This is a genomic window from Mesorhizobium sp. UC74_2 (genome assembly GCF_042701485.1).
Lineage (GTDB): Bacteria > Pseudomonadota > Alphaproteobacteria > Rhizobiales > Rhizobiaceae > Mesorhizobium.
In genome coordinates, this window is record NZ_CP170562.1 from 1,358,169 (window position 1) to 1,414,965 (window position 56,797).

Below are 56,797 nucleotides of genomic sequence, written 5' to 3' on the forward strand. Positions count from 1 at the left end.
TTGGCAGGATCTGGCTGTTCTGGCTCAATGGAGGGAAAATAAGAATGAAGATTTCGAAATGGCTCCTCTCGGCTGCGGCTGCGACACTGTTGATGGTCGCGCCGGCTGCTGCCGAGAAGCTGAAGATCGCCACGGAAGGTGCTGCGCCGCCTTTCAGCACGGTGACGGCGGATGGCAAGCTGGCCGGCTTCGACGTCGATATCGCCAATGCGCTGTGCACCCAGATGAAGATCGAATGCGAGATCGTCGCGCAGGACTGGGACGGCATGATCCCGGCGCTGAAGGCCGGGAAGTTCGACGCCATCATCGCCTCGATGACCATCACCGAGGAACGCAAGAAGCAGGTCGCCTTCACCAACAAATATTATGCGACGCCGCTGGCGCTGGCCGGCCTGAAGGACACCACCGTGACCGGCACCGAGCCGGCGGCGCTCGACGGCAAGACGCTGGGCGCGCAGGGCTCGACCATGCAGGCCACCTATGCGCAGGATGTCTACGCCAAGGCCGGCGCCGACGTGAAGCTCTACCCGACGCATGAGGATGCTGTCGCCGACCTCGTCAACGGCCGGCTCGACGCCATCATCACCGACAAGTTCGTGCTGGTCGACTGGGTCAAAAACGGCAGCGGCAAGGATTGCTGCAAGCTGATAGGCGACATCAAGGGCACGGAGGCCGAGATCGGCATCGCCATCCGCCAGGGCGAGGACGCGCTGCGTGGGCGTTTCAACGCCGCGATCGATGCCATCGTGGCCGACGGCACCTACAAGAAGGTGCAGGCAAAATATTTCGACTTCGACATCTATTGAGCGGCTGAAGCCGATCAAGAACCGATGGATCTACGGGCGCCGCAGGCGCCCGTTTTGTTGTCTGCACCAAACTCCGGTTCCATAACCCCGAATGTCCTAAAAGGTGGTATCTTCGACATTCATGACGAAAACCGGTCGTCCTATCTATAGCTGGCGCCCCGATCGACGGGAGCGCCAAAGGAGATTGAGATGACAAGCGAACACAAAGGTACGGCTCTCGTCACCGGCGCATCGTCAGGCATTGGCGCGATCTATGCCGATCGTCTGGCGAAACAGGGCTACGATCTGATCCTGGTGGCGCGCAACGCCGGGAGGCTGCGCAACCTTGCAAACGCGATCAGCGACGAGACAGGCCGTTCGGTCGAAGTGCTTCCGGCCGATCTCGGCAAGAGCGCCGATCTGAAGCAGGTCGAAAACCTGCTGCGCACCGATGCCAGCATCACCATGCTGGTCAACAATGCGGGTATTGGCGCCGTCGCGCCGCTGCTTACCAGCGACATCGATGCCATGCAGTCGATGATCGACGTCAACGTGACCGCACCGATGCGGCTGGCCTATGCGGTAGCGCCGGGGTTTGTTGCACGCGGCAAAGGCACCATCATCAACATCGCCTCGATCGTCGCCATATCGCCGGAAACGCTGAATGGCGTCTATGGCGGTAGCAAAGCCTTTGTCCTGGCCTTCTCGCAATCGCTCCATCATGAGCTCGCCGACAAGGGCGTCCGCGTTCAGGCCGTGCTTCCGGGCGCGACAGCAACCGACTTCTGGGAACTCTCCGGCAGGCCGGTCGAGCATCTGCCCGCCGAAATCGTCATGTCGGCCGACGCCATGGTCGATGCCGCGCTGGCGGGACTGCGGCAGGGTGAACTGGTCACCATCCCTTCGCTGCCCGACATCGCCGATTGGCAGACCTTCGAGGCGGCACGCAATGCGCTCCGGCCCAATCTCTCATTGGGTACGCCTGCCAAACGCTACGCTGCCTGACATCGATCCCTGACATGCTGCCCGCAATGCCGACAACCGACTTTGAAAGAAGCGACAATGTCCCAATCTCTTCAGGAAAGTTCCGAAAACTCGTCTTCCGCCTTGAAACTGGAAGTGGTCGTGCTGCCAGTCGCCGATGTCGATCGGGCCAAGGCCTTCTATGCCGGTCTCGGCTGGCGGCTTGATGCCGACTTCGTCAACGGCGATGCATTCCGCGTCGTGCAGTTCACGCCGCCCGGTTCGAACACCTCCGTTCATTTCGGCAAGGGGCTTACACCGGCAGTGCCTGGCTCCGCGCAGGGGCTCTATCTGATCGTGGCCGACATCGAGGCGGCGCGTGTGAGCCTCAAGACGCATGGCGCCGAGGTGAGCGACGCGTTCCATCGCGCCGCAGTCGGTGGGCCGGCGCTTCCCGGACGCGATCCGGAGGGACGCAGCTACAATTCCTTCGCCACGTTCAGCGATCCAGACGGCAATGGCTGGATTCTCCAGGAGATCACCGCGCGGTTGCCGGGGCGCGTCGAAGCAGACGTCACCACATATGGTTCGGTGGGCGACCTGGCGGCAGCGCTTCGTCGGGCGGCGGAAGCACATGGCGAGCACGAGAAGCGGAACGGCGGCCAGCACGATTTCAACTGGCCGGACTGGTATGCCGCTCACATGGTGGCGGAAAAGGCCGGCACGGACCTGCCGCTCTGAAACACGGCGGCTTCGCGATCGTTGTAGAAGATGACCTGATTTTCTTATATTCCACCTATTGCGCCAAGGCTAAAAGGGGAATGTGCTGATGCTGAGGATCGGTTTCGTGCTGACACCCGGCTTCCAGATGATGAGCCTGGCCGCCGCTTCGGCGTTCGAGTTCGCCAATCTGGTCGCCGGCGAAAAGGTCTACGAGATGGAGATCCTGTCGGAGACGGGCGGCCTGTTGAGCAATTCGCTCGGTATTCCGATCGAGACCCACAAGCTGCGCCTGTCCGGGCATGACACGCTGATCTTCGGAACGGGAATCGTGGTCGATGATCCTGCTCCCGCCATCGTGGCGTTCGCGCGCAAGGCCTTCAAGTCGACGCGTCGCATCGCCTCGATCTGCATGGGCACCGCTATCCTCGCGGAGGCAGGCCTTCTCGACGGCAGGCGGGCGACCACGCACTGGCTCGTCGCACAGAAACTCCAGGCCCGTTATCCAAAGATGCGAATGGAAGAGGATCGTATCTTCATCGTCGATGGCTCCATCTGGACGTCAGCAGGGATGAGTGCCGGCATCGACATGGCGCTCGGCATGATCGAGAAGGATCTCGGCGCGGATCTGGCGCGGGCGGTGGCGCAGCGGCTGGTGCTCTATCACCGTCGCGCCGGCGGCCAGTCGCAGCATTCCGAATTGCTGGCTCTCGATGCCAAGTCGGATCGTATCCAGAATGCGCTGGCTTATGCCAGGGTGAACCTGCGCTCGGCGCTCTCGGTGGAGGAGCTCGCCGAGGCAGCGCATCTCAGCCCACGCCAGTTCAGTCGTGCCTTCCGCGCCGAGACTGGGCAGACGCCGGCCAAGGCGGTGGAGAACCTGCGGCTCGAGACGGCGCGCGTGATGATGGAGCAGAGCCGGCATCCGATCGACGTCGTTGCTGCCGAAACCGGTTTCGCCGATCGCGAACGCATGCGGCGCGCCTTCATCCGCGCCTTCGGGCAGCCGCCGATGGCGATCCGGCGCAGCGCGCGGGAATCGTCGCTCGCCAGCTGACACTTGGAGCGCTTCCGTTTTTTGCGGAAACGCTCCAACTCTTTGTTTTTATGAAACTCCGGACGCGAAACCACGTACACTTCTGCTGGAATTGCTCTGGTGGAATACTCAGAAGGCTTCCGGGAGGGACAAGCGCATTTCCAGCTATTGGTACATCTCGATCCTGCCTTCACACGCGCGGAACACACTTTCCGAAACAGGCCCGTTGATAGCATTTCTCCAGGGGCAGCCCGAGCTCAGGCAGACGGGCGCCGTCAGTTTTGGCGGCGCGGATGGCCGGCCATGGCTCAGCATAACGATCGTGAACGCGACGCCGGCTGGTGACTGGGCCAGTGACGGCACATACATTGCTCAATTCAACCGGGTCGAAATGGTCTGCTCCGATTTTGACCGGCGAGATTTCTATGAGGAGATATGCGCGAGAATAGCCGGGTTTCTTCAGTGGGATATCGCAGCCGACAACAATGAGTAGCCGGCCCTGGAGGTCGGCATCTGTCTCGCCGGATCACGCCACCGCCAGTTCGTCGCCTCGCGCCAGCTGGCTGCTCGGCATATGGCAACGGATGAAGCCCGTCTCGGTCTTGCGGAGCGGCGGGCGGCTTTCGGCGCAGACCGTTCCGATCTGTCGCGGGCAGCGGCCCGCGAGTGGACATCCCTGTCCGCCTGCCGACGTCTCGCCGGGTATGGCCGGGGGGCTTGCGACATACTGGTCCCTGCGCAGCCCGGGTGCGGCCTCGAGCAGCATCTGGGTGTAGGGGTGCAGGGGGGATTCCAGCAGTGTGGCGGTCTCCGCCATCTGCAGGAGCTCGCCCCGGTATAGCACCGCCACCCTGTCGGCCAACTGCTGCACGACGGCAAGATCATGCGAGATGAACAGCATCGCGACGGAATGCCGCTTCTTGAGCGACTGCAGCAGCTCGACAATGCGCGACTGGACCGACACGTCGAGCGCCGACAGGATCTCGTCGCAGATCAGAAGCTTCGGGCTGACCAGCAAGGCGCGTGCGATGGCGATGCGCTGGCGCTCGCCGCCTGAAAGCTGTTCGGGGTAGCGGTTGAGATAGCCGGCATGCAGGCCGACGCTCTCCAGCACGGTTTCGAGCGTCGTGGCGTCGGATTTGATGCCGAAATGACGCAGCGGCCGTTCCAGGATCGACCTGATGCGTCTGCGTGGATTGAGCGAGGCATCGGGGTTCTGGAAGATGTACTGGATCTGCCGCAGTTGTTCGACCGAACGCCGCCGCAACGCCGGCGCCAGCGTCTCGCCGCCGAGGCGGATCTTGCCCGATCGCGGCTCCAGCCGTCCGCTGATCGCGCGGGCGATGGTCGACTTGCCGCTGCCGGATTCGCCGACAAGGGCGACGACCTCGCCCGACTTCAGTTCGAAACCGATATCGCGGGCAACGATGTTGTCTGCCTTGCCCAGAAGGTTCCGAAGCACACTTGGCGATTGGTACGACAAGGCAAGATCCTCGACGCTAAGCACCGGTCCGGCCTGGATGTCCGGCTGCGGCGAGCGGGCTGCTCTTGTCAATGCAGCCGTGGCGGGTTCGATCTCCTTCCAGCGCATGCAGGCGACGGCCCGGTGTTTTCCCGACGGTTCGAGTGCCTGTGGAATGCTCTTGCAGTCCGCCTTGGCGAAGTCGCAGCGCGGTTCGAATTTGCAACCGCCGGGGATCTGGTCCCGCCTCAGCATTCCGCGCAGGCCCCGGCCGCCGCTTGCTCCGTCGATCGTCGGGATCGACGCGATCAGGCCGCGCGAATAGGGGTGCACCGGGGCGGACAGCAACGCGTCGCAGGGCGCGACCTCGACCAGCTGGCCGGCATACATCACGCCGACACGGTCGGCGATCTGGCTGAGCAGGGCCAGGTCGTGCGTGACGTAGAGCATCGCCATGCCGATGCTGCTTCTCAGATCCTTCAACAGCTGGATGATCTGGCGTTGGGTCGTGACGTCGAGGCCGGTTGTCGGCTCGTCCAGGACGAGCAGGTCGGGATTGCACGAGACCGCCATGGCAATGGTCACGCGCTGCTGCTGGCCGCCCGAAAGCTCATGCGGGAACCGGTGGCCGACATCCGGCAGCCCGACCAGGGCGAACAGCTCCGCAAGACGCCGTTCCATGGTCATGCCGGCCGGCAGGGCCCTATGTGTGGCGATCATCTCGCGGATCTGCGTTCCGACCCGCATGCCCGGGCTGAGCGAGGTCGTCGGGTTCTGCGGCACCAGCGCAATGCGTCTGCCGCGCAGGCGCGCCAGCGACCTGGCGTCGAGCTTCAGGAGGTCGATGCCGTCGAAGAGCACCTCGCCGGTCTGGGCCAGGCTGTTGACGGCACCGTAACCGAGAAGGCGATAGGCGACGGTGGATTTGCCGCAACCGGATTCTCCGACAAGCCCGAACGCTTCTCCACGCGCGATGTCGAACGAGACGCCCTGGACGACATTCGTCCAGCTGCCGGGGCGGCCATAGGCGATACCGAGGTTGCGGACTTCGATCAGCGTCTTCATCGTCAGGCTCCCATCACGGGCCGCTGGCCGAGCATGCGCGACAGGCCGTCGGTGAAAAGGTTGAATCCGATGACGAGGGATGCCAGGCCGAGCCCCGGCCCGAAAACCGTCATCGGCGAGGCGATCAGGAGGTTGCGGTTTTCGCTGATCATCAGGCCCCATTCCGGCGTCGGCGGGCGGATGCCGAAGCCCAGGAAGCCGAGCGCCCCGATCAGGATCGGCGCATAGCTCAGCCGCAGCGAAAATTCGACGAGCAGCACATTGGCGGTGTTGGGCAGGATTTCGCGGAACACGACGGACAGCGTTCCTTCGCCGCGCAGCTCGGCTGCCGCGACATATTCGCGGGTCGCGACCTCCATCGCCGCCGCACGCGCAATGCGCGTGATGCGGGGTGCATAGACGATGGCAACCACGACGATGATGAGGGCCGGTTGTCCCGCGAGCGCGGGGCCGGCGGCAATGATCATGACCAGCGCCAGCGCCAGGAACGGTATGCTGATCATCGCTTCGACCACACGCTGCAGGATGTCGTCGAGCCAGCCGCCGACATAACCCGAGACAAGACCGATCGCGGCGCCCGTCGCCATTCCAAGCACCGTGCCGGCGAAGGAAAGCAGCAGCACGATGTGGGCGCCGTACATGAAGCGGCTGAAGACATCACGGCCGATCTGGTCAAGTCCCATCGAGTGCTGCCACGACGCGCCGGAAAGCGGCAGTCCCGCCCCCCATCTCGGCATAGCCGAAAGGGGTCCAGAAGATGCCGATGATCGCAAACAGCAGATGGGTGGCAAGGATGATTGCGCCGGCCTTGAATGGTCCTGGCGCGGTATGCCAGCCCTGGAAGGATCTGGCCGGGCGGGATACGATCGCGCTCATCAGCGTGTCCTCAGGCGTGGTTGCAGCAGTACTGCACAGATGTCGGCAACGAGGTTGGCCGCGACGTAGACCGCAGCGCTGATCATCACGGTTGCCTTGATCAGAGGGATGTCGCGCAGCTGCAGTGCGTCGATGAGCAGGGTGCCGAAACCCGGATAGGAGAAGACACGCTCCACGATGACCACGCCGCCGATCAGGAAGCCGAGGTTGAGGGCCGTCACATTGAGCGCCGGCACCAGGGCGTTGGGCAAGGCGTGTCGCCACAGCACGGCCGAGGGCCGCAGCCCTTTCAGTTCGGCCAACCTGACATAGTCGGAGCGCAGCACTTCGATCAGGCTGTCGCGCAGCACGCGGATGGCATAGACGGCCATCATGATGGCAAGCGTCGCCGCCGGCAGGATCATGGCGCGCAGCATCTCCGGCCAGCTGCTGTGTTCCGAAACCGTTGCCAGTGCCGGCAGGATCGGGATGGCGACCGCAAACAGGAACAGCAGGATCGTCGCCAGCAGGAAGTCGGGCAACGACAGCAGCACCAGCGTGATGACCGAGATGATGTTGTCGACGGCCTTGCCCCGGTTCGTCGCCTGGATGATCGCGGGAACCAACGCCAGGACCAGGTAAAGCACGAAGGCAAACAGCGAGAGCAGCAGCGTGTTGACGATGCGGGTCCCGAGCACGTCGGCGATCGGCCGCCCGGTTGCGAGCGAGGCGCCGAAATCACCGTGCAGCAGATTGCCGAGCCACTGGAAGTAGCGGGTCAGCGGTGGCTGGTCGAGGTGCAACTGGCTGCGGAGCACCTCCAGCGCCTTTGCCGTCGCATCACGTCCGAGGATGCGGGTCGCGATGTCACCCGGCAAGGCTTCGAGGATCAGGAAGATCAGGACCGAGACGATCAGGAGTGTCAGGGCCGAGAGCAGGATCCGGCTGGCGAGGAGGCGCAATATGCTCATTTCAGATCCAGTCCGGCTGGTGGTGGGGCGGCATCCACCGGCAGATGATCCGGGATGAATGCCGCGTCGGTATCGAGGTCGCCCTCCCAGATGTAAAGCAGGACCAGCGGCCTTTCGGCCGAGAGCGTCGCGTGCGGCATCCACGACGGATGGTGGATGATCGCTTCGGTACCGCGCGATGCCCAGTCCGCATGTCCGGCGCGCCAGAACGAAGGGCCGGTGACCGTATAGTAGAGCTCGTCTGCCGGATGGTGATGAAGCGGGTAGTGGGTCCTCGGTCCGAGGAACATCAGGCCGAATGCGATGTCGGGATCGGTGATCAGTGCAGGCGGACCGCCCTGCGGGCCGCAGATGATGCCGTAGCCATAGTTGTCGCCGAATTCGCTGGACGGCGGATTGGCGAGGTATGTCTTGCTGCGGGTGATATGGAGATGCGGCAGCAATTCGGACAGCGACCGCGCCAGCTCCGAGCTGCCATGGCGGGAAACCAGTTCGCTTTCGCAGGCTTCCTGGATAGGCACGCGCGCTGCCGGCACCGGCCGTACCGGCGGCAGGCTGGCCTGCAGCGCGCGGAGCCGAGCCGCATGTGAGCGGGACACCGGCAGTGTGTCGCTGTCCAGCGCGTCCGCGAAGCTCTGCAGGAAGGTCGTCAGCACTTTCATAAAAGCATCCTCTTCCGCGGAGCAGGTCTGCTCCGCGGCTCCAGTTTGTTTGGTGATGAAGCGCCGGCTATTGGCTGCAGGTGAGCTCGGAATAGTCGATGCGGTTGACGTCGACATTGGGCTTGAAACCGGTGCAGCCCTTACGCAGGCCTGCGACGATGGACGTGAACACCGGCAGGATCATGCCACCCTCGTCGGCGACGATGCGCTGCGCGTCACGATAGAGGCCGATGCGGTCCTGGTCGTTGGTGGTCTGGCCTGCCTTGACGACGAGTGTATCGAAGTCGTCACGCTTCCAGTGGGTCTCGTTCCATTCGGATTTGCTGTTGAGCGACAGCGTCAGCGCCTCGGCGGGCGGGCGGGCGCTGGTGTAGGAGATGACGGCGGGCTTCTTCAGCCAGATCGTGTCCCAATAGCCTTCCGCCGGAGAGGGGATGACGTTGACCTTGATGCCGGCCGGCGCCGCCATCTGGGCGTAGACCTGCGCGAGCAGCAGCATGCCGGGATAGGAGTCCGACGTGTAGAGATCGAACTCGATGCCGTCGGCATGGCCGGCTTCCGCCAGCAACGCCTTGGCGCGCTCGACATCCGCCGTCTTGGGAGCCGTTCCGAGGCCCAGCGGCGAGCTCGGTGGGATGGGCGCGTCGTTTCCGATCTCGCCATAGCCGAGCAGCACGGTGTCGAGGATCTTCTGACGATCCATGACGAGCTTCATCGCTTCGCGGACCTTGGGATTGTCGAAGGGCGGCGTGTCCGTCCACACGGCGACATAGAGCGAGGTGGCTCCCGGCGTAGAGACGAGCTCGACGGCCGGATTGTCCTTGAGTGTGATCAGGCTGGTCGGATCGACCGTCAGCGACAGATCCACCGAACCCGACAGCAGCGCGGACAGCCGCGAGGTCGATTCCAGGCTTGTCGTGATCTCGAGGCAATCGGCCTTCGGCAGGCCGGCGCGCCAATAATTGGCGTTGCGGCGCAGAACGCGGACGGCGCCGTTGATGGTGAAGCTCTCCTGTACGAAAGGTCCTGTCCCGTCACCCTTGACGCGCAGGTCTTCGGCCTTGGCGCCATCTGGAACCATCAAGGCGTATTTCGTCGCGATCAGCATCGGCAGCTCGACGACAGGTCGCTTGACCTTGAAACGCACGGTGTGGTCGTCAACGGCGGTGATGCCGTCGGCATCAAGGAAGGCAAGGGTCGAGAAACCGCCGGGCGAAACGGCTGGATCGAGCAGCCGGCGGTATGAATAGACGACGTCGGCGGCGTCGAAGTCCGAACCGTCATGGAACTTGACGCCCTTCCTCAGGTGGAAGGTCCATTCCGTCGCATCGGCGTTGGATTCCCAGGATTCGGCAAGCACCGGTATCGGCTGCATCGCGTTGTTGCGGTCGACGAGCGGCTCGTAGACTGCGCGGATATGATAGACGCTGTCGGTGCCGATCAGCGCTGCCGGATCCATGGTCTGCTTTTCGCCATCGGATTCGTAACCGAGCACGCGCATGCAGGTTTGCTGCGCAAAAGCGGCTGTGGCTGGCAGCGAGCAAGCCCCCAGGAGCAGCGCCAGCGCGGTGTTTTTCACGAGATTGGTTTTCATATCCTCCCCCCATTTTCGGGCTTATCGGGAGACTATGAAAACGCCGCCGTTCCCTTGCAAACGATTAGAATTAACGTCTACATGAACAGAATTCATGTGGCTTGCGAGAAATGGTCCGGCGTACTTTACCACCCTTGACGACCTTGCGGGCTTTCGAGGCGGCGGCACGATTGCTCAGCTTCAAGGGCGCTGCCGAAGAGTTGCGTGTCACGCAATCGGCGATCAGCCACCAAGTCGCATCGCTCGAGCGGAATCTGGGTCGGCCGCTGTTTCGGCGCCTGCCCGGCCGGGTCGAACTGAGCGAGGAGGGGATCCTGTATTTTCCGGTCGTGCAGGACGCGCTCGACCGGATTTCGCTGACCACCGACCTGATCCGGCAATCCAGTGCGCCGGCATCGCTGACGCTCCAGGTCTATGTCACGGTGGCGGTGCGGTGGCTGATTCCGCGGCTGCAGACGCTGAAGGAAACCTCTCCCGAGATCGCGGTCAGCCTCGATGCGAGCCTTCTCGACTGGGAGTTCAATCCCGACCGGGCCGATGTCGGCCTCATCTATACCCGCACGCCAAACCGCCCGAACCTGACATACGTGCTGCTGCGGCGAGAGAAGCTGGTGGCGGTATGCTCGAGCGCCATCGCCAAGGCGATCAAAACGGTCGATGACCTGCGCCACTTCCCATTCCTGGCGGTTTCCGGCAGAACCGAGGACGTTTCGATCTGGGCTGAGAGCGTCGGCATTTCCGGCCTTTCGCAGAAATCGTCGCCCTTGTTCGACAGCAATTTGCTTGCCATCGAGGCTGCCGTCAGCGGGCAGGGGATCGTGGTGGTCCCGGAGTTCCTGGTGGAGGCCGATCTCACCAGCGGCAGCCTGATCGTGCCGGTCCAATCCGATATCATGCAGCCGGGCGGATGGTACCTGGCCTATCTTCAGCGCCGCGGCGACGAGAAGGCGATCCAGAAATTCCAGAACTGGATCCAGTCTCTGTGACGGAAGCCCACGAGGGGGCTTCCGAATGATGCGATCGGTTCGCAGCTAGCCCGCTTACTGGGTCTTGCTGCCATATGTCTTGAGAAACACCGCTCCCGCGGAGATGTCGGGCGTCATCGAACGGTCCTGGTCGAGGAAGGGAACCTTTTCGCGGAAAGCGTCGTGAAGCTTGGCCGTCGCGGTGGCGAGCTTGCGTTCCGGATGTTCCTTCAGGCGCAGGTCGGCAGCCTGGGCGGCGTGCATCAGTTCCATCGACAGGATGGTGAAGCTGTCGTCGATCTGCTGCCGTACGCGCTCGACAACGTAGGGCGCGTTGGTGCCGACATCCTCCACTCCGCCCGCGATGGGACGTGAGTCGAACGAAGTCGGCTGCGCCAGCGAGCGGGCCTCGGCAGCCATTGCCATCAGCGGCGCTTCCACCACCAGGAAGGCATGATGGGTGTTTTCCGTGCCGAGGTAGCGCGGCAGCTTCGTGTGGGTGGGATTGTTCAACTTCAGCACGCGCTCGGACGACGCCGTGGCATGATGCGCCAGCACGATGCCCAGCTCCTCGAAGGAAATGACCCATGGCAGCGGTTCGAAATTGGCCGTCGGCAACACAGCGCCGCCCTGGACGTAACCTTTGCGGGCCTGCGGCAGGTCGGATTTCGGCTCGACGTCGATGGCGATGCCGGGATTGTCGTCTGACGAGTTGATCTGGATTTCCACCAGCGCCTTGGTTCGGGCCAGGCTGTCGGCGAAGCTGCCAAGCAGGTAGGGTGCCGTGCGGAAACTAAGAGGGTCCTGCAGGATGCGTTTTACATCCGCCTGCCAGAGATAGCTGCCGGCGAGCACATCCCGAAGCCCGGAAGTCGAATCGACATAGCTCGGAAAGGGCCTGAGCGCCGCGACATCCTGCAGGAGCGGCGAGACATTTCCGTTCAGCCCTTCCAGGCTGAGACCGTAGACCAGCTTCGAGGTCTCCAGCAGTTGTTCGGCATCGTGGATGGCGATGGAAGCGAGTGCTGCCGCATAGGCGTTGGAGCTCAGGATCGCCAGCCCGTCCTTGCCGAACGGCTTCAGCGGTTCGATGCCGGCGGCGGCCAAGGCCTCCTTGGCGGGCATGCGTTGGTCCTTGTAGTAGACCTCGCCTTCACCCAGCATAGCCAGTCCGATATGGCTGAGCAGCGTCATGTCGGCCTGGCCCACCGAGCCGCGCGACGGCATCACCGGCGTGATATCGTTGTTAAGGAATGCGACGAGCATTTCGGCGACATGCGGCTGAACACCAGGGCCGCCAGTCAGGATGTTGTTCAGGCGGACCGCCATAGCGGCGCGCACGACGGGAACGGCGGTATCGGGACCGACACCGACGGAGTGAGCGCGCAGCAGCCCCTCGTTGAATTCCCGCGAAGCCTCCATCAGCTCCGGTGTCAGCTCGCCCTTGGCATCGACCATCTTGCGGTCCTTGTTCCAGCCGACGCCGACGGTCAGGCCGTAGATTTCCTGCCCTTCCTTCGCGCCCTGCAGAAGCACCGCATAGGCACGCTTGACCTTTTCGAGGCTTCCGTCGCCGACAGAGACGTTTTCTCCATTGGCGACGCGGACAATCATTTCGGGAGTGGTGCCGCGGCCGCTGAGGGCCACGTCGGCAAGGGCGGTGCCGGACAGGAGCAGGACGATGCCGATCGTTCCGGACAGAAGGCGCAGGCTTTTCATTAGGATCCCCTTAAGTTGTTTCGGGGGGACTATCGAAATTTAGAAACGCGCCCGCAAATGATCAGATTTTACGTCCACGTGAGCAATTTTCATGGCCTGTGCAGGCCGCCGGCTCACGCGAACTGCAGGTTCTCCTTGAGCAGGACCTCGATGCGAATACGCTCCTGCGAGGCGAGAAGCTCGCGGTGGTCGGAACGGGCACGCATGATGCGCAGCGCGCTGCGCACCGCATGGCCGGGGTCCTGCGCGATCACGGCATCGATGCGCTCGTCGAGCAGGGCCTGTTCGCTGAACGGCGTGCGCTCATGTGCGACGATGGTCAGCGGGCGGGACACCTGCGTGTTCCAGACGGCTGTCAGCGGGATGCGCGCCTCGGAGCTCAGCACGTAGACGGCGACCGTGTCGGGATTGTGCTGCAGGGTGCGCTGGATGATGAGCTCGGCGCGTCTTTCGTCGGCATAGGTTTCCAGCGACGGCAGGCATTGCAGTTGCGGGAAGCGGGCATTGATGATGCTGTCGAAGCCGAGGCGGCGCTGGATGCTGTCCAGCGCCATCATGGTTTCAGAGACGACCACGATCCTGCCGCGTCGCTCGCCGATGAAACGGCCGACGATCTTGCCGGCGGTGGCGCCGGCAGCAAAATTGTCGACGCCGACATAGTCGGCGCTTTCCAGCCGCTCCTGGCCCGACAGGAACTGCACCACCTTGACGCCGCGCTCCACCAGCCGCAGCAAGGCGTCGCGCACCTGTGGCGATTCCGGCGCCATGACGGCGACGCCGTCCAGGTCGTCATGGTCGATGCCGGTGAGGTATTTCGCGACATGGTGCGGGTCGTTCATCGCGATCCGGGCGACCTCCACCTCGGTGGCATCGGTGCGCGATGCCTCCCGGGCCTCGCCGACCCGGGCGATGAGCTCTGAGAGATACTGGTCGCCCGACGTCGGCAGCACGAAGCGGAAACGATAGGTCTTGTTGCGCGCCAGCGCCACCGCCGCGGGATTGCGCACGAAGCCGATGCGCTCGATCGCCTCGGCCACCCTTCTTGCCGCCTTCGGGCTGACATTCGGCCGTTCGTTGAGCACGCGGTCGATGGTAGCGAGGCTCACGCCCGCGGCTTCTGCCAGGTCTTTCGCGGTTGGCCGCACGCTCTCGATCTCATTCCGGCTGGCACGAAGCGAACTTCGCGATCACGACTCTAGAACTGGTTTTCTCCAACAAAAGCAGATGAAAAGCAAGAATTGAGGTGCGCACCTCAAATTTTGCTTGCTTTGAGGTGCGCACCTCAATTATGACTCTCGCCATGGCTGCCGGGAGGATCGGCGCGAGCCACGGGCGACGTGGAGGAGCCCTGGTTCGCCGGGAAGATCGTTCCGCGTCATTTGCCCGCAAACGGGCGTTTTCAATCTTCCGATGGAGGTCGGAAGCAGGGGACGGGAGGCCCCAGCCAATGAAATCTCGCTATGTCACATCACTCGCTGCCTTGTGGGCCTTCGCTGCTGCCGGCGCCGCCGGCACGAGCCACGCTAGCGCAAAGGACCTGACGCTGTGCTGGGCCGCCTGGGATCCGGCGAACGCGCTTGTCGAACTCAGCAAGGACTTCGAGGCCAAGAGCGGTATCAAGATGAAGTTCGAGTTCGTGCCGTGGCCGAACTTCGCCGACCGCATGCTCAACGAGCTGAATTCCGGCGGCAAGCTGTGCGATCTGATGATCGGCGACAGCCAATGGATCGGCGGTGCCGCCGAGAACGGCCAATACGTCAAGCTCAACGATTTCTTCGACAAGGAAGGAATCAAGATGGACGACTTCATTCCGGCGACCGTCGTCGGTTATGCCGAATGGCCGAAGAACTCTCCGAATTACTGGGCGCTGCCGGCCTTCGGCGACGTCGTCGGCTGGAGCTACCGCAAGGACTGGTTCGCCCGTCCCGAACTGCAGGCCGAGTTCAAGCAGAAATATGGCCGCGACCTCGCTGTGCCGAAGACTTTCGCCGAACTCAAGGACATCGCCGAATTCTTCCAGAAGCGCCAGATCGACGGCAAGACGGTCTATGGCGCGGCGATCTACACGGAACGCGGCTCCGAAGGCATCACCATGGGCGTCATGGACGTGCTCTACAGCTATGGCTTCCAGTACGAGAACCCCGCCAAGCCCTATGATCTCGAAGGCTATGTGAACTCTGCCAAGGCGGTGAAGGGGCTAGAATTCTACAAGCAGCTCTATGACTGCTGCACGCCGCCCGGCCATTCCGATGCCTACATGTCCGAGGACATCGATGCCTACAAATCGGGCCAGGTTGCCCTGCACATGAACTTCGCCTTCACCTGGCCCGGCATCAATGCCGACGCCAATGTCGGCGGCGACAAGTCGGGCTACTTCCCGAACCCGGCCGGTCCTGACGGTGTCGCCTTCGCCCAACTCGGCGGCCAGGGCATTTCCGTGGTCTCGGCTTCGGAAAAGAAGGACGATGCGCTCGCTTACATCAAGTGGTTCGCCCAGCCGGAAATCCAGCAGAAATGGTGGCAGATGGGCGGCTATTCTGCGCTGCGCAAGGTGGTCGAGGATCCGGGCTTCGCGACCAGCCAGCCTTATGCGCAGACCTTCCTGGATTCCATGGCCATCGTGAAGGACTTCTGGGCCGAGCCGTCCTACGCCTCATTGCTGCAGGCGGCACAGAAGCGCTTCCACGACTATGTCGTCGCCGGCCAGGGTTCCGCTCAGGACGCGCTGAACGGCCTCGTCAAGGACTGGACGCAGGTCTTCGACGACGAAGGCAAGTACTGATTGCCGGCCTCTGGCCCGCTGCCTCGTAGCGGGCCATGATGCGGACGCAGCCGGTGTGCCGGCTGCGTCGTCAAACAGTCGCAAAAGCAGGGAACGACCCCATGTTGCAATCATCGGTGGACCGTGTCGCCGAGGCGACCCCGCGCGCCATAACCAGACGCGTGCACGGCCTGTCCGACCGGGCTCTTGCCTGGCTCTTCGTCGCGCCGTCGATCGTGCTTCTGCTGGCCGTCAACATCTTTCCGCTGATCTGGACGATCCGGCTGAGCTTCACCAATTTCCGCGTCAACCGGCCCAATGCCGAGGTCGAGTTCATCGGCCTCAAGAACTACCTGAACATCCTGTCCGATCGCGACATCTGGCTGACCATGCAGGCGACGGCCCATTTCCTGATCTGGACGATCGTCCTCCAGGTGCTGATCGGCTTCACGCTCGCCTATCTCATCAACAAGAAGTTCCGCGGCAACGATCTCTGGACAACGATCATCGTGCTGCCGATGATGCTGAGCCCGGCGGTGGTCGGCAATTTCTGGACCTTCCTCTACCAACCGCAGATCGGCCTGTTCAACTATGCGGTCGGCTTCCTGACCGGCGCCGACCCATCCTCCTTCTCGATGATCGGCGACGTATCGCTGGCACCGTGGGCGATCATCATCGTCGACACCTGGATGTGGACGCCGTTCGTGATGCTGATCTGTCTCGCCGGCCTGCGATCCATTCCGGCCAGCATCTACGAGGCTGCCGAATGCGACCGTGCCTCGAAATGGCGGCAGTTCTGGACCATCACCATCCCCCTGGTGCTGCCTTTCCTGATGCTGGCCGTGCTGTTCCGCGGCATCGAGAACTTCAAGATGTTCGACCTCGTCGTGCAGCTCACCGGCGGCGGGCCGGGTTCTGTCACCGAGCTCACCTCGATCAATCTGAAACGCGAAGCGTTCGAGAAGTGGCGCACCGGCTATGCGTCGGCCTACGCCGTCATCCTCTTCGTGACCGTCTTCGGCCTGGCCTCGATCTACGTCAAAGCCCTGAACAAGGTGAAACAGCGATGAGCAGCTATTCCGTCACCGAGCCGTCGCTTCGGCAGAAATGGTCCGCCGGCGTCCTGGTAGTCCTCTATGCGCTGATCACTATCCTGCCGCTGGTCTGGATTATCGCGACCAGCTTCAAGACGCCATCCGACGCCATCGCCTATCCGCCGAAGACCTTCTTCACGCCGACGGTGGAAGGCTACGTCAACGTCTTCACCACGCGCACCCGCCTGACCGAGGAGCAGCTTCAGGCGGTGGGCGAACCGCAGACCTGGTACGACAGGCTGGTGCGCAAGGACGGCCTGGTCATTTCCGGACCGTCGCGTTTTGCCGAACGCTTCACCAATTCGGTGATCATCGGCTTCGGTTCGACCGTGCTGTGCATCGTGCTGGGCACGGCCGCGGCCTACGCTTTCTCGCGCTTCAAGGTGCCGCTGAAGGACGATCTGCTTTTCTTCATCCTGTCGACGCGCATGATGCCGCCGATCGCGGTCGCCATCCCGATCTTCCTGATGTTCCGCGCGCTCGGGCTCAGCGACACCCATGCCGGCATGATCCTGCTCTACACGGCGGTCAACCTGTCGCTGTCGGTCTGGCTGCTCAAGGGCTTCATCGACGAGATCCCGATCGAATATGAGGAGGCGGCGCTGATCGACGGCTACACGCGCTTCCAGGCCTTCTACAAGGTCGTGCTGCCACAGGCCGCCACAGGCATCGCGTCGACGGCGATCTTCTGCCTGATCTTTGCCTGGAACGAGTACGCCTTCGCCGTGCTGCTGACTTCCGGCAACGCGCAGACCGCGCCGCCCTTCATCCCGACCATCATCGGTGTCAGCGGCCAGGACTGGCCAGCGGTCGCGGCGGGCGCGACGCTGTTCCTGGTGCCGGTCATGGTCTTCACCATTCTTCTGCGCAAGCACCTGCTGCGCGGCATCACTTTCGGAGCCGTCCGCAAATGAGCAGTTTTTTCGACGGATTGTTTCATCTCAGGCGAGGGGCCTGGGAGATGCTGGCATCGGTGCTGATCGCCGCCGGTGTCGTGATGCTCATGCAGCCCTTCGTACTGGCACTTTACTCCTGGTCCTTCATCGTCACCCTCGTCGGCACGGTGATGTTCATCATCGTCAGCCATTTTCCGGAGTAAGCCGATGGCGCAGATCAGAATCCAGAACGTGCGCAAGGAGTTCGGCCCGTTCACGGCCGTTCAGTCGTCGAGCTTCACCATCGAGGACGGCGAGTTCTTCATGCTGCTCGGCCCCTCGGGCTGCGGCAAGACGACGACGCTGCGCATGATGGCGGGCCTCGAGCTGCCGACCTCCGGCGAGATCTTCATCGACGGCGAGGAAGTCGGCATGAAGCGGGCGAGCCAGCGTGACATCGCCTTCGTGTTCCAGATGTTCGCGCTCTACCCGCACATGAACGTGCGCAGGAACATCTCCTATCCGCTGGTCAGCCAGGGCATGAAACGCGAGGAGGTCAGGACGCGCGTGGCGGAGGTCGCCCGTATCCTCAGGATCGAGCACATCCTCGACAACCCGGTCGGCGGGCTTTCCGGCGGCGACCGCCAGCGCGTGGCGCTCGGCCGCGCCATCGTGCGGCGCCCGAAGGCTTTCTTCATGGACGAGCCGCTCGGCGCGCTCGATGCCGAATTCCGCGAGCACATGGCCGAGGAACTGCGTGCGCTACACGACCGCATGGGCGCCACCACCGTCTATGTCACGCATGACCAGCTGGAGGCCATGCAGATGGGCGACAAGATCGTCGTCATGAACCATGGCGTCGTCGAGCAGTTCGGCCGTCCGCAGCAGATCTACGACTGGCCGGCGACGAAATTCGTTGCCCAGTTCATCGGCTCGCCATCGATGAACTTCCTCGATTTCGAGGGCATGATCGGCATCAACGGCGACAGCGTCGATTTCGGCGGCGTCAGGATCAAGGTGCCGTCAGCGCGCGAAGGCCGTGCCGGCCGCCTCACCCTCGGCGTGCGGCCCGAGCATGTCGGCTTCCGCGACGATGCTCCATATCGCGGCCGTGTCAGTGCCGTCGAATATCTCGGCACGACCCAGATCGTGACGCTCGCCACCGGGCACGGCGAATTGAAGGCGCGCATCTCCTCGGCCCAGCCGGTGCGCGAGGATGAGCTGGTCGGGCTGGATTTCGACCAGCGTACGCTCTCGCTGTTCGACGCCGAAAGCGGCAAGGCGCTGTTGTCGCAAGGCAATGAAGGGGTGCTTGGACATGGCTGATGTCGTCCTTGAGAATGTGACGAAGCGCTTCGGCGAAACGGTCGCGCTCGACAACGTCTCGCTGACGGTCCCCGACGGCGCCTTCGTCGTGCTGCTCGGACCGACGGGCGCCGGCAAGACGACGACGCTGCGCATGGTTTCGGGCCTCGACAAACCCGATAGCGGCGAGGTCTATCTGGGTGGCCAGCCGATGAAAGGGCTGTCGCCGGCCGAGCGCAACGTCGCCATGGTCTTCCAGCAATATTCGCTCTACCCGCATCTGACGGTTCGCCAGAACCTGGAATTCCCGCTGAAATCGCCGCTGCTGCGGACGCCGCGCGATGTCATCGACAGCAAGGTGAAGGAGGTCGCCGAGGTTCTGCAGATCGCGCACAAGCTGGACAACAAGGCAACCGCGTTGTCCGGTGGCGAGATGCAGCGTGTCTCCATTGGCCGCGCGCTCGTGCGCAACCCCGAGATATTCCTGATGGACGAGCCGCTGAGTTCGCTCGACGCCAAGCTGCGGGCCGACCTGCGCATCGAACTGAAACGCATCCAGGCGAAACTCGGCGCGACCCTGCTCTACGTCACCCACGACCAGATCGAGGCGATGACCATGGCGACCCATGTCGGCGTGCTCAACGAAGGCAGGCTGGTGCAGTTCGGCTCGCCGCGCGAGGTCTATGAGCAGCCCGTCAGCGTCTATGCAGCGACCCGGCTCGGCCAGCCGCGCATCAACGTGCTGCCGGCTGACCTTTTTGCCGGCGCGCCGGCGGGCGCGAAGAGCATCGGCCTGCGGCCCGAACACATCGCGCAGGGCGAAGGGGAGGAGGCGCTCGTCAAGCGGGTCGAACATCTCGGCGACCAGACGCGCCTTCACCTCATCTTGAAGAGACACGACCTCGTCACCGTGACCGACGCGCACACGCCGCTCAGGGGCGGCGAGACCATCCGCATCCAACCCTCACGGCCGCTCTATTTCGACGCCGCCGGCATGCGCCTGGCTTAAGGAGAAAATTTTATGTCGCAGTTCATCAACAAGCGCGAAGACGTTGTCACCGAGGCGATCGACGGCGTGCTCGCGCTCTCCGGCGGCGCATTGACCCGTCTCGACGGCTATCCGCACATCCGCGTCGTGCTGCGCAGCGACTGGGACAAGTCCAGGGTGGCGATCGTCTCAGGCGGCGGCTCCGGCCATGAGCCGGCCCATGTCGGCTTCGTCGGCAAGGGCATGCTGACGGCCGCGGTCTGCGGCGACGTCTTTGCTTCGCCCAGCGTCGATGCGGTGCTGGCCGGCATCCTCGCCGTCACCGGCCCGGCCGGCTGCCTGCTCATCGTCAAGAACTACACCGGCGACCGGCTGAATTTCGGCCTTGCCGCCGAGCGCGCGCGGGCGTTTGGCCTCAACGTTTCCATGGTGATCGTCGGCGACGACATCGCGCTGCCCGACCTGCCGCAGGCGCGTGGTGTCGCCGGCACGCTGTTCGTGCACAAGATCGCCGGCGCGCTCGCCGAACGCGGCGCCGATCTCGACGCCGTGACCACTGCCGCCAGACACGTCATCGCCGGCACCCGCTCCATCGGCATGTCGCTTGACACCTGCCGGGTGCCGGGGTCGCCGAAGGAAGACCGCATTCCCGAAGGCAAGGCCGAACTCGGCCTCGGCATCCATGGCGAGGCAGGTGTCGAGCAGATCGATTTCGCCGGCGCCAGGGCCTCGGTCGCCACGATGGTCGAAAGGCTCGCTGCCGTGATGGGCGATGGGCAGCACGTGGCGCTGATCAACAATCTCGGCGGCACCTCGGTGCTTGAGATGTCGGTGCTCGCGCATGATCTGCTCGGCTCGTCGGTCGGCGACAGGATCAGCCACACGGTCGGCCCGGCGCCGCTGATGACCTCTCTAGACATGCAGGGTTTTTCGATCTCGGTCTTTGCCGCCAATGCAGCTGAACTGGCCCTGCTGAAGACGCCTGTGCCGATCGCCGCCTGGCCGGGCGTCTCCGAGGTTCGCCCAATTGCCGTCGCCGCCTTGCCGGATGGCCTGACGCCGATCATGCCGATGCCCTCCAACCATGCGGCGACACGCGCCTTCCTGATCAGTTGCTGCGACGTGCTGATCGCTGCCGAGCAGGATCTCAATGCCCTCGACGCCAAATCGGGCGACGGCGACACCGGTTCGACATTGGCCGGGGCGGCCCGCGCATTGATCAACGCCATCGACCGCCTGCCGCTGTCCGACCATACGCAACTGCTGCGCGCCATCGGCCTGGAGCTCAGCCAGACCATGGGCGGTTCATCCGGCGTGTTGCTCGCCATCTTCTTTGCCGCTGCCGGTGACGGCGCATCGAGCGGCTTGCCGATGCGCGAGGCGTTGCGGGCGGGGCTGGCCCGCATGCAGGAAATCGGCGGCGCCCATATCGGCGACCGCACCATGGTGGATGCGCTGGCGCCCGCGCTCGAAGCGCTTGGCAGGGGCATGGCCGACGCGGCGCAGGCGGCACGACAGGGCGCGGACTTCACCGCCACGCTCACCCGCGCCAAGGCCGGTCGCGCCGCCTACATCAGCGCCAGGCAGCTCGAAGGCCATGTCGACCCGGGTGCCGAGGCGGTGGCGCGGCTGTTCGAGCATCTAGCAGCTTAGCAGCGCCTGCGTCAGCAGCCCGCAGGCAAAGCATTATCGGATCGCGTCAGACCGAGAAACTCCCCTCAGGACGAACCGTGGAGCGTCGTCCTTCGTGTCGTAAACGCACCAGTCAACGGATTCCGCGCCGACATGGAAGACAGCCGTTGCCAGCGTATTCTCATGATCGGGGTCGTCGGGTTGTCTCCGGTAGATCGGCAATGCCTGTTGACCATGATCCCACAAGGTGGACAAGGGGTCCGTTGAGCCTTTGGCGATGTCGTTTCCGCGATCCTGTCTCGACAGCGAAGATGCGGTGATGATCTGCCGTTCGTTTGCCATGGCCGGATGGATCAGGTGGTTCGCGTGGCAGCGCCGCTGCGCGAGCATTTCGACCGAGCAATTGGTGTGCGTGAATTCGATACTTGCCAGCCGGGAATCCCCCTGCTGGGCTAGCGTCATGTGAAAGGCGCCGGCGCGGGGCGCGCCGCTCAGCAGATCGACGGCCTCATCGAGCGTATGGCAGTCGAACAGGGCGCGGCCCAGGATCATCCGCGGCAGGCCGATGCCGACGCCGCGCGAGCGAATGTTGTTGACGGCCTGCACGAGGCCGGCCCCGGTCACCGCGAAGGTATGGCCCGGAATTGACGCGGGGTACACAAAGCTTGTGAAGGCGATACCTTCCTCGGGACGGACATGAGCAAGCGCGCAATGGCCGTGGAAGCCGGGGTCGCCGTCCTCGTTGTGCGCAAGGATCGGCTCCGCGCCTGGTATCTGCACGGTGGTGCAGCCGTCGGGCGCGAAGGCCCAAACGTCGCCGCGACAATTCCACAGGAAGACGTTGTCAAAGGGCAGGTCGAGGCCGAGTGCCAGACCCTGCAGCTCCATCCAGTAGGCGGGGAAGCGGGCTTCGACCAGCCGACGCATGGCTTCGATACGGGGATCGTCGCGAAAGCCCATGACGGAGGCCCAGGCATGACTGACGATAAGATGGCGATGGGCAATTTCCCGACCGAAGCGGCCAAGCTGCAGGCCGACTTCCACCGGCGTGCCGATGATCTCGATGAAGCCCAGCCGAGGGTCAATGGACATGCTGCAGGAACTCTCGCAGGCGTGGGTTTTCCGATCGGGCGAGCAGTTCAGCCGGATTGCCGTCGACCGAGATCTTGCCGTCCTCCATGAAGATGAGCCGCGTGCCGACTTGGCGGGCAAAGGCCATCTCATGCGTCACCACGATCATGGTCATGCCTTCCTCGGCCAGCGCCTGCATGACGCGCAGCACCTCATGGCGCAGTTCCGGGTCGAGTGCGGAGGTCGGCTCGTCGAACAGCATCAGCTTCGGCTTGACGGCCAGCGCCCTGGCGATCGCCACCCGCTGCTGCTGTCCTCCCGAAAGCTCGGAAGGATAGTGGTGGCCACGGTCGGCGAGACCGACCTTGGCAAGCAGCGTCCTGGCCTGTTCCTGCGCCTCCGCCCGGCCGAGGCCGCGCACGCGGCGAGGACCAAAGGCGACGTTTTCGAGCGCCGTCATCTGCGGAAACAGGTTGAACTGCTGGAACACCATGCCGGCTTCCTGGCGGATCAGGCGCACCTGCGAACGACCGGCTTTCACGCTGATGTTGTCGACGACGAGGTCGCCGCCATTGATCTCTTCGAGCGCGTTGATGCAGCGGAGCAGCGTCGATTTGCCCGAGCCGGACGGGCCTATCAGCACGACCACCTCGCCGGCATCGATGTTGAGGTCGACTTCGCGCAGCACCACGATGGGGCCGAATGTCTTGGTGACCTTTCGAAACTCCACGATGCTCATAGGATCCGCATCCTCTTTTCAGTGATACGCAGGATCAGCGTCATGGTCCCGGTCATCAGCAGGTAGAGCACTGCCACCGCGCTCCAGATCTCGACGGCGCGGAAGTTGGCGGCCATGATTTCCTGGCCCTGGCGGGTGAGTTCGCCGACACCGATGACGATGAACAGCGACGTGTCCTTCAGGCTGACGATGAACTGGTTGCCGAGCGGCGGTATCATGCGCCGGAAGGCGACCGGGCCGATGATGTAGACCAGCACCTTCCATATCGGCAGGCCGAGCGCGAGGCCGGCTTCCTTCAATCCTTTGTGCACTGACAGGAAGGAGCCGCGCACGATCTCCGCGATATAGGCGCCGGCGTTGACGATGATGGCGGTGACGGCGGCGGTCATAGGGTTGACGCGGATATCGGCGAGCATCGGCAGGGCGAAATAGATGAACATCACCTGCACGACGATCGGCGTGCCCCGGATGAGCTCGACATAGGCAAAGGCGATGGCGTTTAGGACCACATTGCCGTAGGCGCGCATCAGCCCGGCGATGAACCCCACGACAAGGCCGCCGGCAAGCCCGGCCAGTGTGATGAGGATGGTGAGGCGGGCGCCGCTCAGCAAGGCGGGCATGGCCCCGGCAATGACGGACCAATCGAATTCCATGAAGGGCTCCCCGAGCGTGAGGAGGGCGCGCCGGCCTTGCCGGCACGCCCGGCTAAAGAAAGCGCTAGAGCTTTGGCTCGGCGCCGAACCACTTCTTGTAGATTTCGGTGTAGCGGCCGTCCTTCTTCATGTTGGCGAGCGCAACATTGACCTTTGCCACCAGGTCGCTGCCTTTCGGGAAGCCGATGCCGTACTGGTGTGCCATCATCTGCTCGCCGACGGCCTTCACCTTACCGCCGCCGGCGGTCTTGACGTAATAAAGCACGTTCGGCGTGTCGTGCATGGCGGCGTCGACGCGGCCGGTCTGGAGCTCCAGATAGGCGTTGTCGATGTTGGGGAACTGGCGCAGTTCCGTTTCCTTGAAGTGTTCCTTGGCGTAGTCCGTCGCGGACGTGCCGGTCTTCACGGCCAGCACCTTGCCCTTGAGGTCGTCTGCGCCCTTGATGGCGCTGTCGGCCGGCACCATCAACAGGAAACCGCTGTCATAATAGCCATCCGAGAAGTCGATGACCTTCTTGCGTTCGTCCTTGATGGTGATGCCGGCGAGCGCGACGTCCACCTGCTTGGTCTGGAGGGCAGGGATGATGCCGTTGAAGTCCATCGGCTGAAGCGTGTAGGTGACACCGATCTCCTTGGCGATGGCTGCCCACATGTCGATGTCGAAGCCGACGTATTTGTCGCCCTCCTTGAATTCAAAGGGTACGAAGGCCGTGTCGGTGGCAACCACCAGGTCTTCGGCGCGGGCGCCGGGGGCAAGGGCGATCGCCGTGGCAAAGGCGGCAAACAGAATAGAACGCAGCTTCATGACAGTTCCCCTTTTACTTGGTTATGTGTTTGCGAGAGTGCTTGTGGCGGCGTCGATCGCATCGCCCAGCCGTTCGACGATCCGGCCGATGTCATCGCGGTCGACGATGAAGGGTGGGGCGAGCAGCACATGGTCGCCGAGCCGCCCGTCGAGGGTGCCGCCCATCGGATAGACCATCAGGCCACGCGCCATGGCTTCCTTCTTGATCAGGCCGTTCAATTTGAGTTTCGGATCGAAGGGCCGCTTGCTGGCGCGGTCGGCGACCAGCTCGACGCCGCGGAACAGGCCGCGCCCGCGAATGTCGCCGACATGGTGGTGGTTGCCGAGGCGTTCGGTGAGCTGCCGGTCCAGTTCCGCACCCATTGCGGTGACGTTGGCGAGCAGGTTTTCGCGCCGGATCACCTGCTGCACGGCAAGGCCGGCAGCCGCGGCCATCGGATGGCCCATATAGGTATGGCCATGCTGGAAGAAGCCGGAGCCATTCGAGAAAGCATCGAAGACCTTTTCCGAAAGAAGCACGGCGCCGACCGGCTGGTAGCCTCCCCCCAGCCCCTTGGCGATGGTCATCAGATCGGGGGTGACGCCGTCCTGTTCGCAGGCGTGCAGCGTGCCGGTGCGGCCCATGCCACACATCACCTCGTCGAGGATGAGCAGCACGCCGTAGCGGTCGCAGATTGAGCGGATGTGTTTCAGGTAGTCGGCAACAGGCGGCACCGCGCCCGCCGTTGCCCCCACCACCGTCTCGGCGACGAAGGCGATGACCTGATCGGCCCCGAGTTCGACGATCTTGTCCTCGAGTTGCTGTGCCGCGCGCACGGCATAGGCCTCGTCGCTCTCGTCCTGTTCCTGCAGGCGATAGGCATAGCAGGGGTCGATATGATGGGTTTCGATGAGCAGCGGCTTGAATTGCGCGCGGCGCCATTCATTACCGCCTGCCGCAAGCGCTCCCAGCGTATTGCCGTGATAGCTCTGCCGGCGCGCGATGATGTGGCGGCGCTGCAGTTCCCCCTTTTCGACAAAATATTGCCGCGCCATCTTCAGTGCGGCCTCCACCGCCTCCGAGCCGCCGCTGACCAGGTAGACGTGGCTGAGCCCGGCCGGCGAGTCTTCGATAAGCAGATCGGCCAGTGCCTCCGCCGTCTCGGACGTGAAGAAGCCGGTGTGGGCATAAGCGAGCCGGTCGAGCTGTTCGTGCAGGGCGGCCAGCACGGCGGGATGGCCGTGGCCCAGGCACCAGACGGCAGCACCACCAGAGGCGTCGATATAGGCCTTGCCTGCGGCGTCGAAGAGCTCGATGCCCTTGCCTCCCACGGCAACCGGCATACTGGAATGGATGGTGCGATGCAGGATGCGGGTCACGGACGCTTCGTCCTCGTCTTGAGATGGGTGTTGAGAGCGGCAGACTGGCGGTCGACGCCAGCCAGTGCTGCGCTGGCCGTGTCCCCGGCCTGGCCGGCAACGAGTGCGCCCAGCACTTCGGCAACAACGAAGGCCGGCGACATGGTATGAAGGAACGAAGGGCTTTCCGTCGGCACGATGACCGTGCAGGCCGCGAGCTGGGCAAGGGGGGCGACAGGGCTGTCGGTGATCGCGACGAGCGGAACGCCCGATGCGCCGGCATAGTCGGCGATTTCGATGGTCTGGCGCGTGTAGGGCAGTACGCTGGCGGCGACCATGACGTCCTGTGCCGTCGCGTTGCCCAGCGCATCGGCGCCGATCCCGCCGACGGCATCCAGCATGATCGAGTGTTTTCCGGCGAGCGAAAGGATGTAGTGCAGGTGCCAGGCTGGCGAATGACTGGAGCGCAGGCCAAGGCAATAGATGCGCCGAGCTGCGCCGAGCCTGCGAGCTGCGTCGACGAGCGTATCAAGCGTACCCGGCTGCGAGAGCTGGCTGATCTGCGCGGCGATGCCGCCCAGCATGTCGGCTGCCAGCGCATGATCGCCCTTGAGCTTCTGGCTTTTCGCCTGGATCCCGACGCGGCCGGCAAAGCCCGTCACATCGTTGCGCATGGCATCGGCATATAGCTGCCGGATATCCTCATAGCCGGAAAGACCGAGATGTTTGGCAAGCCGTGTCATGGTGGCAGGCTGTACGCCCGCCTGCCGGGCCTGCTCGCGCATGGACAGGAGGGCAACGTCATGTTGCTGGTTCAGCACGTAGCGCGCCGCGGTCTGCAGTTGCTCCGACATGGTGTCGAAAGCCTGGACGATCGTTTCAGCAAGGGGACCTGTTTGCATGCTGAATGAATTACATCCATCTCTCCATGTTTGCAACACTTGTTTCAAGATGTATCATGATGATTGAGATGGATCATTGTTTGCGACAACGAGGTGCAGGGGACATGAATGAACAGCTTCAGTCGCAGCGGGTCGTGATAGCAGTCGCGCCGAACGGAGGACGGCGCACCGAAGTCGACCACCCGGGCATACCTTTGACCACGTCGGAACTCGCCCGGACGGCCGCCGAATGCCTGGATGCGGGCGCGGCGATGATCCACGTCCACGTGCGCCGGCCGGATGGCCGTCATCTGCTGGATGCCAATGCCTACCGGCAAGTGATCGACGCCATCCGCGCGGAGGTGGGCGATCGTCTGGTGATCCAGATCACGACGGAAGCACTCGGCCTCTATGTCCCGTCCGAACAGATCGCCGTCCTGAAGGCGGTGCGGCCGGAAGCCGTCTCGCTGGCACTGCGCGAACTCGCGCCCGACGAAACCGCCGAGCCTGCCTTCGCGGAGGCGCTTGCCTGGATGAAGAGGGAGAATGTTTCGCCGCAGGTCATCCTCTATGATCCGGCGGAAGCCCTGCGCCTGGCTGCAATGATCAGCCGTGGCCTCGTGCCTTGGCCGGACATTCCGGTGCTCTACGTGCTTGGCCGCTACACCGTCTCCCAGACATCGCGGCCCGCTGATCTCCTGCCGTTCCTGGCGCCGGCGCGCCACGGTTTTCCCATTGGAGCGTATGCGCCTTCGGGCGGCATGAAGCCGCCTGCGTGACCGCTGCCGCATTGCTCGGCGGCCATATCCGCGTAGGCTTCGAGAACAATCTGTATCTGCCGGATGGTGCGCTAGCGAGCGGCAACGCGGATCTGGTCGAAGCGGTGACCACAGCCATCAGGAAGCTGGGATACGTACCTTGTGATGCAGCAGGCGCTCGTGTCCTCGCCGATGCGTCAACGCGGACACGCGAGTGACGTAGCTTTCCGCCGAGCTCCGAGGCGCAGATCTACAGGCCAGCGCGATCACGTCGCTGCACCTTTGCGTTCATACTCTCAAACGCATGGCCCAGCCGCGCGACGCCCACGTCAATCTCCGCATCCGTCAATGCGGAGAAGCCGAGCAGGAGACCCTGGCGCGGGCTTTTGCCGATACACATGGGTGAAATGGGGAGAACGGTAACGCCGGCGCGGCGGGCGGCACCGGCGAAAACGATATCGTCAATTTCTTCAGGCAGCCGCGCAATCATATGGACGCCCTGGTGGGGCGTATTCACCGTGAACGGAGCCGCTTTTCGATCGCCGATCGCCGACACCAGGCTGTTGCGGGACATCCGGTAGGTCTCGCGCAATCGTCTCAGATGGCTCGAGAAATGCCCTTCGCGCAGGAAGTCGGCCACCACCAGCTGCTGGAACGGTGCAGGAAAACGATCGAGCAGGATGCGCATCCTGCGAAAGGCCGGCACCACCTTGTCGGGAACGACGAGATAGCCGAGGCGCAACCCTGGCAGCAGCGCCTTGCTGAAGGTGCCGATATAGATGACGCTCTGATGGTCGTCGATGCCCTGGAGCGCGGCCAGCGGCCGTTCATCGTAGCGGAACTCGCTGTCGTAGTCGTCTTCCAGGATCCAGCTGCCGTTTGCGGCCGCCCAGTCGACAAGCGCCAGCCGGCGGGCCATCGAGAGCACCGCACCGGTCGGGTACTGGTTCGACGGCGTCACATAGACTGCCCGAATGGCGTCACCATGTTCGGCCAGGCTGTCGACGCGAAGGCCATCCACGTCCACCGGCACGGCGACCTGCCGGGTGCCGTGCGCGGCCAGGGCCAGCCGTGCCGGCGGATAGCCGGGGTCCTCGATCGCCACCTGGTCTCCGGGGTCGGTCAGCGTGCGAATGGCGAGATCGATCGCCTGCTGGGAGCCGGCGGTGATGAAGATGCGTTCGGGCGAACAACGCAGGCCGCGCGCCGCAGCGAGATAGGACGACACCGTTTCCCTGAGAAGCAGTTCCCCCTGTGGATCGCGGTAGTGGTCCGAGAGGATGCCGACATGGCGATACGCCAGCCGTTTCAGGATGGAGCGCGTCTTCGCGTCGGGAGCGGAGCGGCCGGTGACGAACGGGACTTGCGGTGGAGGTTCCAGCACCGCCGATTGAACGGAAGCAAGTGCCGCGCGCGAAAGGCGAGGCGAGACGGCGATGCGTTCCGTCTCCGCGTGCACGGCCGCGCCCGATCGCTCGGGCACATCCTCGGCGACATAGGTGCCCGATCCGCCGCGACCGGAGGCGTAACCTTCGTTGAGCAGTGTTTCGTAAGCTTCGACGACGCTGCCGCGCGATACGGACCAGAGCTTCGTCGCGGCGCGCGTCGAAGGCAGTCGCGTCGCCGCTGGTATCTGGCCGGAAACGATGGCCTGGCGCAACTGAAGGTAAAGCTGCCGGCTGATCGGCATGGTCGAATGGCGCTCCAGGGCAACGTGCACCAGATGGGCGGGACCTTCATGCCGGCGTGAACTTCTTTCCACTCGAAACTCCGAAAGGCGGTCCGGGTCGATCCACTGAAGTGGACCTTCATTTTTGACTGAAACCGGAAGAACAATGAACCACTTTTAGGAAGGTCAACGCAAGATGCGTCGTGATATGCCGGCTGTTCGAAGCGTCCTGTTCGCGGTTTTGGCCATTGCCTGCCTGGCGATGCAAGCGACGTCTGTTCATGCTATGGTGAGGGCTTCGCAGCTGCATGCCGCATGCGCGGCGTCAGGAGGCCTGACATGACAGCTCTCCCACTGCTTGCAAGACTGCCGGGCGCCGTTGCGCTGGCATTCGCGGTTCTGGCCCGCAGGTGGGTATCGATCGATATCCTGCCGTCCGAGGGCGCCGTCTGCTCGGATCGTCTCGAACGGGAAATGAGCGAGCGGATGCAATGGTCTAGGCCGGTCTGGCTGGCGCCGATGGTCGACAACAGATCTGACTGGCATCCGGTGGACTAAGGCCCGACTGGCAAACATGACGCGCTGGAGCGACTCTCAGGATTGTCGCCTTCCTAGAGCGCCTTCACCACCACGGTCTCGGGCTGTTCGATCTCGAGCGGATTGCGCAGCGGGAGGCCGAACTCAGGCGCTTCGATTTCGAAGACGTCGCCATCTTCGGTGCGGACGCCGTCGGCGAAGGACAGCGTTGCCGTGCCGAACATATGCACGTGAACGTCGCCAGGCCGGCGAAACAACGCATATTTGAAATGGTGGTGTTCGAGATTGCCGATCGAATGCGACATGTTGGTTTCGCCTGACAAGAACGGCTTCTGCCACAACTCCTTGCCGTCGCGCAGGATGCGCGAGGTGCCGCGGATGTCGGCGGGCAGGTCGCCGATCAGGATCTCCGGGCCGAATGAGGCGTTCCTGAGTTTCGAATGGGCGAGGTAGAGATAGTTGACCCGCTCGGTGACGTGGTCGGAAAACTCGTTCGACAGCGCAAAGCCGACGCGGAACGGTTGGCGATCGTCGCCGATCACATAGATGCCGGCGATTTCCGGTTCCTCGCCGGCGTCTTCGGCGAAGGCGGGTGAAAGCAGGGCGGCACCCGGCGCCACCGCCATGGTGCCGTTGCCCTTGTAGAACCATTCCGGCTGTACGCCTGCCTGTCCCGCCGCCGGCTTGCCGGCGTCAAGGCCCATGCGGAACATCTTCATGGAATCGGTCAGCTGTTCCTCGCCCTCGGCATTCAGCTTCCTGTGCATGGCGTCGCGCGTTGCCGCGGAGCCGAGATGGGTGAGGCCGGTGCCGGTGAGATGCAGATGCGCCGGGTCGGGATGGTTGATCGGCGACAGCAGCCGGCCTTTCCGGTAGAGCGCTTCGAGGTCGACCGTGTCGGCAAGGCCCTTCTTCTCGATCAGCGCTTCCAGCCCGCTGCCGGTGCGCGCCGCTTCCGTCGCCAGCGAATAGACGCTGCGGGCGCCGGTGACGACGCGGGCCTTGCCGCCATTGCGCGCCACGACGCGGATGGCATCGCTGTCGTCGAGGAACTGGGAGATCAGCATGATGTCCTCTTTCCGCCGGTAGTCGGCAAAACCCTTCCTGCGCGGCCCGGTTGGCGGTCCGCGTTCAAATGCTTCATTCGGATGTTGCCCGCGGGGGCTTCATTGCCCCGAATGTACGGCCGGTTACCGGCCTGCGAGCGGCCCTGGTCCCTTCTTTCCGGGTGTCAGGCCTTCTTCTTGTTGTAGAGATCGAAGGCGACAGCGCCGAGCAGCACCAGGCCCTTGATGACCTGCTGCCAGTCGATGTTGATGCCCATGATGCCCATGCCGTTGTTCATGACGCCCATGATGAAGGCGCCGATCACCGCGCCGGCAACCTCGCCGACACCACCCATGGCCGAGGCGCCGCCCACGAACACCGCCGCGATCACGTCGAGTTCCATGCCGGCCCCCGCCTTGGGCGTCGCCTGGTTGAGGCGGGCGGCATAGATCAGCCCGGCCAACGCCGCCAGCATGCCCATGATGACGAAGACATAGAAGGTGAGCCGTTCGGTCTTGATGCCGGAAAGGGCCGCCGCCTTGATGTTGCCGCCCATGGCGAAGATGCGGCGACCGAAGGTCATGCGCTTGGTGATGAACACGAACAGCGCCGTCAGGATACCCATCACGATCAGCACGTTGGGCAGGCCCCGGTAGGAGGCGAACTTGTACATCAGGAACATGATGATCACGGCCATGATGGCGTTCTTGATCGCGAACAGGCCGAACGGTTCGGTTTCGTGGCCGTGGCTTTCCTGCGCGCGTCGTGCCCGCGTTGCCGCGTAGAACATGCCCAGCACGATCAGACCGCCGATCAGCATTGTCGTCGAATGCAGCGCGATGCCAGTGTTCGGGATCGCGGCACCGGAGGCATTGAGCGCCGGCTCGATGATGGTCCAACGGCCGATGACGTCCGGAATGAAGCCGGCCGACAGCATCTGGAATTCGGTCGGGAAGGGGCCGACGGAACGGCCGCCAAGCAAGGCGAGCAGCAGGCCCTTGAACACCAGCATGCCGGCCAGCGTCACGATGAAGGAGGGGATTTTCATATAGGCGATGAAATAGCCCTGCGCGCCGCCGATGACGGCGCCGACCGCGATGCAGGCCAGCGCGGCAAGCAGCGGATTCCAGCCGTAGTCCACCATCAGCACCGCCGCGACCGCGCCGACGAAGCCGGCGACGGAACCGACCGAAAGGTCGATATGGCCGGCGACGATGACCAGCAGCATGCCGAGTGCCATCACGATGATGTAGGAGTTCTGCAACACCACATTGGTGAGGTTGACCGGCAGGAACAGGATGCCGTTCGTCATCACCTGGAAGAACAGCATGATGACGATCAGGGCCAGCACCAACCCGTATTCGCGCAGGTTCTCCTTCAGAGCGTCGCGCATGGATTGCCTGGCTGGAGTCGTTTCGGTGGGCGTCGCGGTTTCGGTGGTCATGATGCCGCTTTCTCCTCCCCGCGGACGATCGCCCGCATGATCTTTTCCTGGCTGGCCTCGTGCCCGGCGAGTTCGCCGACGATGCGGCCCTCGTTCAGCACGTAGATGCGGTCGCAGATGCCGAGCAGTTCCGGCATCTCCGACGAGATGACCAGTATGCCTTTGCCCTCATCGGCCAGCTTGTTGATGATGGTGTAGATCTCGTATTTGGCGCCGACGTCGATGCCACGCGTCGGCTCGTCGAGGATCAGGACGTCGGGATTGGAGAACAGCCATTTCGACAGCACCACCTTCTGCTGGTTGCCGCCCGAAAGGTTGCCGGTGACCTGGTAGACGCTGGAGGAGCGGATGTTGGTGCGCTTGCGGAAATCCTTGGCGACCTTCAACTCGCGCATGTCGTCGATGACGCCGACCTTCGAGGACACTCCCGGCAGATTGGCGACCGTCACATTGTGCTTGATGTGGTCGATCAGGTTGAGGCCGTAGGTCTTGCGGTCCTCCGTGGCGTAGGCGAGGCCGGCGGCCACCGCCTTCTCCACCGTCGTGGTGTCGGCGGGCTTGCCGTGCAGCAGTACTTCGCCGCTGATCTTGGTGCCGTAGCTGCGGCCGAATACGCTCATGGCGAACTCGGTGCGCCCTGCGCCCATCAGGCCGGCGATGCCGACGACCTCGCCCTTGCGCACTGAAAGGTTGATGCCCTTGATGATCTGGCGCTCGGGGTGCAGCGGATGGTGCACCACCCAGTCCTTCACCTCGAAGATGGTTTCGCCGATCTTCGGTGCGCGCGTCGGATAGCGGTCTTCCATGGTGCGGCCGACCATCGAGGTGATGATGCGGTCTTCGCTGACGTCGTCGCGGTGCATGGTCTCGATGGTGCGGCCGTCGCGGATGACGGTGACGCGGTCGGCCACCTTCTTCACTTCGTTGAGCTTGTGCGAGATCAGGATCGACGTCATGCCCTGGCGCTTGAATTCCAGCAGAAGATCGAGCAGCGCGTGGCTGTCCTTTTCCGAAAGGCTGGCAGTCGGCTCATCCAGGATCAGCAGCCTGACTTCCTTCGACAGCGCCTTGGCGATCTCCACCAGCTGCTGCTTGCCGACGCCGATATTGGTGATCAGCGTGTCGGGATTTTCGCTGAGGCCGACGCGCGCCAGCAGTTTCTTGGCGCGGCTGCGCGCCACGTGCCAGTCGATGACGCCGAACTTCGCCTGTTCGTTGCCGAGGAAGATGTTCTCGGTGATCGACAGCAGCGGCACCAGCGCGAGTTCCTGGTGGATGATGACGATGCCGACGCGCTCGCTGTCATGGATGCCGCCGAAACGGCATTCCTGGCCGTCGAAATGGATTTCGCCCTCATAGCTGCCATACGGATAAACGCCGGAAAGCACCTTCATCAGCGTCGATTTGCCGGCGCCGTTCTCGCCGACGATGGCGAGGATCTCGCCTTCCTGGACACTCAGATTGACGTCCTGCAGGGCTTTCACCCCGGGAAACGTCTTGGTGATGCCGCGCATCTCCAGAATGGTTTTTGCCATTGCCAAACCCGACGCCTGTGGAGCCCGCCCGCGAAAGGCCGGGTCCCCATGATACAGAACGGCCCAAGAGGCTAAAAGGGGCTGTTGAAAGCCGCGAAAGGGGCTCCGCGCCGTGTTGCCGGCGCGGAGCGCGGGCCTGATTACTTCAGGTCTTCAGCCTTGATGTAGCCGGACTTGACCAGCAGTTCTTCGTAGTTCGACTTGTCGACTTCGACCGGCTTCAGCAGCACCGACGGAACCACCTTGACGCCGTTGTTGTAGGTCTTGGTGTCGTTGATCTGCGAAGGCTCCTTGCCCTGCATGACCTGGTCGACCACCTCGGCGGTGACCTTGGCGAGTTCGCGGGTGTCCTTATAGACGGTGGAATACTGCTCGCCGGCGATCATCGCCTTGACCGAAGGCACTTCGGCGTCCTGGCCGGAGATGATCGGCCATGGCTGGTCGCCGGTGCCGTAGCCGACACCGCGCAGCGAGGAGATGATGCCGCGCGACAGGCCGTCATAAGGTGCCAGAACCGCGTCGACGCGGCTGCCGTCCGAATAGTTGGCCGACAGGATGTTGTCCATGCGGGCCTGTGCGACCGCTGCATCCCAGCGCAGCGTGCCGACCTTTTCCATGCCCATCTGGCCCGACTTCACGACGAGGTCGCCTTTGTCGATGAGCGGCTTCAGCACCGACATGGCGCCGTCATAGAAGAAGAAGGCGTTGTTGTCGTCCGGCGAGCCGCCGAACAGTTCGATGTTGAACGGCCCCTTCTTCTCCGGATAGCCGAGGCCCTTGAGGATCGAATTGGCCTGCAGGACGCCGACCTGGAAGTTGTCGAAGGTGGTGTAGTAGTCGACGTTCGGGCTCTGCTTGATCAGGCGGTCATAAGCGATGACCTTGACGTTCTGCTCGGCCGCCTTCTTGAGCACGTCGGAAAGCGTGGTGCCGTCGATCGAGGCGACGATCAGCGCCTTCGGACCCTTGGTCACCATGTTCTCGATCTGCGCGAGCTGGTTCGGGATATCGTCTTCCGCGTATTGCAGATCGGTCTTGTAGCCCTTGGCTTCGAGAGCCTTGACCAGTTCGTTGCCGTCGCTGATCCAGCGCAGCGAGGACTTGGTGGGCATGGCGATGCCGACGAGGCCCTTGTCTTCGGCGTGCGCGCCGAAGGTCATGGCTGCGAAACCGATCGCCACCGTGGCGATCAACGTTTTCATGAGCTTCACTGTCTCTCTCCCTAAGTTGAAGAATGCCGCGCCGGAAATCCGGCGCCCGCGCAATGCCGCCGGATGGCGGCCCGTCGATCCCTGCTAACCTCCCAGTCGCCCGCTGTCGCCTCCGGCCGTTCTTTCAACGCCGGCTAAGTCTGCCGCAGCGAGCGCGCGAAGGGTGGTTCCCTTTGACATAACTGTCAAATTCGATCTTTGCTGTTTGGTATACCGAAATTGGTATATATGTGTCGGCAGTAGGCGGAGGTGGCAGGTGGATAGCCAGCGGGAAGGCATCGGGCAGTCGGATGGCGCTGCGCTCCTGCACAGCGGGCTCAGCCTGCGCCACATGCGCATGATCGTGGCGCTCGACGATCATGGCCGGGTCAGCGCGGCGGCCCAGGTGATGAACATCTCGCAGCCGGCCGCGTCGCGCATGATTGCCGAAATGGAGGCCATTCTCGATGTGACGCTGTGCGAGCGGCTGCCGCGTGGCATCGCCATGACGCCGTACGGCAAGGCTCTCGCCAGGCGGGCCCGCATTATCCTGATCGAGATGCGCGAGGCCGACCGCGAGATCGCCGAACTGAAGGCGGGCAAGGGCGGTTCGGTGTTCCTCGGCGCCGTGACGGCGCCCGCCATCGAACTGGCGGTTCCGGCCATCCGGGAGATCCGCCGGCTCTATCCGCGTATCGAGATCACCATGCAGGTCGAGACCAGCAACGTGCTGGCGCGCGAGTTGATCGCCATGCGCCATGATTTCATCATCGCGCGCGTGCCGGACGACCTCAATCCGCGCCTGTTCGAAAGCCGCGTCATCGGCATCGAAAAGGCCTGCCTGATCGTGCGGCGCGGCCACCCGCTGATGGTGAACAGGACGGTGCGGCTCGAGGAGACCGCCGGCTATGACTGGGTGTTCCAGTCGGGCTCGTCGCCGCTGCGGCAGGTGATGGAAGCGAATTTCCTCAACCGCAACATCACCTTGCCGGAGCGCATCTTCAATACCAGTTCGCTGCTGCTCACTTTGGTGATGGTGGCGCAGTCGGATGCGATCGCACCTGTCTCCGTGCAGGTGGCGAAATTCATCCAGGGGCCGGAAGGATTGGGCGGCGCCATCGACGTGCTGCCGACGGATTTCGACATCGAAGTCAGGCCCTATTCGCTGATCACCATGAAGCAGCGCGTGCTCTCGCCCGCCGCCAAGATGCTCTACGACTTCATCCTGCGCGAGGTCAGCTGAAGCGTGGGCGAGTTGTTTCCGGCCGGATTTGGCTGATTGCCTTGCCTGTGCGGGCGCGATGCCGTAGCGATGCTTCGATGGACGCAACCCGGCACAGGACACAGAACCTGACGCAGAGACTTCTCTGCGTGCTTCTCGTCCTGTTCTTCTGGCAGTACGGGCAGCCCGGAGCAGCCATCGTCTCCGACGGCGCGCCGCGCATTTCGGTCGCCCAGCCGGACCTGAAACTCGGCCTGCCAAACAAGGCGCCTGCGCTGGCACTGGAGAGCGCCCGCTCGATCCGCGCGAAATTCCACGCATCGGCCTTTGATGCGATCCTGCCCGGCCCTGATGCGCTGGATGCGCCGGTTCTGTCTTCCCGCGCCGTCGCATCGGCCGCGCGTGACATCGGCGGGCAGAAACCCGAGCACCCGCAGGCTCGCGACCCGCCGGCGACGTTGGCCTAGGCCTTAAAGGCTACCCTCCACATTTCCGATTTCATGCGTGCTGCTTCCCGGCAGCTGCGCCAACACGGGCATTTCGAATGAACCGTATCCTCACTCCGTATTCGCTGTTCGGCGTTGCGGTCGCGACGCTGCTCCTGTCAGCCAAACTGCTCATCTCGGTTGGCGTCATCCATTGGGTGATCGCTGCCTTGCTGGACCTGCCGCTTCTGCCTCAGCTCGTCCTGGCCGGTATCCTGGCCGTTCCAACGCTGATCCTGATCTGGAGGATTATCTGGCTGTGCTACGAGGCCGAGACCAGCCCCGAGAACAACTGAAGCAACTTCCGCCCCGGCCTGCCGGGGCGGGCCTTGCATCATAGGCCCCAGGGATGCTTCGGCGCTGGATCGCCGAGTGGATCGTGAAGATCATCCACCTCCGGAAAAAGCTCCCTGAGACCCATCTGGCTCATCGCAGCCGCAGACTTCGCCTCGAGTTGTGCGGCGTTTCTCTTTGCCCATTCGACGAGGTGAGCGACGTCGGGTTCGCCTTGAAGTGTCGGCGATACCCACTCGACCCATTCGCGGATTCTAGCCGCTTTTTCGTAATCCGTGATGCAGGCATCCAGGAGATTGAGCCGATGCTCGTCGCGTTCCTTGCGCCGTAGGGCGAGAAACCTGCGGCGCTGCAGTGCGGTTTGTTCGACCGTCGGGGAAAAGGCTTCCATAGCGCGCTCCTGCCAAGACATTGCAGGCGCCAGTTCAGCAAATCTGCGTTGCGCAGCCACCCGTTTCTTGCTCGAATTCTGGAAACACCGTGAGCTTGCGCCGAATGGATGTTGCAGGAAACGGGTGGGAGGTCGGTTGGATTCTTGCGAGGCTTCTTCCATTCCATTCGGGAGGCCACGCAAATGACACCGTTCCTTTTGGCACTCAACAGTCACGCCGCAGCGCGAGGCGAAGGGCTGCAAACCGAATTCACCCGGCACTACGCACGGTTGCTGCGGATGGCCCAGTCGCGGGCTGAAACTCAGCGGTTCGTCAGATTGCCGAAACCGGCACCGCGGCAAGGCTCCTGACGGCCGACATTGTCCGCCCGCTCATCCGGCTGTCCATTATCGTGCCACCATGAAACGCCGGACCGCTCACGCCTGAGAGGCCTCTTCAATCGCTTGCTTCAGGTGTCGCTGGCGCGAATAGCCGGACGACACGGCCAGGCGGGTGAGATGCAGCTCATGTTCCTGCAGCTTGTTTGCAATCAGCAGGGCGACAACGGCAGCGCGCGCATCGCCGTCCGAAGCTGCGATAAGGACATCTGCCGCCCTGTCGATTTCCAGCCGCACTTCGTCGTCCGGTAGTCTTGCCGGTTCGGTCATGGTCGTACTCTCCAGAGCAGTTCGAGCAAAAGCGCACGGCGGTTTTGCGTAAGACAAAAGTCAGGGCGGTTTCGCGCTTCAGAAACCGAACCGCGTTACGCCGCCTTGCGCACGAGCAGGTCGATTTCGCAGTTGGCGGCAACGGGCAGCGCGTTGGCCGGCGCGTTGATCTCGACCACTGTCATTTCGAACGCACGCGAAACTTCAAAAAAGGAACGGCTCTTGCTCAAGGCAAGGATCGCGGCTTCTTCCGCGCCGATCCAGGTGTTGGCATTCCTGGCGTCATCATCCGTATAGTCAGGGTCATCGTCATGGCAGCCACGCTCGTCCCAGCCCTCGAGCAGGGAGTGTCCTGCCAGTCCATCCAGCGGATGTATCTTTTCGCGAATGAAGACGGCTTCCGCTGCTTTCGACGCGTTGCGAAGTTCTTCCTTCGTCGCGCCATCCATCCTGATCGTGAGAGTCCACATTCCAGCCTCCTGCGGCTTCGGGAAAGACAGTGAACAAAAAGAGAACAAAAATGTCAAGCGGAGTCTTCAGAACGCCGGAAACGTGCTGCCTTGCGCGTCGAAAACAGGCGGTCCCGATGATCAGGGCGACGGCACGTCTTTCTCCACGGCTTCAGGGTGTCCGCTCTCCGGCTCGGAGGGAAGTCGAAACAGTTTCCGGCACCATTGCAGGAACAGGCCATAGGGCCGGCCGCAGAGTGCGGAGATGACCACGATGCTGCCTGCGGCCGATACGATCTGCGAGGCGGTTGCGCCGTTGATGGCAAGAAGCACGCAGTAGACCGGTATCTGGAAACTGACATTGGCGACTGTATCGACGCCAATGGCCCCCAACTGGCTGGAATGGGCACCTGTCAGGCGGAACAGCCAGTCGCGGTATATGCCGTATGGGCGGCCGATGAACAGGATGACCGGTGTTGCAGCAAGCCGCACGCCGGCGCTCTGCCAGGGTGTCAGCCCCGCGACGACGATTTCGACGAACGCTCCGACGATCGTCGAAAACACGATCTGCGCGACTGTGTCGGCGAGATATCTGCGCATGGCTTGCTCATTGGCCTCTTCATCATCAGCATCCGGCTGGCGTGCGCATGTCAACCATAGCCACGCGGCTCCGGGGCAGGCGGCCCGTGTACCGGGACGTAACGAGAGCCGGGCGAAAGCGCTCCGGCCCGTCGACCGATGCCCAGCCGACTATCCGATTGCACGTGTCAAACCACCTTGCGCGAGCCGGGCGTTAACCTTTTGTTAACCATTTCGCTCCTACACCTTGGAAACCGAAAATTAACCAAGATCACCATCGTGTTAACCAAACCCCGGCCCATCCGCCTCAAGGGGCGTTCCTTCCTTGCCCTGTCGCTTACCCCGGAATTGCCGTTCGAGGACTGGCTTGCCGGGCTCGACGATCTCGCCGCCCGTTCCGCCGGGTTCTTCCTCAGGCGGCCCGTGGTGCTCGACATATCCGGCCTCGATATCAAGAAGGCGGAACTGCGCACGCTGGTCGACGAACTGAGCCAGCGCAACGTCCGCGTCATGGGCCTCGAAGGCGCGCGGCACTCGCTGCTTGGCCCGGACATGCCGCCGGCCATGAATGACGGCCGCCCGGCCTCGGATTTCGATCCGGCGGCTGAGGACGAATCAGCTGGGGCTGGCGAATCGATCGCAACGCAGGATGCGCCCGCCGTGGAAACGATCGCGGCTGCCGGGCCGTCGGTTCAGGTCACCGGTTCGCTGGTCGTCAACGAACCGGTCCGCTCCGGCCAGTCGATCTTCTTTCCCGAAGGCGATGTCACCATCGTCGGTTCGGTCGCCTCGGGCGCGGAAGTCGTGGCCGGCGGCTCGATCCACGTCTACGGCACGCTGCGGGGGCGGGCGCTTGCCGGCACCACCGGCAACGGTTCGGCGCGCATCTTCTGCCGCAAGCTGGAGGCGGAAATGATGGCGATCGACGGCTTCTACCTCACGGCGGAGGACATGGAGCCGGATCTGCGGGGGCGGGCAGTGCAGGTGTGGCTGGAAGGCCATGCGCTCAAAACCGGTATTTTAAGCTGACCCGACGAAGGTCCATAAAGGAGAGGTCAATGGGCAAGGTTATCGTGGTGACATCGGGCAAGGGCGGCGTCGGCAAGACCACGTCCTCGGCCGCGCTGGGCGCCGCTCTGGCGCAGAACGGCGACAAGGTCGTCGTCGTCGATTTCGACGTCGGCCTGCGCAATCTCGATCTCGTCATGGGCGCGGAACGGCGCGTCGTCTACGACCTCGTCAACGTTATCCAGGGCGAAGCGAAACTGACCCAGGCGCTGATCCGCGACAAGCGCGTGGAGACGCTTTACCTGCTGCCGGCCTCGCAGACGCGCGACAAGGACAATCTGACGCCGGAGGGCGTCGAGAAGGTGATCGCGTCATTGAAGAAAGCTTTCGACTGGGTCATCTGCGACAGCCCGGCCGGCATCGAACGCGGCGCCACCCTTGCCATGCGCCATGCTGACATCGCCATCGTCGTGACCAATCCGGAAGTCTCCTCGGTACGCGATTCCGACCGCATCATCGGCCTGCTCGATTCCAAGACGCTGAAGGCCGAAAGCGGCGAGCGCATGGAAAAGCACCTTCTGCTGACGCGCTACGATTCCAACCGCGCCGAGCGCGGCGACATGCTGAAGGTCGATGACGTGCTGGAGATCCTGTCGATCCCGCTGCTCGGCATCATTCCCGAAAGCATGGATGTGCTGCGCGCGTCCAACCTCGGTTCACCGGTCACGCTGGCCGACGAGAACAGCGCGCCGTCGCGGGCCTATTTCGACGCGGTGCGCAGGCTGCGCGGCGAAGCACTGCCGGTCACCATCCCGGGCGAGAAGCGGGGCTTCTTCGGCAAGCTCTTCGGGAGGAAGGCGGCATGAACCTGTTCCGGTTTTTCTCAAAGACGCAGTCTGCGCCGGCGGCGCGCGAGCGTCTGCAGGTGCTGCTCGCCCATGAGCGTGCCAGCGCCGGCGGCTCAGACCTTGTCGCCAAGCTCAAGGACGAAATCCTGCGTGTCATCTCCAGGCATATGCAGATCGACCAGGACAAGGTGAGCGTGAAGATGGAGCGCGGCGAGCAGGTCTCGACGCTGGCCGTCGACGTCGAGATCCCGTTCAACGCTGTCAAGGCAGCCGGCAGGAAGAAGGCGGCCTGACGAGCTGCCTTCGACAGGTATTTAAGGGGCATGGGGGACGGACAGCGTCGGTGCCGGCTACGGCATCGCACGGAATATCAGCAAAGGAGCTAGACCATGACCCGTATTTCGCTTCTGGAACGCTTGAAGGAACTCCAGCAGATGCCGCGCTACCAGGGCCGCGACATCACCACCATCAGCGCGGTGCTGTCGAACCAGGCGTTGGCCAAGCACATCGAGGTCTGCGAGCAGGGCGCCGGTCTCGCGCCGCGTCCGCAAGGCCAGGCCGCATAACCCAGACCCGCTCACACGTTACCGACAAGCCCCATTCCCGCCCGGGTATGGGGCTTGTTGTTTCGCGGCGCGCCAATGCGCGTCGCGATTGTACGACATGCCTACAGGCGCTGGTTCAGAAGCCAGTCCCACAGCTTGCTGTCGCTCAACGACGCCGCCTCGACGGCCGAGTGATCGACGCCTTCGAGCACGCTCAGCCGCACATCGCGCTTGAGACCTATCAGCCGCTCATAAAGCACCACTGCGTCCGACAGCGGAATGACATCGTCATCGGTGCCGTGGAATACCCAGAACGCGGCTTTTTCGTTCGTCCTGCTGAGATAATGGCGGTTGCCGCCGCCGGCGATCGGGACGACGGCCGCGAACCGTTGCGGAAACTGCTCGGCCAGCGCCCAGGCGCCGAAAGCGCCGCGGCTGTAGCCGATCACGTAGATCCGGCTGCGGTCGACGCGGTGGCTGGCGATAACTTCTTCGAGCGCGGCGTCCACCTTCTCGATCGGATAGAGCAATTCCTCGCTGGGGTTCTGCGGCGAGAAGACGAGGAACGGAAATTCCTTGCCGCCCTCGATCAGCTTCGGCAGTCCGCTCCGCCGGACCTTCTCGATGTCGCTGCCGCCCTGGTCGCCGCCATGCAGCCAGACGACGAGCGGATATGTCTTGCCGGAGGTTTCATAGTCCGAAGGCGTGTAGAGCAGGTAGGCAAGGTCGGCCTGGATGGTGGCCTTCGACGTCTGCGCGGCCTGGCCGGCCAGCGCCGTCTTCGGGATTGAAAGAGCGGCCGACGCGAGCGCAACAGCCAGCAGCAACGATCGAAACATCATCCATCCTCCACAACGATCAACGCCTCCCACCCCGCCATCGACCATATTTTGCCGGTGAGGTCGACACCGCCGCGAAGCGCGCCGGTCCGGCTTTCCAGGAGACCGGGTTCAATTTTTGTTGCATTGCAGCAAATGCGCGGCAAAAGTGGCGCATGCTCGGCAGTGCACTCCGCATCCTCGTCATCGATGAGAACCGTATCCGCGCGGCGATCATCGAGGCCGGGCTGCGCGAGGCCGGCCACGCCGAGGTCACGCTTGTCGACGACGTGACAGGCATCGCCGCCCGCATCGCCACGCTCCAGCCGGACGTCATCGTCATCGATATCGAGAATCCCAACCGCGACATGCTGGAAAACATGTTCCAGCTGTCGCGCGCCGTGAAGCGGCCCATCGCCATGTTCGTCGACCGTTCCGACACCGCTTCGATCGAGGCCGCGGTGGATGCCGGTGTCTCGGCCTATGTCGTCGATGGCCTGAAGAAGGAGCGGGTCAAGCCGATCCTCGACATGGCGATCAGCCGCTTCAACGCATTTTCGCGGATGGAACGCGAACTCGAGGAAGCGCGCACCGAATTGCAGAGCCGCAAGACGGTCGAGCGCGCCAAGGGCATCCTGATGAAATCGCGCGGGCTCTCCGAGCAGGAAGCCTATGCGCTGCTGCGCAAGACCGCGATGAACCAGAACCGCAAGATCAGCGATGTGGCGCAGAGCCTGGTCACCGCTGCCGGCCTGCTGGGCGCAGGAGATGATCAATGAGCCGGGTCTGTCAGATATCCGCGGGTTTCCTGCCGCTGCTCGACAGCGCCGTGCTGGTTGTGGCGCGAGAGCTGGGCTTTGCGGCCGGCGAAGGCATCGATCTCCATCTCACCCGGGAGAATTCCTGGGCGAGCATCCGCGACCGCCTGGCCGTAGGTCATTTCAACGTGGCGCATATGCTGGCGCCGATGCCTATTGCCTGCAACCTCGGCCTGACACCGCTCGCCGCGCGCACCATCGCGCCGATGGCCCTGGGGCTCGGCGGCAATGCGGTCACCGTCTCGCGTGCGCTCTGGCAGGCGATGCTGGCGCAGGGCGCGTCGCCGAATCTCGATCCGCGTTCCACCGGGGAGGCGCTGGCCGCGGCCGTGGCGCACCGAAAGGCAGTCGGCGAGGCGCCGCTGCGTTTCGGCGTCGTGCATCCGCACTCTGGTCACAACTATGAGTTGCGCTATTGGCTCGCCGCCTGCGGCGTCGATCCTGAGCGCGACATCGAGATCGTCATCGTGCCGCCGTCTTTCATGGCCGACGCGCTCGGCGCCAGGCGCATCGACGGCTATTGTGTCGGCGAACCCTGGAACACGGCGGCGGTGGCGAAAGGCGTCGGACGCATCGTCACCACCAAGGCCGGGATCTGGCGCTCCAGCCCGGAAAAGGTACTGGGTGTCGCGGCCGAATGGGCCGAGGAACAGCCAGAGGCGCTCTCGGCGCTGTTGCGGGCGCTCTATCATGCCGCCGTCTGGTGCGGCGACAGTGGCAACCGTGGCGAGCTGGCTGAACTCATGGCAAGGCCAACCCATGTCGACTGTCCCGCCGAATGGCTGAAGCCGGCGCTCGCCGGGCTCATCCGCACCGGCGATGGCGGCGAGGTTTCGACGGCGGATTTCTTCGTGCCGCAGGCCAAGGCTGCAACCTTTCCCTGGAAGAGCCATGCCCTCTGGTTCTACAGCCAGATGGCCCGGTGGGGTCAGATCGAGGCGACCCGGGCAAACGAAACCATTGCGCGCGAAACCTATCGTCCCGACCTCTACCGTCAGGCCCTGCGCGATCTCGGCGTGGCGCTGCCAGGGGCCAACGCCAAGGTCGAAGGCGCGCTGGTCACCGAAACGCCGGTCGGTTCTGCCGGCGCCAGCCTGGTGCTCGGGCCGGACGGTTTCTTCGACGGAGCCGTCTTCGACCCCGACCATGTCGAGGACTATATCCGGGGCCAGCTTCCCGCCGGATGAAGGCGCAGGCAATCTTTCGCACTGCATCATTTTTGTGCATTGCGATATCCTGTATGCCGGAAGTTTTGCCAGCGCTGCACGACGCCGATTTGGGCCCGGCGCCGAATTTCTTTGATTCCGTTGCATAAAATTCCGCCGGCCAAAACTGGCACGCATCCTGCTTTGTAACAGTCGAGGCCCAGGGTTGGGCCACGACTTCCGCGTCCAACGACGGGCGCATCAGGCAAGGCTGCCGTTCAGGTCACCACGCGATCCCGGATGTACGGACGCGCGGCGACCTGTCCGGCAGCCTTTTTGTTTTCAACCGCACGGCGGCGCTTGCCGAATACGGAGCGAACAATGAGCGTATCTTCCCGACAAGGCCGCGATCCGGCGGCCACGCATGCACTGACCCTGTCCACGCTGTCGTTCACGGTGTGCTTTGCCGTGTGGACGATCTTTTCCATCATCGGCATCCGCATCAAGCAGGAGCTCGGACTCTCGGAAACGGAATTCGGCCTGCTGGTCGGCACGCCGATCCTCTCCGGCTCGCTTGCCCGCATCGTGCTGGGCGTATGGACCGACCGCTTCGGCGGTCGCCTGGTCTACACCGCCACCATGCTGGCGGCAGCACTCGCCACCTTCCTGCTGGCGTTCGCGCAGACCTATCCGCAGATGCTGGTTGCTGCGCTCGGCGTCGGCCTGGCAGGTGGTTCCTTCGCCGTCGGCGTCGCCTATGTCTCGCGCTTTTATCCCGCCGAAAAGCAGGGAACCGCGCTTGGCATCTTCGGCGTCGGCAATGTCGGCGCCGCCGTCACGAAATTCCTGGCTCCCTTCGTGATGCTGGCGCTGGGCTGGCAGGATGTGGCGATCATCTGGGCCTGCGTGCTTGGCCTCATGGCGTGTTTCTTCTGGTTCAGCGCCGAGGATGATCCGGTGATCCAGCAGCGGCGTGCCACCGGCGCCAATCCGCCGCGCAACTTCCGGGCCGAGTTCGAGCCCTTGAAGGACGTGCGCGTCTGGCGCTTCGGGCTCTACTACTTCTTCGTCTTCGGCGGCTTCGTCGCGCTGGCGCTCTGGCTGCCGCGCTACCTGATAGGCGTCTACGGCTTCGACATCGCCACCGCCGGCATGATGGGGGCCGCCTATTCAATCCCGGGTTCCATCTTCCGCGCCTATGGCGGCGTGCTGTCGGACAGGATCGGCGCGCGCATGGTGCTCTACTGGACCTTCGCGGTTTCGGCGGTGTGCTGTGCGGTGCTGGCTTTGCCGGCGGCCGATTTCACGGTGCGCGGCATCAGCGGCCCGGTCTCCTTCCATATCGAGATCGGCTGGATCGCCTTCATCGCAATAGCCTTCGTGCTCGGCTTCTTCATGGCTGTCGGCAAGGCGGCCGTCTACAAGCACATCCCGGTCTACTATCCCGACAATGTCGGCGCCGTCGGCGGCCTTGTCGGCATGATCGGCGGGCTGGGCGGCTTCGTCCTGCCCATCGCCTTCGGTGTGCTCAACGACCTGACCAATGTCTGGTCGAGCTGCTTCATGCTGCTGTTCGTCATCGTCGCCGCCTGCCTTGCCTGGATGCATCTCGCCATCCTGCGCATGGAGCAGGCCCGCGCGCTGGCCGAGCAGGCCGCCATCTCCCCAGCCGAATAGCCAAGCGGAGCCTGGAGTTCATGACAGAAAAACTCGTCATCATCGGCAACGGCATGGCCCCGGGGCGCATGCTGGAGCACCTGCTCGAAGCCGCACCCGGTCGCTACCAGATCACCATCTTCAATGCCGAACCGCGCGTGAACTACGACCGCATCATGCTGTCGCCGGTTCTGTCGGGCGAGAAGGACTACGAGGAAATCGTCATCCACGGCGATGGCTGGTACATCAAGCACGGCATCGTGCTCTACAAGGGCCACAAGATCGTCGGCATCGACCGCGAAGCCAGGACCGTCACCTCAGACAAGGGCGTGACCGAACCCTATGACAGGCTGGTCATCGCCACCGGCTCGGTGCCCTTCATCATCCCGGTGCCGGGCAAGGATCTGCCCGGCGTTCTCTCCTACCGTGACCTCGACGACGTCGGCGCCATGCTGCTCGCCGCCCAGTCGCGCGACAGGGCTGTCGTCATCGGCGGTGGCCTGCTCGGGCTGGAAGCTGCGGCCGGCCTGAAGGAGCGCGGCATGGACGTCACCGTGCTGCACGTCATGCCAACCCTGATGGAGCGCCAGCTCGACCCGGCCGCCGGCTACCTGCTGCAGAAGCAGCTGGAGGCACGCGGCATCACGGTCAGGACCAGGGCCAACACCCGGCAGATCGTCGGCGACGGCAAGGTGCAGGGCGTCGAGATCGACACCGGCGAGATCATCCCGGCGACGCTGGTGGTGATGGCGGTCGGCATCCGGCCGAATGTCGGCCTCGCCAGGGAGGCGGGGCTGGAGGTCAGTCGCGGCATCGTCACCGACGACCGCATGCAGACTTCCGATCCGGACATCTTCGCGCTGGGCGAATGCGTCGAGGTCGACGGACGCGTCTATGGCCTCGTCGCGCCGCTCTATGAAATGGCCAGGGTGGTTGCGGCGGAGCTGGCGGGTGCCGAAGAAAGACGCTTCGTGCATTCCGACACGCCGACCAAGCTCAAGGTCACCGGCATCGACCTTTATTCGATCGGCGATTTCGCCGACGGCGAGGACCGCGAGGAGATCATCCTGCGCGACGCCACAGCCGGCATCTACAAGCGGGTGATCCTGCAGGACAACAGGATCATCGGCACGGTGCTGTTCGGCGAGACGGCCGATGGTGCCTGGTTCAACGATCTCAAGAAGAAAGAAGTCGACATCTCGCAGATGCGCGACACGCTGATCTTCGGGCAGGCCTTCCAGGGGGGCGCTTCCGCGAACCCTCTGGCGGCCGTTGCGGCTCTGGCGGATGATGCGGAAATCTGCGGCTGCAACGGCGTTTGCAAGGGCAGGATCGCTGCCACGATCACGGAGAAGGGGCTGGCTTCGCTGGACGACGTGCGCGCCCACACGAAGGCGTCGGCGTCATGCGGCTCGTGCACCGGCCTCGTCGAGAAGGTCATGGCGCTGGTGCTGGGCGACACCTACAACCCGGCTGCGATACAGCCGATGTGCAGTTGCACCGACCTTGGCCATGACGAGGTGCGGCGGCTGATCAGGGCCAAGGGCCTCAAGACCATCCCGGCGCTGATGCAGGAGTTGGAATGGAAGACCTCCTGCGGCTGCGCCAAATGCCGGCCGGCGCTCAACTATTATCTCGTTGCCGACTGGCCCGGCGACTATGCCGACGACTATCAGTCACGCTTCATCAACGAGCGCGTCCACGCCAACATCCAGAAGGACGGCACCTATTCGGTGGTGCCGCGCATGTGGGGTGGCGTCACCTCGGCGGCCGAGCTGCGCGCCATTGCCGACGTGGTCGACAAGTTCGCCATCCCGACGGTGAAGGTCACCGGCGGCCAGCGCATCGACATGCTGGGCGTCAGGAAAGAAGACCTGCCCGCGGTATGGGCCGATCTCGGCCAGGCCGGCTTCGTCTCTGGCCATGCCTATGCCAAGGGTTTGCGCACGGTGAAGACTTGCGTCGGCACCGACTGGTGCCGCTTCGGTACGCAGGATTCGACCGGCCTCGGCATCCGCATCGAGAAATTCATGTGGGGTTCGTGGACACCGGCAAAGGTCAAGATGGCGGTCTCCGGCTGCCCGCGCAACTGCGCCGAGGCGACCTGCAAGGATGTCGGCGTGATCTGCGTGGACTCCGGTTACGAGATCCATTTCGCCGGTGCCGCCGGCCTCGACATCAAGGGCACGGAGGTCCTCGGCCTGGTCCGCAGCGAGGATGAGGCGCTGGAGGCGATCGTCGCGCTCGTGCAGATGTACCGCGAGCAGGCGCGGTATCTCGAGCGCATCTACAAATGGGCAAAACGTGTCGGCCTCGATGAGATCCGCCGCCAGGTCATGGCCGATCCCGACAGGCGCAAGACCTATTTCGAACGCTTTGTCTTCAGCCAGAAATTCGCGCAGGTCGATCCATGGTCCGAGCGTGTCTCGGGCAAGGACAAGCACGAGTTCCGGCCGATGGCCGAGACGGATTTCAGGGTTGCTGCGGAGTGATGAAGATGGACTGGCTGGATATCGGCGTGCTCGACGACATTCCGCTGCGCGGCGCGCGCTGCGTGAAGACCCGGAACGGCAGGATCGGCGTCTTCCGCACCCATGACGACCGTGTGTTCGCCATCGAGGACCATTGCCCGCACAAGGGCGGGCCGCTGAGCCAGGGCATCGTGCACGGTGCGGCGGTGACGTGCCCGCTGCACAACTGGGTGTTTTCGCTGGAAACCGGCAAGGCGCTCGGCGCGGACGAGGGGGCGGTGAAGACGATCCCGGTGCGCGTCGAGGACGGGCGCATCGCGGTCGCGCTCGGCGCAATGCTGCAGGCAGCAGAGTGAACCTGCACATGAGCGGCACTGAAGTGAGAACCACCTGCCCCTATTGCGGGGTGGGTTGCGGCGTGCTGGCCAAGCCCGGCGGCGAGGTCTGTGGCGATCCCGGCCATCCCGCCAATCGCGGCAGGCTGTGCTCGAAAGGATCGGCGCTTGGCGAAACCATCGGCCTCGACGGGCGATTGCTTCATCCGGAAGTCGCAGGCAGACGCGCCGACTGGGACACGGCGCTCGACCTCGTCGCCAGCCGGTTCCAGAACACCATTGCCGAGCACGGGCCGGATTCGGTCGCTTTCTACATTTCCGGGCAATTGCTGACAGAGGACTACTACGTCGCCAACAAGCTGATGAAGGGGTTCATCGGCTCCGCCAACATCGACACCAATTCCAGGCTCTGCATGGCATCGACGGTTGCCGGCCACCGCCGCGCCTTCGGCGAGGATGTCGTGCCCGGGGTCTATGAGGATTTCGACGAAGCCGACCTGGTCGTGCTCACCGGGTCGAACACCGCCTGGTGCCATCCCATACTGTATCAGCGCCTGCTGGCCGCCCGCAAAGCCCGCGGTACCCGTATCGTGGTGATCGACCCGCGCCGCACCGCCACGGCCGACGAATGCGACCTGCACCTGGCACTCGATCCCGGTGCGGATGTGCTGCTGTTCAACGGCCTGCTCGCGCAACTGGCGCGTGCCGGCACGCTGGACAGGGACTACATCGCCGCGAGCACGACAGGGGTAGATCAGGCTTTGGCACTGGCCGTGGCCGATGCGCCCACCGTCGAGCACGTGGCGCAGGGTTGCGGCCTGGCGCCGGCCGATGTCCGCTTTTTCTTCGAGCTCTTCTCGGTCACAGAACGGGTGGTGACGGTCTACAGCCAGGGCGTGAACCAGTCGGCGCATGGCACCGACAAGGTCAATGCCATCATCAATTGCCACCTCGCGACCGGCCGCATCGGCAGGCCCGGCATGGGGCCGTTCTCGGTGACCGGACAGCCGAACGCGATGGGTGGCCGCGAGGTGGGAGGGCTCGCCAACCAGCTCGCCGCCCACATGAATTTCGACAGTGGGGAAGATGTCGAGCGTGTCGCACGCTTCTGGAACGCGCCGGAGATCGCAACCAAAGCCGGGTTGAAAGCGGTCGATATGTTTCGCGCCGTCGGCGATGGCCGGATCAGGGCGCTCTGGATCATGGGTACCAATCCCGCCGTGTCGATGCCGGATGCCGGCCGCGTGCGCACGGCGCTGAAGGCCTGCGACTTCGTCGTCGTCTCCGACGTGGCGCGCACCGACACCACCCGTTTCGCCGAGGTGCTCCTGCCCGCCGCCGCCTGGGGTGAGAAGGACGGCATGGTCACCAATTCCGAGCGCCGGCTTTCGCGGCAGCGGCCATTCCTGGCCATGCCGGGCGAGGTCCGGCCCGACTGGCGCATCATCTGTGACGTTGCTGCCCGCATGGGCTTCAGCGCGGCTTTCGATTTTGCCGGTCCAGCCGCGATCTTCCGCGAGCATGCCGCACTGTCCGCTTTCGAGAACAAGGGTGAGCGGCTGTTCGACCTCGGCACGCTGGCCGGCATGCCGGACGCGGACTATGAGACATTCGAGCCCCGGCTCTGGCCGGCGCGTGATGAACGTAGGGCAGGCCGCCTGCTGGGCGACGGCAGGTTTCCGACCGCTGACGGCCGTGCGCGTTTCATCGCCGTGCGGCAGGAGGGTGTGGCGCTGGCAGTCAGCGCCGGGCATCCGCTGACGCTCAACACCGGACGGCTGCGCGATCAGTGGCACACCATGACGCGGACCGGTGCCGTGCCACGATTGATGGCGAACACGCCGGAACCGATGCTCGACCTCAATCCGCTCGATGCTGCAGCCGGCGGGCTGGCCGACGGCGATCTCGCGCATCTGTCGACACGCTATGGCTCCGCCCGCGCCAGGGTCCGCATCACCGACGCGCAGCAGCCCGGCCAGGCGTTCCTGCCCATGCACTGGAGTGGTCATTTCGCCGCCAATGCCGGGGCAGGGGCACTGGCGACGCCGATCACCGATCCGTATTCCGGCCAGCCGGAGCTGAAGAGCGTACCGTTGCGCATCACGCGCGAGGAGATCGCCTGGGCGGGCGTTCTGATCACACGCCGCAATCTGCGGCCCACCGGCTTCGTTCACTGGAGCCGGTCGGCCGTTGCCGGCGGCTGGGTCTACGAACTCTGCGGCACCGAGACGCCGGACCAGGGCATCCTGCTGGCACGCGGCCTGCTCGCCACGCCAGGCCATCTCGTCGAATATCGCGATCGCAAGGGCCTGACCTATCGAGCCGCGGCGGTGGACGAAACCGGCGCGCTGGCCGAGGCGCTGATGGTTGCTTCGAAGGGACAACTGCCGGCACGCGACTGGCTGGTATCGCTGCTTGGCAGCCGGGAGCAGCTCACCCCGGCTGACCGCCAGGCCCTGCTGTCGGGTCGCTCGCCGGCAGCCACGCCGGCAGCCGGCCGCATCGTCTGCTCCTGCTTCAATGTCGGCGTCAACCAGCTGGCCGACGCCGTTTCCGCCGGCTGCCGCAGCCTGGAGGCCATCGGCAGGGAACTCGGCGCCGGCACCAATTGCGGCTCCTGCCGCTCCGAGATCAGGACCATCATAGGGGCAGGCCAAGTCGAGGCCGCCGAATGATCACAGGGGCGCCCGGCGGCCGTGAGCGCCGGCTGACTACTTCCACATCGACCGCATCTTGCCCTTAAGGTCAACGCTGGTGCTCGGCCGCGCCGACTGCTCGTTGCGCAGCGCCTGGCTTGTCCAGGACGTGAGCTGGAAATGCTGCAGGATGTGGGACGGGATGAAGCGCGTCTTCGATGCATAGACATGCCTGTCGCCGCGCGCGACCTGGCTGGAGGGGTAGAAACGCTGGGGCACGATCAGGTGCAGGGAATCCTTCGCCCGCGTCATCGCGACGTATAGCAGGCGGCGTTCCTCTTCCAGTTCCTTGCGTTCGCCGGCGCTGAGATCGATCGGGATGCAGCCGTCGACGGCGTTGAGCAGGAACACCTTGGTCCATTCCTGGCCCTTGGCCGAATGGATCGTCGACAGGATCAGATAATCCTCGTCGAGAAGCGGCGGGCCGGCTTCGTCGCTGGTTGCGCTGGGCGGGTCGAGCGTCAGGTCGGTCAGGAAGCGGTCGCGCGACGGATAGCCGGACGCAATCTGCTCGAGCTGCAGGAGGTCCGCCCGCCGCACAGTCGCGTCCTCGTGCTTGCGCTCGAGATGCGGCTCGTACCACAGCCTTGCCCGCTCCATCTCCGACGGCCAGCCCGGGCCGCGACGCAGGTCGCAGAACAGATCGACGAACAGCGGCCAGTCCCTGGCGGCGCGCGCCGGCGGCGCGAAACGCGCCAGGCCGATCTCGAGGTCGAGCGACTGCTCCATGCTGTCGATGGCTTGCGTCGCAGCCGACGGCCCGATGCCCGGCAGAAGCTGCATGACACGGAAGCCGGCAATGCGGTCGCGCGGGTTCTGCACGAAGCGCAGCACGGCCAGCACGTCCTTGACATGGGCCGCGTCGAGGAATTTCAGCCCGCCGAATTTCACGAAGGGGATGTTGCGGCGGGTCAGCTCGACCTCGAGCGGGCCCGAATGGTGGGATGCGCGAAACAGCACCGCCTGCTGCTTGAGCTGGGTTCCGGTCTCGCGTTCCTTCAGCACCTCGTCGCAGATGTAGCTCGCCTGTTCGGCTTCGTCGCGCACGGTGACGATGGCCGGCTTTTCGTGCGAGGCGCGGTCGGTCCACAGGTTCTTGGTGAAGCGTTCGGTCGCCTCGCCGATGACCGCATTCGCCGCATTCAGGATCGCGTCGGTTGAACGATAGTTGCGATCGAGCGTGACCACATCGGCGGGCGCCGGAAACAAGGTCGGGAAATCGAGGATGTTGCGGACTTCCGCGGCACGGAACGAATAGATCGACTGGGCATCGTCGCCCACCACCGTCAGGCCGGCCCCGTCCGGCTTGATTGCCGTCAGGATCGAGGCCTGCAGCCGGTTGGTGTCCTGATATTCGTCGACGAGGATGTGGTCGAAGCGCGACGACAGATGCGCGGCGATGTCCGGTTCCGCCGCCATCTGCGCCCAGTAGAGCAGCAGATCGTCGTAATCGAGGATATTCTGCCGCTGCTTGGCCTCGACATAGGCGCCGAACAGCCGTTTCAGCTCCTCGCTCCAGCCGACGCACCAGGGGAAACAGTCGGCGACGACCTTTTCCAGCACGTCCTGCGCATTGACCACGCGCGAGTAGATCGCAAGGCACGTCGCCTTGGTCGGAAAGCGGTTCTCGGTCTCCGAGAAGCCGAGATCGTGCCGGACCAGGTTCATCAGGTCTGCGGAATCCTCGCGGTCGTGGATGGTGAAGCTCGGCTCGAGCCCGATCTCCAGCGCATAGTCGCGCAACAATCGCGCGCCGATCGAATGGAACGTGCCGGCCCAGGTCAAGCCTTCCGTCAGGCTGGCGGCGCGATCCTTCATCACCTCGGCGGCGATGCGCTCGACACGCCTCGTCATCTCGGTCGCGGCGCGACGCGAGAAGGTCATCAGGAGGATGCGACGCGGATCGGCGCCGCGCAGGATGAGATGCGCCACCCGATGGGCGAGCGTATTCGTCTTGCCCGAGCCGGCGCCGGCTATGATCAGCAGCGGTCCGCAAACCGCGCCGTCGCCGTGCAGGACCGCTGCCCTTTGGCCGTCGTTCAGCTTGGACAGATAGGCTGGATCCTCGATCGAATCACGGATGGCGATGTTCATGCGGTCATGAAGCATCGTTTCCGTTTCGTTCGCAATGGCTGCGGGCCGCCTTGCGACATGGGTTACGCCGAGCCTGCTCGGCAAGCTTTCCCACGCATCTCCAGAGCGAAGAAACGGTGGCCGATTTGGGAACTGACACTCGGGAACGCTGGTATAGGGTTAGCCAACGTATCAGGCTAGCCGTTGAGATAGCGACGCATGCAGTAGAGCAGCGTTGCCTGTTCCTCGTTCTCGCGGACGTCTACCACGCGCCCGAAGAGGACACGGTGGGTTGCCTCATCGACGGCATTGCTGAGTTCGCATTCGAAGCTGACCGAGGCGTCTGTCAGGACGGGAACACCCGTAAGACCTTCGGTCCATTCGCCAAGCGCAAATCGGTTCACCACCGGTGTCTTTCCGCCGAAGGCGTCGGAAAGGTCCTCGTGGCCCGGCATCAACGTGTTGACGCAGAAATAGCGTGCGTTTTCGAAAGCATGAAAACATGAGCTCGCACGATTGATACAGACGAGCAGGGTCGGCGGGGTATCGCTGACGCTGCAGACAGCGGAGGCCGTAAAGCCGTAGCGCTTGCCGCCGGAATTGGTGCTGACGACATTGACCGAAGTGCCGAGGCGCGACATCCCGTTGCGAAACGTGGCTCTGTCCACAATGCCGAAGCGATGCTGCATCACATTCATTTTGATCTCTCGGGCGCGTTCGGAGCGGGCAAACCGAGGCGCTCGCGCAAGGCCGCCTGTCTCCCTGCGGCGGGAACGGCAAGGCATGTCCAGTCAGTCGACCGCATCGCGTGGCTGTCTGGACGTGCCCGGTCGTCAGGCCCGGGCTGTGAGTTCTTTTCGAACGATTTCCGCGCCTGCACTCAAGGCATTCAGCTTGCCTCTGGCTACTCGACGGGAGAGGGGGGCCATGCCGCAATTGGTGCAGGGGCACAGTTTGTCGGCATCGACAAACTGAAGTGCTCTTCGCAGAGTAGCGGCCACTTCCTCCGGCGTCTCAATGGTATCGCTTGCCACGTCGATGGCCCCGACCATCACTTTTTTACCGCGAACAAGTTCGATGAGATCCATTGGAACGTGAGAGTTGTGGCATTCCAGGGAGATCATGCCGATGCTGGATTTCTGCAGCTTGGGGAAAGATTCCTCATATTGCCGCCATTCCGGCCCGAGAGTCTTCTTCCAGTCTGTGTTGGCCTTGATGCCATACCCGTAGCAGATATGAACGGCAGTTTCGCACTTGAGCCCTTCGATTGCCTTTTCCAGGGTGGCAACACCCCAATCATTCACCTCGTCAAAGAAGACATTGAATGCGGGCTCATCGAACTGGATGATATCGACGCCGGCAGCTTCCAGTTCCCTGGCTTTCCTGATTGAGGATCTTGGCGAATTCCCAGGCCAGTTTTTCGCGGCTCTTATAGTGATTGTCAAAGAGCGTATCGATCATGGTCATCGGACCCGGCAGAGCCCATTTGATAGGCTGCCTGCTCTGCCGGCGCAGGAACTTGGCGTCTTCAACGAAAACCGGCTTTTGGCGCGACACAGCGCCGACGACGGTCGGGACGCTCGCATCATAGCGATCCCGAATTCTGACGGTCTCACGCTTTTCGAAATCAACCCCGTCCAGGTGCTCGATGAACGTCGTGACGAAATGCTGGCGTGTCTGCTCGCCGTCGCTGACGATATCGATGCCTGCCTGTCTTTGATCGTCGAGTGACAAACGCAAAGCGTCCTGCTTGCCTTCGACGAGCTCCTCATCCTGCAGTTTCCAGGGTGACCAGAGTTTCTCCGGCTGGGCCAGCCACGAGGGTTTTGGCAAGCTGCCGGCGGTTGACGTGGGCAACAGTGTTTTCATGATAGGCGGCCTTGTCTTTTGGTTGGTCAGCGAACGTGATTGACGGACCACTGCTCGAGGATGGACTTGTATGGTTTGATGAAGTGCTCCTCGGCGAACTTTCCCTGCTCGATCGCCAGCCGGCTACGCTCTTCCCGATCGTAGACGATGCGGGTCAATGAATAATCCTGGTGCGTCAGACTCGGCTGGTAGCACGCCCCCGCCGACGAATTGGCGTTGTAGATCTCGGGTCGATAGATCTTCTGAAAAGTCTCCATCGTACTGATGGTGCCGATCAGCTCAAGATTGGTGTAGTCTGCAAGCAGGTCGCCGATAAAATAGAAAGCCAGAGGCGCTACGCTATTCGATGGCATAAAATAGCGGACCTGCATTCCCATTTTCTGAAAGTATTGGTCCGTCGAGGACAATTCATCTTGCCGGTACTCAACGCCCAATACAGGATGCCGATTTTCGGTGCGGTGATATGTCTTGCTGCTTGAAGCACTCAGACATATGACCGGAGGCTTGGAAAAATGCTCCTTGTAGGCATCTGAGCTCAGGAAATTTCTGAACAGGTTTCCATGCAGATCTCCGAAATTGTCCGGCATGCTGAATTCCGGGCGGTTTTTGTTGTGCTCCGGCAGCAATACGCTGAAGTCGTAGTCTCGCACGTAGGAGGAGAAATTGTTCCCCACGATGCCTTGGATCCGCTCGTTCGTCTTTCGGTCAGCGATGTTTGTTTTCAATATTTCAATTATCGGGAAGGCATTGTTGTTGCCTTCGGCGCCTATAATCATCTCAACCGAAATGATGTCGAGTTCGACAGAATAACGATTGCCCTTGGGGTTATCCCAATGCGCCAGGGCGTTGAACCGATTGTCGATCATCCTCAGGGCATTGCGCAGGTTTTCCTGTCGGTTCTCCCCTCGGGCCAGATTGGCGAAATTGGTCGTGATACGCGTGTTGTCCGACGGGCTATATTCCTCGTCAAAACGAATACTCTTGAGGCGAAACGTAAAGTCGTCACTCATTGCGACCTGCCGGCGATCGACAAGGGACAGGCGGGGGTTGGCGACTTGAATTCTGGTTTGAGACACGACTTACCCCAATGAATTGGGGGCATGGGTCAGCGGACACATAGCAAGGCGGTCCGCTACGCGGCCTCCGCTACGGCACACCGGGACACCCCGCCCGTGGACGTTTTTTCGTCAAGGCAGGTCTCCTGGCTCGCGGGTCATCGCTTCCGTCCGTCTTCCCAGGGTTTCACCCCAGTGACATTCTGGACGTCAGCTCACCGCTTACAGTTGCGGGGGCAGCTTCGGCTTTCCCGAATATGACGGGGCACCGAC

53 protein-coding genes, 2 pseudogenes and 1 riboswitch (1 of these 56 running past the window's edge) are annotated in these 56,797 nt (G+C 63.4%); of the genes and pseudogenes, 27 read left to right on the forward strand and 28 right to left on the reverse strand.

Annotated features, from left to right (window positions below):
• Positions 1-50 precede the first annotated feature (50 nt).
• The 4 genes from ACFJIU_RS06395 to ACFJIU_RS06410 all read left to right on the forward strand — a co-directional run bounded on the left by ACFJIU_RS06395 (position 51) and on the right by ACFJIU_RS06410 (position 3,525).
• Complete coding sequence (locus tag ACFJIU_RS06395) at positions 51-806, forward strand: transporter substrate-binding domain-containing protein (protein ID WP_379072982.1); 756 nt, start codon at positions 51-53, stop codon at positions 804-806.
• Positions 807-995: 189 nt separating this feature from the next.
• On the forward strand, positions 996-1,790 hold the full coding sequence (locus ACFJIU_RS06400; RefSeq protein WP_379068890.1) for an SDR family NAD(P)-dependent oxidoreductase: 795 nt from the start codon (positions 996-998) through the stop codon (positions 1,788-1,790).
• A gap of 42 nt (positions 1,791-1,832) precedes the next feature.
• Positions 1,833-2,489, forward strand: a complete 657-nt coding sequence (locus tag ACFJIU_RS06405; RefSeq protein ID WP_379068893.1) for a VOC family protein — start codon at positions 1,833-1,835, stop codon at positions 2,487-2,489.
• Between the two features lie 88 nt (positions 2,490-2,577).
• Positions 2,578-3,525, forward strand: a complete 948-nt coding sequence (locus ACFJIU_RS06410; RefSeq protein ID WP_379068896.1) for a GlxA family transcriptional regulator — start codon at positions 2,578-2,580, stop codon at positions 3,523-3,525.
• 505 nt (positions 3,526-4,030) lie between these two features.
• Here ACFJIU_RS06410 and ACFJIU_RS06415 read toward each other — a convergent pair.
• The 6 genes from ACFJIU_RS06415 to ACFJIU_RS06440 all read right to left on the reverse strand — a co-directional run bounded on the left by ACFJIU_RS06415 (position 4,031) and on the right by ACFJIU_RS06440 (position 10,113).
• Positions 4,031-6,031 (reverse strand): dipeptide ABC transporter ATP-binding protein, encoded by a 2,001-nt coding sequence (locus tag ACFJIU_RS06415; protein WP_379068899.1) that lies wholly within the window; start codon positions 6,029-6,031, stop codon positions 4,031-4,033.
• A 2-nt stretch (positions 6,032-6,033) separates the two neighbouring features.
• Entirely contained in the window at positions 6,034-6,714 is a 681-nt protein-coding gene (locus tag ACFJIU_RS06420) for an ABC transporter permease (RefSeq protein WP_379068902.1), read from the reverse strand.
• Positions 6,704-6,907: a hypothetical protein gene (locus ACFJIU_RS06425; RefSeq protein WP_379068905.1), complete on the reverse strand. Its 204-nt coding sequence runs from the start codon at positions 6,905-6,907 to the stop codon at positions 6,704-6,706. The genes ACFJIU_RS06420 and ACFJIU_RS06425 overlap by 11 nt, the downstream gene beginning before the upstream one ends.
• Positions 6,907-7,857 (reverse strand): ABC transporter permease, encoded by a 951-nt coding sequence (locus tag ACFJIU_RS06430; protein WP_379068908.1) that lies wholly within the window; start codon positions 7,855-7,857, stop codon positions 6,907-6,909. Before ACFJIU_RS06430 ends, ACFJIU_RS06425 begins: the two co-directional genes overlap by 1 nt.
• Entirely contained in the window at positions 7,854-8,519 is a 666-nt protein-coding gene (locus tag ACFJIU_RS06435; RefSeq protein WP_379068911.1) for a dimethylsulfonioproprionate lyase family protein, read from the reverse strand. The genes ACFJIU_RS06430 and ACFJIU_RS06435 overlap by 4 nt, the downstream gene beginning before the upstream one ends.
• A 67-nt stretch (positions 8,520-8,586) precedes the next feature.
• Positions 8,587-10,113: an ABC transporter substrate-binding protein gene (locus ACFJIU_RS06440; protein ID WP_379068914.1), complete on the reverse strand. Its 1,527-nt coding sequence runs from the start codon at positions 10,111-10,113 to the stop codon at positions 8,587-8,589.
• Between the two features lie 170 nt (positions 10,114-10,283).
• On the opposite strand from ACFJIU_RS06440, the gene ACFJIU_RS06445 reads away from it, so the two are divergent.
• Complete coding sequence (locus tag ACFJIU_RS06445) at positions 10,284-11,099, forward strand: LysR substrate-binding domain-containing protein (RefSeq protein WP_379068917.1); 816 nt, start codon at positions 10,284-10,286, stop codon at positions 11,097-11,099.
• A 54-nt stretch (positions 11,100-11,153) separates the two neighbouring features.
• On the opposite strand, the gene hutH is transcribed toward ACFJIU_RS06445, so the two are convergent.
• Entirely contained in the window at positions 11,154-12,797 is a 1,644-nt protein-coding gene (hutH, locus tag ACFJIU_RS06450) for a histidine ammonia-lyase (protein ID WP_379068920.1), read from the reverse strand.
• A 113-nt stretch (positions 12,798-12,910) separates the two neighbouring features.
• Entirely contained in the window at positions 12,911-13,942 is a 1,032-nt protein-coding gene (locus ACFJIU_RS06455; RefSeq protein ID WP_379068923.1) for a LacI family DNA-binding transcriptional regulator, read from the reverse strand.
• A 302-nt stretch (positions 13,943-14,244) separates the two neighbouring features.
• On the opposite strand from ACFJIU_RS06455, the gene ACFJIU_RS06460 reads away from it, so the two are divergent.
• The 7 genes from ACFJIU_RS06460 (at position 14,245) to ACFJIU_RS06490 (ending at position 21,473) form a co-directional block, all read left to right on the forward strand.
• A complete protein-coding gene (locus tag ACFJIU_RS06460) occupies positions 14,245-15,579 on the forward strand; it encodes an ABC transporter substrate-binding protein (RefSeq protein ID WP_379068926.1) in 1,335 nt (444 codons plus the stop codon).
• 101 nt (positions 15,580-15,680) lie between these two features.
• Positions 15,681-16,628, forward strand: a complete 948-nt coding sequence (locus tag ACFJIU_RS06465; protein ID WP_379068929.1) for a carbohydrate ABC transporter permease — start codon at positions 15,681-15,683, stop codon at positions 16,626-16,628.
• Positions 16,625-17,566, forward strand: coding sequence for a carbohydrate ABC transporter permease (locus ACFJIU_RS06470; RefSeq protein ID WP_379068932.1), 942 nt, complete (start codon positions 16,625-16,627; stop codon positions 17,564-17,566). Before ACFJIU_RS06465 ends, ACFJIU_RS06470 begins: the two co-directional genes overlap by 4 nt.
• On the forward strand, positions 17,563-17,751 hold the full coding sequence (locus tag ACFJIU_RS06475; RefSeq protein WP_129414363.1) for a hypothetical protein: 189 nt from the start codon (positions 17,563-17,565) through the stop codon (positions 17,749-17,751). Before ACFJIU_RS06470 ends, ACFJIU_RS06475 begins: the two co-directional genes overlap by 4 nt.
• Before the next feature lie 4 nt (positions 17,752-17,755).
• Entirely contained in the window at positions 17,756-18,853 is a 1,098-nt protein-coding gene (locus ACFJIU_RS06480; RefSeq protein ID WP_379068935.1) for an ABC transporter ATP-binding protein, read from the forward strand.
• The gene (locus ACFJIU_RS06485) at positions 18,846-19,841 is read left to right on the forward strand and encodes an ABC transporter ATP-binding protein (RefSeq protein WP_379068938.1); all 996 of its coding nucleotides are present in this window, start codon (positions 18,846-18,848) and stop codon (positions 19,839-19,841) included. The genes ACFJIU_RS06480 and ACFJIU_RS06485 overlap by 8 nt, the downstream gene beginning before the upstream one ends.
• A gap of 12 nt (positions 19,842-19,853) precedes the next feature.
• Positions 19,854-21,473, forward strand: a complete 1,620-nt coding sequence (locus ACFJIU_RS06490; protein WP_379068941.1) for a dihydroxyacetone kinase subunit DhaK — start codon at positions 19,854-19,856, stop codon at positions 21,471-21,473.
• 33 nt (positions 21,474-21,506) lie between these two features.
• On the opposite strand, the gene ACFJIU_RS06495 is transcribed toward ACFJIU_RS06490, so the two are convergent.
• The 6 genes from ACFJIU_RS06495 to ACFJIU_RS06520 form a co-directional block, all read right to left on the reverse strand.
• Positions 21,507-22,544, reverse strand: a complete 1,038-nt coding sequence (locus ACFJIU_RS06495; protein ID WP_379068944.1) for a C45 family autoproteolytic acyltransferase/hydolase — start codon at positions 22,542-22,544, stop codon at positions 21,507-21,509.
• Positions 22,534-23,262, reverse strand: coding sequence for a glutamine ABC transporter ATP-binding protein GlnQ (gene glnQ / locus ACFJIU_RS06500; protein ID WP_379068947.1), 729 nt, complete (start codon positions 23,260-23,262; stop codon positions 22,534-22,536). Before glnQ ends, ACFJIU_RS06495 begins: the two co-directional genes overlap by 11 nt.
• Positions 23,259-23,915 carry a glutamine ABC transporter permease GlnP gene (glnP, locus tag ACFJIU_RS06505; RefSeq protein ID WP_379068951.1) on the reverse strand — a complete coding sequence of 219 codons (657 nt, stop codon included), beginning with the start codon at positions 23,913-23,915 and terminating at the stop codon, positions 23,259-23,261. Before glnP ends, glnQ begins: the two co-directional genes overlap by 4 nt.
• A gap of 64 nt (positions 23,916-23,979) precedes the next feature.
• Positions 23,980-24,720 carry a glutamine ABC transporter substrate-binding protein GlnH gene (gene glnH, locus ACFJIU_RS06510; RefSeq protein ID WP_379068954.1) on the reverse strand — a complete coding sequence of 247 codons (741 nt, stop codon included), beginning with the start codon at positions 24,718-24,720 and terminating at the stop codon, positions 23,980-23,982.
• A 21-nt stretch (positions 24,721-24,741) separates the two neighbouring features.
• Positions 24,742-26,079, reverse strand: a complete 1,338-nt coding sequence (locus ACFJIU_RS06515) for an aspartate aminotransferase family protein (protein WP_379068957.1) — start codon at positions 26,077-26,079, stop codon at positions 24,742-24,744.
• Positions 26,076-26,960 (reverse strand): MurR/RpiR family transcriptional regulator, encoded by an 885-nt coding sequence (locus ACFJIU_RS06520; protein ID WP_379068960.1) that lies wholly within the window; start codon positions 26,958-26,960, stop codon positions 26,076-26,078. Before ACFJIU_RS06520 ends, ACFJIU_RS06515 begins: the two co-directional genes overlap by 4 nt.
• Before the next feature lie 104 nt (positions 26,961-27,064).
• Between ACFJIU_RS06520 and ACFJIU_RS06525 the strand changes: the two are divergent.
• Positions 27,065-27,915 (forward strand): annotated as a pseudogene (locus ACFJIU_RS06525) (3-keto-5-aminohexanoate cleavage protein).
• A gap of 32 nt (positions 27,916-27,947) precedes the next feature.
• Here ACFJIU_RS06525 and ACFJIU_RS06530 read toward each other — a convergent pair.
• Positions 27,948-29,459, reverse strand: a complete 1,512-nt coding sequence (locus tag ACFJIU_RS06530) for a PLP-dependent aminotransferase family protein (protein ID WP_379068963.1) — start codon at positions 29,457-29,459, stop codon at positions 27,948-27,950.
• A 246-nt stretch (positions 29,460-29,705) separates the two neighbouring features.
• On the opposite strand from ACFJIU_RS06530, the gene ACFJIU_RS06535 reads away from it, so the two are divergent.
• Positions 29,706-29,924: a hypothetical protein gene (locus ACFJIU_RS06535; protein ID WP_379068966.1), complete on the forward strand. Its 219-nt coding sequence runs from the start codon at positions 29,706-29,708 to the stop codon at positions 29,922-29,924.
• 53 nt (positions 29,925-29,977) lie between these two features.
• On the opposite strand, the gene araD1 is transcribed toward ACFJIU_RS06535, so the two are convergent.
• The 4 genes from araD1 to chvE form a co-directional block, all read right to left on the reverse strand.
• Positions 29,978-30,970: an AraD1 family protein gene (gene araD1 / locus ACFJIU_RS06540; RefSeq protein WP_379068969.1), complete on the reverse strand. Its 993-nt coding sequence runs from the start codon at positions 30,968-30,970 to the stop codon at positions 29,978-29,980.
• A gap of 164 nt (positions 30,971-31,134) precedes the next feature.
• Positions 31,135-32,394, reverse strand: a complete 1,260-nt coding sequence (gene mmsB / locus ACFJIU_RS06545) for a multiple monosaccharide ABC transporter permease (protein WP_379068972.1) — start codon at positions 32,392-32,394, stop codon at positions 31,135-31,137.
• Positions 32,391-33,929, reverse strand: coding sequence for a multiple monosaccharide ABC transporter ATP-binding protein (mmsA, locus tag ACFJIU_RS06550; protein ID WP_379068975.1), 1,539 nt, complete (start codon positions 33,927-33,929; stop codon positions 32,391-32,393). The genes mmsB and mmsA overlap by 4 nt, the downstream gene beginning before the upstream one ends.
• A 140-nt stretch (positions 33,930-34,069) precedes the next feature.
• Positions 34,070-35,131 (reverse strand): multiple monosaccharide ABC transporter substrate-binding protein, encoded by a 1,062-nt coding sequence (gene chvE / locus ACFJIU_RS06555; RefSeq protein WP_379072983.1) that lies wholly within the window; start codon positions 35,129-35,131, stop codon positions 34,070-34,072.
• Between the two features lie 265 nt (positions 35,132-35,396).
• On the opposite strand from chvE, the gene ACFJIU_RS06560 reads away from it, so the two are divergent.
• The 3 genes from ACFJIU_RS06560 (at position 35,397) to ACFJIU_RS06570 (ending at position 37,122) form a co-directional block, all read left to right on the forward strand.
• On the forward strand, positions 35,397-36,362 hold the full coding sequence (locus ACFJIU_RS06560; protein WP_379068978.1) for a LysR family transcriptional regulator: 966 nt from the start codon (positions 35,397-35,399) through the stop codon (positions 36,360-36,362).
• Between the two features lie 77 nt (positions 36,363-36,439).
• Entirely contained in the window at positions 36,440-36,808 is a 369-nt protein-coding gene (locus ACFJIU_RS06565; RefSeq protein ID WP_379068981.1) for a hypothetical protein, read from the forward strand.
• 77 nt (positions 36,809-36,885) lie between these two features.
• Positions 36,886-37,122, forward strand: a complete 237-nt coding sequence (locus ACFJIU_RS06570; RefSeq protein WP_379068984.1) for a hypothetical protein — start codon at positions 36,886-36,888, stop codon at positions 37,120-37,122.
• Between the two features lie 38 nt (positions 37,123-37,160).
• Here the strand turns inward: ACFJIU_RS06570 and ACFJIU_RS06575 are convergent, their stop codons facing one another.
• The 4 genes from ACFJIU_RS06575 to alaE form a co-directional block, all read right to left on the reverse strand.
• A complete protein-coding gene (locus ACFJIU_RS06575; protein ID WP_379068987.1) occupies positions 37,161-37,673 on the reverse strand; it encodes a hypothetical protein in 513 nt (170 codons plus the stop codon).
• A gap of 255 nt (positions 37,674-37,928) precedes the next feature.
• Positions 37,929-38,159 (reverse strand): hypothetical protein, encoded by a 231-nt coding sequence (locus tag ACFJIU_RS06580; protein ID WP_379068990.1) that lies wholly within the window; start codon positions 38,157-38,159, stop codon positions 37,929-37,931.
• 95 nt (positions 38,160-38,254) lie between these two features.
• Complete coding sequence (locus ACFJIU_RS06585) at positions 38,255-38,629, reverse strand: hypothetical protein (protein ID WP_379068992.1); 375 nt, start codon at positions 38,627-38,629, stop codon at positions 38,255-38,257.
• Positions 38,630-38,749: 120 nt separating this feature from the next.
• Positions 38,750-39,208 (reverse strand): L-alanine exporter AlaE, encoded by a 459-nt coding sequence (gene alaE, locus ACFJIU_RS06590; protein ID WP_379068995.1) that lies wholly within the window; start codon positions 39,206-39,208, stop codon positions 38,750-38,752.
• A 249-nt stretch (positions 39,209-39,457) separates the two neighbouring features.
• Between alaE and minC the strand changes: the two genes are divergently transcribed.
• From minC to ACFJIU_RS06610, 4 genes are all read left to right on the forward strand, one after another.
• Complete coding sequence (gene minC / locus ACFJIU_RS06595) at positions 39,458-40,216, forward strand: septum site-determining protein MinC (protein ID WP_379072984.1); 759 nt, start codon at positions 39,458-39,460, stop codon at positions 40,214-40,216.
• Between the two features lie 29 nt (positions 40,217-40,245).
• A complete protein-coding gene (gene minD, locus ACFJIU_RS06600; protein ID WP_129414378.1) occupies positions 40,246-41,061 on the forward strand; it encodes a septum site-determining protein MinD in 816 nt (271 codons plus the stop codon).
• Positions 41,058-41,336: a cell division topological specificity factor MinE gene (minE, locus tag ACFJIU_RS06605; protein WP_379068999.1), complete on the forward strand. Its 279-nt coding sequence runs from the start codon at positions 41,058-41,060 to the stop codon at positions 41,334-41,336. The genes minD and minE overlap by 4 nt, the downstream gene beginning before the upstream one ends.
• 96 nt (positions 41,337-41,432) lie before the next feature.
• Entirely contained in the window at positions 41,433-41,609 is a 177-nt protein-coding gene (locus ACFJIU_RS06610) for a hypothetical protein (protein ID WP_165358217.1), read from the forward strand.
• Positions 41,610-41,710: 101 nt separating this feature from the next.
• On the opposite strand, the gene ACFJIU_RS06615 is transcribed toward ACFJIU_RS06610, so the two are convergent.
• Positions 41,711-42,427 (reverse strand): dienelactone hydrolase family protein, encoded by a 717-nt coding sequence (locus ACFJIU_RS06615; RefSeq protein WP_379072985.1) that lies wholly within the window; start codon positions 42,425-42,427, stop codon positions 41,711-41,713.
• Between the two features lie 155 nt (positions 42,428-42,582).
• Here ACFJIU_RS06615 and ACFJIU_RS06620 point away from each other — a divergent pair, with 155 nt between their 5' ends.
• From ACFJIU_RS06620 to ACFJIU_RS06645, 6 genes are all read left to right on the forward strand, one after another.
• Positions 42,583-43,185 carry an ANTAR domain-containing response regulator gene (locus ACFJIU_RS06620; protein WP_379069002.1) on the forward strand — a complete coding sequence of 201 codons (603 nt, stop codon included), beginning with the start codon at positions 42,583-42,585 and terminating at the stop codon, positions 43,183-43,185.
• Positions 43,182-44,411 (forward strand): CmpA/NrtA family ABC transporter substrate-binding protein, encoded by a 1,230-nt coding sequence (locus ACFJIU_RS06625; RefSeq protein ID WP_379069005.1) that lies wholly within the window; start codon positions 43,182-43,184, stop codon positions 44,409-44,411. Before ACFJIU_RS06620 ends, ACFJIU_RS06625 begins: the two co-directional genes overlap by 4 nt.
• Before the next feature lie 339 nt (positions 44,412-44,750).
• Entirely contained in the window at positions 44,751-46,046 is a 1,296-nt protein-coding gene (locus ACFJIU_RS06630; RefSeq protein WP_379069008.1) for a nitrate/nitrite transporter, read from the forward strand.
• A 20-nt stretch (positions 46,047-46,066) separates the two neighbouring features.
• Positions 46,067-48,517: a nitrite reductase large subunit NirB gene (nirB, locus tag ACFJIU_RS06635; protein WP_379069011.1), complete on the forward strand. Its 2,451-nt coding sequence runs from the start codon at positions 46,067-46,069 to the stop codon at positions 48,515-48,517.
• Positions 48,517-48,852 carry a nitrite reductase small subunit NirD gene (nirD, locus tag ACFJIU_RS06640; protein ID WP_379069014.1) on the forward strand — a complete coding sequence of 112 codons (336 nt, stop codon included), beginning with the start codon at positions 48,517-48,519 and terminating at the stop codon, positions 48,850-48,852. The genes nirB and nirD overlap by 1 nt, the downstream gene beginning before the upstream one ends.
• Before the next feature lie 8 nt (positions 48,853-48,860).
• Entirely contained in the window at positions 48,861-51,506 is a 2,646-nt protein-coding gene (locus tag ACFJIU_RS06645) for a molybdopterin-dependent oxidoreductase (RefSeq protein ID WP_379069017.1), read from the forward strand.
• Positions 51,507-51,542: 36 nt separating this feature from the next.
• On the opposite strand, the gene ACFJIU_RS06650 is transcribed toward ACFJIU_RS06645, so the two are convergent.
• The 4 genes and pseudogenes from ACFJIU_RS06650 to ACFJIU_RS06665 form a co-directional block, all read right to left on the reverse strand.
• On the reverse strand, positions 51,543-53,621 hold the full coding sequence (locus ACFJIU_RS06650) for an ATP-dependent helicase (protein WP_379072986.1): 2,079 nt from the start codon (positions 53,619-53,621) through the stop codon (positions 51,543-51,545).
• 176 nt (positions 53,622-53,797) lie between these two features.
• Positions 53,798-54,298, reverse strand: a complete 501-nt coding sequence (locus ACFJIU_RS06655; RefSeq protein WP_379069020.1) for a flavin reductase — start codon at positions 54,296-54,298, stop codon at positions 53,798-53,800.
• 135 nt (positions 54,299-54,433) lie between these two features.
• Positions 54,434-55,469, reverse strand: a pseudogene (locus tag ACFJIU_RS06660) (methionine synthase).
• Positions 55,470-55,495: 26 nt separating this feature from the next.
• Entirely contained in the window at positions 55,496-56,479 is a 984-nt protein-coding gene (locus ACFJIU_RS06665) for a DUF1852 domain-containing protein (RefSeq protein ID WP_379069023.1), read from the reverse strand.
• A 163-nt stretch (positions 56,480-56,642) separates the two neighbouring features.
• Positions 56,643-56,797, reverse strand: a riboswitch (cobalamin riboswitch) (it continues 62 nt past the right edge of the window).

Coding starts and splice junctions, on each gene's coding strand:
- ACFJIU_RS06645 (WP_379069017.1), top strand. CDS start 48,861: ATGAGCGGCACTGAAGTGAGAACCACCTGCCCCTATTGCGGGGTGGGT.
- nirB (WP_379069011.1), top strand. CDS start 46,067: ATGACAGAAAAACTCGTCATCATCGGCAACGGCATGGCCCCGGGGCGC.
- glnH (WP_379068954.1), bottom strand. CDS start 24,720: ATGAAGCTGCGTTCTATTCTGTTTGCCGCCTTTGCCACGGCGATCGCC.
- ACFJIU_RS06650 (WP_379072986.1), bottom strand. CDS start 53,621: ATGAACATCGCCATCCGTGATTCGATCGAGGATCCAGCCTATCTGTCC.
- ACFJIU_RS06415 (WP_379068899.1), bottom strand. CDS start 6,031: ATGAAGACGCTGATCGAAGTCCGCAACCTCGGTATCGCCTATGGCCGC.
- ACFJIU_RS06425 (WP_379068905.1), bottom strand. CDS start 6,907: ATGAGCGCGATCGTATCCCGCCCGGCCAGATCCTTCCAGGGCTGGCAT.
- glnQ (WP_379068947.1), bottom strand. CDS start 23,262: ATGAGCATCGTGGAGTTTCGAAAGGTCACCAAGACATTCGGCCCCATC.
- araD1 (WP_379068969.1), bottom strand. CDS start 30,970: ATGCTGATCTCCCAGTTCCTCGACGACAGCGATGCCATCCGCGTCGTG.
- ACFJIU_RS06620 (WP_379069002.1), top strand. CDS start 42,583: ATGCTCGGCAGTGCACTCCGCATCCTCGTCATCGATGAGAACCGTATC.
- ACFJIU_RS06465 (WP_379068929.1), top strand. CDS start 15,681: ATGTTGCAATCATCGGTGGACCGTGTCGCCGAGGCGACCCCGCGCGCC.
- ACFJIU_RS06435 (WP_379068911.1), bottom strand. CDS start 8,519: ATGAAAGTGCTGACGACCTTCCTGCAGAGCTTCGCGGACGCGCTGGAC.
- glnP (WP_379068951.1), bottom strand. CDS start 23,915: ATGGAATTCGATTGGTCCGTCATTGCCGGGGCCATGCCCGCCTTGCTG.
- ACFJIU_RS06655 (WP_379069020.1), bottom strand. CDS start 54,298: ATGAATGTGATGCAGCATCGCTTCGGCATTGTGGACAGAGCCACGTTT.
- ACFJIU_RS06610 (WP_165358217.1), top strand. CDS start 41,433: ATGACCCGTATTTCGCTTCTGGAACGCTTGAAGGAACTCCAGCAGATG.
- ACFJIU_RS06520 (WP_379068960.1), bottom strand. CDS start 26,960: ATGCAAACAGGTCCCCTTGCTGAAACGATCGTCCAGGCTTTCGACACC.
- ACFJIU_RS06580 (WP_379068990.1), bottom strand. CDS start 38,159: ATGACCGAACCGGCAAGACTACCGGACGACGAAGTGCGGCTGGAAATC.
- nirD (WP_379069014.1), top strand. CDS start 48,517: ATGAAGATGGACTGGCTGGATATCGGCGTGCTCGACGACATTCCGCTG.
- ACFJIU_RS06410 (WP_379068896.1), top strand. CDS start 2,578: ATGCTGAGGATCGGTTTCGTGCTGACACCCGGCTTCCAGATGATGAGC.
- ACFJIU_RS06485 (WP_379068938.1), top strand. CDS start 18,846: ATGGCTGATGTCGTCCTTGAGAATGTGACGAAGCGCTTCGGCGAAACG.
- ACFJIU_RS06665 (WP_379069023.1), bottom strand. CDS start 56,479: ATGAGTGACGACTTTACGTTTCGCCTCAAGAGTATTCGTTTTGACGAG.
- ACFJIU_RS06475 (WP_129414363.1), top strand. CDS start 17,563: ATGAGCAGTTTTTTCGACGGATTGTTTCATCTCAGGCGAGGGGCCTGG.
- ACFJIU_RS06535 (WP_379068966.1), top strand. CDS start 29,706: ATGACAGCTCTCCCACTGCTTGCAAGACTGCCGGGCGCCGTTGCGCTG.
- ACFJIU_RS06625 (WP_379069005.1), top strand. CDS start 43,182: ATGAGCCGGGTCTGTCAGATATCCGCGGGTTTCCTGCCGCTGCTCGAC.
- ACFJIU_RS06575 (WP_379068987.1), bottom strand. CDS start 37,673: ATGGAAGAAGCCTCGCAAGAATCCAACCGACCTCCCACCCGTTTCCTG.
- alaE (WP_379068995.1), bottom strand. CDS start 39,208: ATGCGCAGATATCTCGCCGACACAGTCGCGCAGATCGTGTTTTCGACG.
- ACFJIU_RS06480 (WP_379068935.1), top strand. CDS start 17,756: ATGGCGCAGATCAGAATCCAGAACGTGCGCAAGGAGTTCGGCCCGTTC.
- ACFJIU_RS06630 (WP_379069008.1), top strand. CDS start 44,751: ATGAGCGTATCTTCCCGACAAGGCCGCGATCCGGCGGCCACGCATGCA.
- hutH (WP_379068920.1), bottom strand. CDS start 12,797: ATGAAAAGCCTGCGCCTTCTGTCCGGAACGATCGGCATCGTCCTGCTC.
- mmsA (WP_379068975.1), bottom strand. CDS start 33,929: ATGGCAAAAACCATTCTGGAGATGCGCGGCATCACCAAGACGTTTCCC.
- ACFJIU_RS06565 (WP_379068981.1), top strand. CDS start 36,440: ATGGACGCAACCCGGCACAGGACACAGAACCTGACGCAGAGACTTCTC.
- ACFJIU_RS06440 (WP_379068914.1), bottom strand. CDS start 10,113: ATGAAAACCAATCTCGTGAAAAACACCGCGCTGGCGCTGCTCCTGGGG.
- minD (WP_129414378.1), top strand. CDS start 40,246: ATGGGCAAGGTTATCGTGGTGACATCGGGCAAGGGCGGCGTCGGCAAG.
- ACFJIU_RS06400 (WP_379068890.1), top strand. CDS start 996: ATGACAAGCGAACACAAAGGTACGGCTCTCGTCACCGGCGCATCGTCA.
- ACFJIU_RS06490 (WP_379068941.1), top strand. CDS start 19,854: ATGTCGCAGTTCATCAACAAGCGCGAAGACGTTGTCACCGAGGCGATC.
- ACFJIU_RS06495 (WP_379068944.1), bottom strand. CDS start 22,544: ATGTCCATTGACCCTCGGCTGGGCTTCATCGAGATCATCGGCACGCCG.
- ACFJIU_RS06430 (WP_379068908.1), bottom strand. CDS start 7,857: ATGAGCATATTGCGCCTCCTCGCCAGCCGGATCCTGCTCTCGGCCCTG.
- ACFJIU_RS06570 (WP_379068984.1), top strand. CDS start 36,886: ATGAACCGTATCCTCACTCCGTATTCGCTGTTCGGCGTTGCGGTCGCG.
- minE (WP_379068999.1), top strand. CDS start 41,058: ATGAACCTGTTCCGGTTTTTCTCAAAGACGCAGTCTGCGCCGGCGGCG.
- mmsB (WP_379068972.1), bottom strand. CDS start 32,394: ATGACCACCGAAACCGCGACGCCCACCGAAACGACTCCAGCCAGGCAA.
- chvE (WP_379072983.1), bottom strand. CDS start 35,131: ATGAAAACGTTGATCGCCACGGTGGCGATCGGTTTCGCAGCCATGACC.
- ACFJIU_RS06585 (WP_379068992.1), bottom strand. CDS start 38,629: ATGTGGACTCTCACGATCAGGATGGATGGCGCGACGAAGGAAGAACTT.
- ACFJIU_RS06460 (WP_379068926.1), top strand. CDS start 14,245: ATGAAATCTCGCTATGTCACATCACTCGCTGCCTTGTGGGCCTTCGCT.
- ACFJIU_RS06615 (WP_379072985.1), bottom strand. CDS start 42,427: ATGTTTCGATCGTTGCTGCTGGCTGTTGCGCTCGCGTCGGCCGCTCTT.
- ACFJIU_RS06470 (WP_379068932.1), top strand. CDS start 16,625: ATGAGCAGCTATTCCGTCACCGAGCCGTCGCTTCGGCAGAAATGGTCC.
- ACFJIU_RS06420 (WP_379068902.1), bottom strand. CDS start 6,714: ATGGGACTTGACCAGATCGGCCGTGATGTCTTCAGCCGCTTCATGTAC.